The sequence below is a fragment of the Camelimonas fluminis genome (assembly GCF_014656355.1).
GTDB lineage: Bacteria > Pseudomonadota > Alphaproteobacteria > Rhizobiales > Beijerinckiaceae > Camelimonas > Camelimonas fluminis.
In genome coordinates, this window is sequence record NZ_BNCG01000003.1 from 345,529 (window position 1) to 402,910 (window position 57,382).

Here is a 57,382-nt window from a genome sequence, read left to right on the forward strand (position 1 = left end):
ATGTTCCGCTTTTCGCCAGGAAAGCGCGTCATGCGAGGCCAGGCAGACGCCGGAGCGTCCGCTGCCTGCGACGTCCAGGCGCCGCCGGACGTCGCCAGACCCCCTCCCCAGGAATTCAGTGGGCCAGGTTCACTGGGGTTCGGCAACCGGCCAGCCAGATGAAGCGCATCCGGCGATCCTGGCCTTTTCCGGAAGCGATCCGGAAAGACGGCGGGCGCCATGAGGCCGCTGGCTAAAGTCGATGTCCGCTTTGGATTGTCGCGACTGTCTGTTACACAGCGCCGCCCGGCGGGCGGATGTTCTTGATCAGGAAGGCAGATGGGGTTCGGTCGACCACTGAAGGATGAGGAGCGCTATGCGCGGCGCATGGCGCGGATCGCTCGCTGGGACAGGCCCGTGGGCGGAACGTGGGATCGCATGCGCGCGTGGACCAATATGCTGTTGGTGGATCACGGCGTGTTCCGCGTCGCTTACCTCAATCTGTTCCGGGTGACGCCGAAATTCTGGCGCGCCGCCCAGCCGACGCCCACCCAGATCGGCCGGCTGGCCAGGCAGGGCCTGCGCACCATTGTCAATCTGCGCGGCGGCCGTGAATACGGCTCATGGCCGCTGGAGCGCGAGGCCTGCGAGCGCCACGGCGTGACGCTGACGGAATTTGTGGTGCGGTCGCGGGAAGCGCCGGACCGTGAAACCATTCACGCGGCGAAACAGTTCTTCGAGACGCTGGAATATCCGGCCCTGGTGCATTGCAAATCCGGCGCCGACCGCGCCGGCATGATGTCGGCGCTCTACCTGATCCTGCACGAGAATCTGCCAGTGCGGGAGGCGATGCGGCAGCTGTCCTGGCGCTATGGCCATTTCCGCTTCGCCCGCACCGGCGTGCTTGACGCCTTCTTCGACGCTTATTTGCGCGAGGGCGAGGCCAATGGCGTCGACTTCCTGACCTGGGTGGACGCCATCTATGACCCCGAAGCGGTCAAGCGCGACTTCAGGCCGGGCCTGCTCTCCGACCTGGTGGTCGACCGCATCATCCGCCGCGAGTGATCGCGCATCATCGCCCCTGGGGCGGGAACCATCTCACCCGGGCAGGAGCTTCGTGGGCCCGGGCGCTTTTTCAGACATGACGCAACATCTCAGGCCAGGTCAGGCGAGACGGCGACGACCGGGCTGTCGTCCACCAGCTGCATGCGGCTGAGGCGGGCGTAGACGCCGCCGGCTTCCACCAGCGTTGCGTGGGTCCCGGTCTCGATGACCTGTCCCTGATCCATCACGACAATCTGGTCCGCTTCGCGCACCGTGGCGAGACGGTGGGCGATGACGAGCGTGGTGCGCCCCCGCATCAGTTGCGCCAGGGCGGTCTGCACGATCTGTTCGCTCTCCGCGTCGAGGGCGCTGGTGGCCTCGTCCAGCAGCAGGATCGGCGCATCCTTGAGAATGGCGCGGGCCAGCGATATGCGCTGGCGCTCGCCGCCGGACAGGCGTGAGCCGCCATGACCGACGCGGGTCGCGTATCCTTCCGGCAGGCGGCTGATGAAGCCGTGCGCCGCCGCCGCTTCCGCGGCCGCCTGGATCTCGGCGTCGGTGGCGTCCGGCCGGCCGAAGGCGATATTGGCGCGCACGGTGTCGTCGAACAGCACCACGTCCTGGCTGACGACGGCGATCTGGCGACGCAGCGATTGCAGCGTCACCTCGCGCACGTCGGCGCCGTCGATGCGCACGGCCCCGTCCGTCACGTCATAGAGGCGGGGAACCAGCGCCATCAGCGTTGATTTGCCGGAGCCGGAACGACCGACGAGCGCCGTGACCGCGCCGGCTGGCGCGTTCAGGGTGACGTCGCGCAGCGCCGTCGCTTCGTTGTGGTAGCGGAAGCTGACGCGATCGAAGGCGATGGCGCCGGCGCTGACCTGCAGGTCCCTGGCGCCGGGGCGGTCGACGATGGTCGGGCTCCGGTCCATGATGGCGTAATAGCGTTTCAGCGCCGCCATGGCCTCCTGGACGATGGCGTTGAGATTGCCGATGGAGCGCATGGGCTGGGCGGCGAGCAGCAGCGCCGTAACGAAGCCGGTGAATTCGCCGACGGTGCTCTCGCCGCGCGAAATGCGCAGACCGATCAGCACCAGCACGCCGGCCACGGCGACGCCGCCGCCGACTTCCAGCAGTGGATCAAGGCGGCCGCGGGCGTTGGCGGCCTTCATCTTCAGCTTGCGCACCTCGTCGAAGGCCTGCCAGGCGCGCTGCTTGAGATAACCCTCCAGGCTGAAGGTCTTGGCGACGCGGGCGCCCGAGAGGCTTTCCGACACCAGGCCGGCCATGGCGCCGATCTGCTCCTGGGTGGAATTGGCCACCCGGCGCAGTTTCTTGCCGATGCGACCGATAGGGATGGCGGCGAAGGGCACCACCAGGGCGGCGGCGATGGTCAGCACCGGATCGATCCACAGCATGGCGCAGACGAGGGCGATGATCTGGGCGACATCACGCAGGAAGACGGTGGAGATCCGTGTCAGCGCCTCTTTGATGAAGGCGAAATCCGTGGTGAAGCGCTGGGTCAGGGCGGCGGGACTCTCCTCGCCGAGTTGCGCCAGATCGGCGTCGATCAGATGACCATACAGCTCGGTCTGCATATCCGCTTCGACCTGCGTCACCACCTTGTTGGTGAGCACGCTCTGCGCCAGTAGCGAGAAGCCGCGCACCGAGGTGACGGCGATGACGAACAGCGGCGCATACAGGATGGCCTGCGTGTCCTTGTTGGTGAAGGCGTCGAAGGCGTGCTTGATCAGCACCGGATAGAGGCCGGTCGCGGCTGCGACCAGGCCAATGCAGGCCAGCACAACCGCCAGCATGCGCCAGTGCGCCCGCATCTGGCTTTGCCAGAGGCGGCGGATGGTGGCGATGGTGTCGCCGCTCAGGTCGAGGGCGGCGCTGCGCTTCGGCTTGCTCATGCGGCGCTGGCTATCACGCGGGCGGATCGCCGGCAATTCGGCGCCAAAGCAACAGGGGGCGGCGAAATTCGTCCGCAGACGCCCGTCGCGTCGCTGGCCCGCGGCGGGGCAGCAGGCTGCGCAAGGCGGAAAATGGCCTCCCGGAAGGGATTCGAACCCCTGACCTACGGTTTAGGAAACCGTTGCTCTATCCTGCTGAGCTACCGGGAGTCCCACATGGCCGCAGCGGAGGCGGGCATGTAAGATATGGCGGATCATATAACGCGGACGCGAGCCGTCGTCACGTATGATCGCGGTTTTTTCCAGAATGCCGTGGACCGGGCTGATTTGCCGGCTGGTTTCTGGCTGGCCGGCGTCGGCCGGATGATCTGGAGGGGATATGGCGACGGCGCGTGTGGCGGCCGGACGGGTGACGGTTGCGGAAGCAACTCTGCTGGCCAGCCTCGTGTGGGGCCTTCTGCCCGGGCTTGCGCCGGGGGGCGCTCCCGCCTGGGCGGCCGATGGCGGCGCCTGCCGGTCCGCGTCCGATGACGTGTGGTTTCCGGTGGCCAGCGTCACGACGCAGGGAAGGTTGTTGCTGGCCAGCGGCGAAGTCGCGCGCTTGGCCTGGCTGGATACGCCGGAGACTGTTGCGCCAGGGCGCAAGGCCGCGCTTGACGGGTTGCTCGGCGACGCCGCGCCGGAAATCCGGGCGCGCAATGGCGGCGCCCGCGATCGCTGGGGCGTGCTTGGCGTTGTCGCTGATGTCGACGTTAAGGGCCAGTGCGTCAATGTCCAGACGTGGCTGCTGGGGCGCGGGCTGGCCCGGCTGCGGCCCGAGGCGGCCAACGAGCCGGCTCCGGCGGATCTGCAGGCCTGGCGCGACGCGGAGAAGGCCGCCGAAACCGCGAAACTTGCGCTATGGAGCGAACCGGCTTATGCGCCGCTGCCGGCAACGCAACCGGGGGCCATTCTCCGGCAGGAGGGCCGCTTCGTGATTGTCGAGGGCCAGGTGGCGAGCGTTAACGAACAGACCGGCCAGACCTGGCTGAATTTCGGCTCACGATGGTCGGAAGACATGACGGTCTCGGCGCCGGCGCGAATCTGGCGTATGGTTAATAGGAGCGGGTTGACGGCCGCCCGGCTACAGGGCGGCTTGGTCCGCGTCAGGGGTATTGTCGAGAGCAGGGGCGGTCCGATGATCGAGCTTGCCTCGCCCGCCGAGCTGGAAGTTGCAGAAACGGGAAGTCGCCCTTGACGAGACGAGCGCTGTGTTTCCCCGGCTTCACGCGACGGGTCGTGAGCGTTCCGGCGATCGCGCTGCTCCTCGCGGGGTGCGTGTCGGCGGACCCGGACGCCATCGCCAGTCTGAAGGTTCCTGAAAGCGCCCCCCGGGTCACCGGCGTCGAACGCGCCGTGGAGCGCGAGCAGCAGCGGCTGGCTGCGTCGCTCGGCGGCCGCTACCGCTGGGAGCCCATGGACAGCTTGCTGAACCGGGTGGTCGAGCGCATCGCCAGGGTGACCGGGCGACCGGCCAACACGTATGACGTCGAAATTCTGAATTCGCCCACCATCAACGCTTTCGCCTTGCCGAATGGCAAGGTGTACGTCACCCGCGGTTTGCTCGAGCTGGCGCGGGACGAAGGCGAAGTGGCGGCCGTGCTCGCCCACGAGATCGCCCATGTGACGCTGGAGCACGCCAGGGCGCGCGCCGAGCTGGCGCAGCGTTCGGCCCTGGTGACGCGCGTGGTGGCCGACGTGCTCAATGATCCCAACGCCAGCCGCGTGGCGAAGAGCGAGGGCCGGGTGACCCTTGCCCGGTTCTCGCGCGCCCAGGAGCTTGAAGCGGACCGGATCGGCGTCAACGTCATTGCCCGCGCCGGCTACGATCCCTACAGCGCGGCGCGCTTCCTGGTGGCGCTGGATCGCCATGCGAAGCTGCGGAGCGGCAACGGCGCCAAGACGGTGGACTTCCTGTCATCGCACCCGTCGACGCCGGAGCGCGTCGCCGCGGCGATCTCCGTGGCGCGCGAAACAGGCGCCAGCGAAACCACGGCCGGCGCGGCTGAGGACTACGCCGGCGCCATCAACGGCATGCTTTACGGAGACGATGCGGCCGCCGGCGTGGTGCGTGGGCGGATGTTCGCCAGCCCCCGTCTGGCCGTAACGTTCATCGCGCCGGAAGGCTTCCATCTGGAGGCGTCCACGGAAGCGGTTATTGGTCTGGCGCACGGCGGTTCGGCCGGGGCGCTGCGGTTCGACCACATCGCCGACGTCGGCGACACCCTGGAGACCTTTATCGCGTCCGGGTGGATCGATGGCCTTGAGGCGCGGAACATCCGCCCGCTTGAGGGCGGAGCCGGGCCGATGGTGGTTGCTGAAGCCCAGGGCAAGGACTGGATGTTCCTGCTTGGCGCCGTTCGGATCGACAACGTCACCTATCGCCTGTTGTACGCCACGCGGACGCCTGGGGCGCAGGAGCAGGCCAGGTTCGAGGAAAGCCTGCGCAGCATCCGCAAGCTGACGGCCGAGGAGGCGCGCTCCGTGGCGCCGCTGCGCATCCGCATTGTCACGGCCCGGCCGGAAGACACCCAGCAAAGCCTGGCCGCGCGCATGCAGGGCGTCGACAATCCGCTGGCGCGCTTCGCCGTGATCAATGGATTACGTGACGGAGAGGTCCCCGTTCCCGGCTATTCCTACAAGATCGTCAATTAAGCGCCTTCGGGATTGTCGCCTTGCAGGGCGCACGAATGCAGAAGGCCGCAAGCGCTTTTCCGTCGCCGGGGAGCCGGGTTTTGCCAGGGGGCGGCGATCCTCGCCTGGCCTGCGACGTCTTGCCCACGACGCCTGCCCTCGTGGCCCTGCTGACGGAGGCAGGTCTTCCTGTGCAGCCAGCGTCTCCCGGCGCAAAAAAAACGCCCCCGGTCACAAGGAGCGGGGACGCCAATATGATCGGGCAACAACAGCCCTGGCTATCGCTGTCTGCGCGGTCTGCCGCTCTCAGGCGGCTTCTTCCTGCACATCCTCATCATCCGAGGTGGTCGCGGCCGCATCGGCCTTGCCAGCGCCGCGCGGGCTCTTGGCGAGGGCTTCCTCGACCAGCTTGCGGCCCTCGGTGTCGGTGATGCGATTGACGGCGGCGAGCTCGGAAATCACACGCTCCAGCGCAGCTTCATAAAGCTGGCGCTCGCTGTAGGACTGCTCCGGCTGGGCGTCCGAACGGTGCAGGTCGCGCACGACTTCGGCGATGCTGACGAGGTCGCCGGAATTGATCTTCGCTTCGTATTCCTGCGCCCGGCGCGACCACATGGTGCGCTTGACGCGGGCGCGACCGGTAAGGGTCACGAGCGCCTTCGACACCACTTCGCCGTCCGCCAGCTTGCGCATGCCGACGCTCGTCGCCTTTGAGGTCGGAACCCGGAGGGTCATCTTGTCCTTGTCAAAGCTGATGACAAACAGCTCCAGCTTGAAACCGGCGACCTCCTGCTCCTCGATCGCAAGGATGTGGCCAACCCCGTGCGAGGGGTAGACAATGGCCTCTCCAGTCTTGAAACCAAGCTTGTTAGCTGTTTTCTTTGCAGTCATGATTCGGAAAGCCTCCTGATCACGGTCCATTGGGACGTGGTCGTCGACGTCAGGGCGGACAATCGCCATTGTCACGCGGGTTCGATGCAAGCGCTGAACCTGCGCGCTACAAGGTGCTCGCAAAACATTCCCACTTGCGGCGTCAAATGCATTGAGGCCACAAACAGGGAATCATTTGCCTGGTGCTTGGATGCGCTATTGCGCCATCTTCATGGGGCAACGGCCATTCAGCACATTGCATATCACAAATTTGCAAAGAATCAAAGCATCCGGCTGACGCCATGCGCGCCAGGCGCATGTCTGCGTCCGGTTGCCGGGGGCATCCTGCCGCTAGGGCAGGGAAGCTATTGCGTGATTTACCCCGGGGGCGGCTCGTCGCCAGATCCTGAAACGCTCGTGGCCGGCCAGACACGGCGGCGCGCGACGCCGCGCGGGCGCGCTTGCGCCAGCGTCATGTCCGGACAGGGGCTGGCTGGGCCGGCAGGCTGCCGAGGCGCGCCAGAAGCCAATGAGCCGGGCCCATCGGGTTCTGGAGGGGCTGGCGGCGCGACGGCGCAAGGCATGTCCTGAAGGCGCGCGCCTTGCGCTGACCTGCGCCTCGCGGATCGCGGATGCGCCAGCGCCTTCGCGATCCTGTCTCAGTCGCCTTCGCCGGGCTCCTGCGACAGCAGGGGCAGCTTGCCCGGCTTGCCGTCCCATTCCTTGGCGTCCGGCGGCGCGTCGCGCTTGCGGGTGATGTTGGGCCAGGAGACGGACAGGTCGGCGTTCAGCTTCAGCCAGTCCTCAAGCCCCGGCTCGGTGTCGGGTTTGATGGCTTCGGCCGGGCATTCGGGCTCACAGACGCCGCAGTCAATACATTCGTCCGGATTGATGACGAGGAAGTTTTCGCCCTCATAGAAGCAGTCAACGGGGCAGACCTCGACGCAGTCCGTATACTTGCACTTGATGCAGTTCTCAGTGACGACGTATGTCATCGCGACCTCGTATGGGCCCTGGCGGACGACGCCAGAGGCATTCCTGGGCGTTTTCCGGGCGGAATCGGCGACCCGCGCCTGCGGACAACGCATCAATGACGGAGCCCCGGTCCGCCTGGACCGGAATTCTGCCTGACAGCCGGCCCCCGGGGGGCCGGCATTCTTGCAAAACGCGCCTGACAGGCAAAACGCGCCTGACAGGGAAGAGCGTGTTTCCGGCGCAAACAGTTCGCGCACGGGGCATCTCCCGGCTGCTCCGGACGATGCTGAAATAATCTGCGGCGCGGCGATACTCAACCGGGAATGTTGATTAAGTTAATTCACATTCCCTGTGCGGTTGAACGGGCGCCGCCGCCAGCGGAGCCGCTTCCCTGGTCATTGTCCCCCAATGCGCCCTCTGCGGTCATGTCCTGCCAGAATGAGGCCGCTTCCGGCGCAGGGCCGCGACGCGCCGGCAGACCAAGCACGCGCGCCACGCGCACGCCTTGCGGCAGATTCAGGGTCAGCACGTCGCCGACCTTCACGCCCTTTCCAGCCGCGTCGACGCGGGCGCCGTTGAGCCGGACCTTGCCGTCGGTGACCAGCGCGACCGCCAGCGGCCTGGACCGCGCCATGCGCGTGAACCAGAGCCATTTGTCGATGCGTTGCCGGTCTGCGGTTTCGGTCATCCGGTCAGACGTTCCTGCGCCTGGGCGTCATGCGGGGAAGTTGTGACGCGCCGCCGGCAAGGCGGCGCCTCGGCAAAACGTTTCCTGACCGAAACGGGTTCCTGGACAGATCAACGGGCCGGAGCGTTCAACGACCGGATGACAGTCGCAGGACGAGCCGGCTATCTGGCCTGATGCAATCCCGGATATGACAGACGGGGCCGTCTTGACCCGGGTCCCCGCGTCAAGATCCGGTCGCCGGAATCCGTTTGCGGCGAACCGGATGCTGACGTGCATCCTTCCGTGAAGCGACGCCTGCTTCACGGGGAAACACTGCGACGGATCAAGACTTTTTGTCGCTGGACTGCATCCGCTCCTTGAGCGCCAACAGCTTGGCGAAGGGCGAATCCGGGTCCGGCTGCTTTTCCGCCCGCTGCGGCTTGCGATCACCGCGCTGGTCGCCCCGCGCCTCGTGACGGCTGTCCTGACGGCCTTGCCCCTCATGCCGGGGACGCGGCGGACGACCACCGTCGCCCCGTCCGCCATCCTGGCCAGGCGTAAAGCCGCCACGGAAGCCGCCCTTGCGCCGGTCGTCGCCGCCACGACGTCCGCCGCCTTCGCCGGCTTCACCCTGACGCTGGCCGCCGCGATAGCCGCCGCGCTCACCATCCTGCTGGCTGGCTTGCTGACCACCCGGGCCGCCGCGCCCGCGTCCGCCGCGTCCGGCGTTGTCACGCCCGCCGCGACCGTGGCGATGGTGCTGATGGCGTTGTGGGCGCCAGATATCGAGCAGCGTGGGTCCAGCGTCTTCCTCTGGGCCAGCTTCTCCGGTTGCCTCTTCCGCCCCCGACTCTTCTGCTGCGGGCTCGTCGGCCTGCGGTTCGGCAACGTCTTCCGGAGCCGCAATGTCTTCCGGAGCCGCTTCGGTCACCCGGGTTTCGGCGGGCGCCTCGCTCCCGACGGCCGGCGTCGTTGCTTCTGGCGCTTCCACAGCCGGAGCACCCGCGTCTTCCGTCACGGTTTCGGCCGGAGCGTCGTCCGACGCGGCCGTTGCTTCGGTGACAACCGCAGCCGTCGCGGCTGCATCCGTTGTGGCTTCCGCCGGCGCGGTTGCGGCCCGGGGAACCAGCGGCACGGTGATGGCCGGGCCTTCGCGCTGCTCCGAAGCATAGTTCAGCGAGCGCAGGATCGAGGCGAAATCCTCGCCGGCGCAGCCGACGAGCGACGTCATGGCGACGGTGACGACGAAGCCGTCGCCATCCGCCGCGCCAGCCGGCGGTTCGCCCGGCGTTACGCCAGGGCGGTAGGTCACCGCCGGACGGATCAGGTCGGCCAGCCGCTCCAGGATGTCGACGCGCACGGCGCGGGCGCCGCAGACGCGGAAGCCGGCCGCCCGGTAAAGGTCGCGGCCGATTTCCGGATCAAGCACGATCGAGGTGCGGCCAGATGCGGCCAGATGCGGCAGTTCGTCCAGACCCTTCGTCTCGGAGCCGCCGTGCTTGAGGACCCAGAGCTGCACGGCGAGCGCCCGCGGGGCCGGCTTCAGCAGGGCTGGAAGGTAAATGTGATAGGCGCCAAAGCGCAGGCCGTACTTGCGCAACTGGGCGCGGCCGTTCTGGTCGAGCGCCTTGACGTCCTGGGCCACCTTGGCGCGCTCCAGCACGCCCAGCGCCTCGACCACCTGGAAGGCGACGCCGCGGGCAAGGCCCTCAATGTCGGTTGCTTCCTCCAGCGCGGTCAGCGCGCCGAGCAGTTTGGCGATGTGCGACTTGACCCAGAGGTCGACGCGGGCCTGGGCTTTCTCGCGCGCCTCGCCGGCCAGCATGTCGTCGGCCAGCAGGATGACGCGCGGCTCCAGCAGTTTGTCGCCGGGGGCCAGCTTCGCGACGATGTCGCCCAGCCAGCGCAGCGAACCGTCGTTGGACAGTACGAACGCCTCGTCCACCGCCATCGACACCCGTTCGGCCCGGGCTTCGAGCTCGGGGCCGAGCGATTTCTGCGCGGCGGCGCGCAAGGCGCGGGCTTCCGATCCATCCGCCTGCGGGTCAGGAACGAAATGAAGGCCGCGGAGATTGCCCACGTGCTGCCCTTCAACGCTGACTTCGCCCGTGGGCGTGACTACTGCTTCCATATGCGCGTTCTCTCTGAGGCGCCGCATCAGCACGCTTGTGCGCCGGTCCACGAAACGGCTGGCGAGCCGCTCGTGCAATGCATCCGAAAGTTTGTCCTCTACCTGACGGGCGCGCTCCTGCCAATGCTCAGGATCGGCCAGCCAGTCGGGGCGGTTGGCGACATAAGTCCAGGTGCGGACCTGGGCGATGCGCGCCGACAGGGCGTCGATGTCCCCATCGGTGCGGTCAACAGCGGCTATTTGCCGGCCGAACCAGGTTTCATCAAGGCTGCCGTGGCGCATCAGAGCACGAAATATCGTGCTGACAAGGTCTGCATGGGCGTGTGGCGAGACTTTTCTGTAATCCGGCGTCTGGCAGACGTCCCACAGACGGGCGATATGCTGGGGGTGACGCACCAGGGCGGCCACCTCGATATCGCCGGCCAGCGCCTCCAGCACCGCCATGTCGTCGGCGGTCTGGGCACGCGTCAGGCCCTCTTCCTTTGGCGTGGCGGCCAGCGAGGCCAGCAGGCCCCGGACCGAACGAAAGTTCAGCTCGGGGTTGCGCCATTGCAGCACGCGCATCGGATCGAAGCGGTGTTCCTCGATGGCTTCGGCCAGCTCCGGCTCGAAAGCCGGGCAGCGGCCGGTCGTGCCAAACGTTCCGTCACGCATGTAGCGCCCGGCGCGGCCGGCGATCTGGCCAAATTCCGACGGATTGAGCCGGCGGAAGCCGAAACCGTCGAATTTGCGGTCGCTGGCGAAGGCGACGTGATGCAGGTCGAGATTGAGCCCCATGCCGATGGCGTCGGTGGCGACCAGATAATCAACCTCGCCGGACTGGAACATCTCCACCTGGGCGTTGCGGGTGCGCGGCGACAGGGCGCCCAGCACCACGGCCGCGCCGCCTTTCTGGCGGCGGATCAGCTCGGCGACCGCATAAACCTCCTCCACCGAGAAGGCGACGATGGCGGAGCGCGGCGGCAGACGGGTGATCTTCTTGCCGCCGGCGAACATCAGCGTCGACAGGCGCGGCCGGGTGACGATCTCCGCGCCCGGCAGCAGCTTCTGGATCAGCGGCTTCATGGTCAGGGAGCCGATGATCAGGGTTTCGTCGCGGCCGCGCATGTTGAGCAGCCGGTCCGTGAAGACGTGACCGCGGCCGAAATCCGCCGCCAGCTGGATTTCGTCGATGGCGCAGAAGGCGACGGAGATGTCGCGCGGCATCGCCTCGATGGTGCAGATCCAGTAGCGCGGGCGCGGCGGCTTGATCTTCTCCTCGCCGGTGATCAGGGCGACATGGGCCGCGCCGACCTTCTCGACCACACGCTGGTAGACCTCACGCGCCAGCAGCCGTAGCGGCAGGCCGATCATGCCTTCGCCATGGGCCACGAGACGCTCGATGGCCAGGTGGGTCTTGCCAGTGTTGGTGGGCCCAAGAATGGCGGTGACGCCACGGGCGCGCTCGGCGGGGGCAAGGGAAGCCCGGGCGGAGGAAGGGCGTTTGCTCATCAAATGGCCGGAGCGCCAGCGCCTTTCCGGGGAGCTGCCGTCACTTCCCGAAAAGGCCGTGGACCGGATGGCCGGAGCGGACTGCGATGCTCCGGCATGGTCGGCGCCTTTTGTGTTTGGGGAGGGCGCCTCCAGGTGGAAGCCCCCTCCCTATATGGGCATGCCGCAGCGGTTTGTCGCGACATTGCGTGCTTCCGGGAGGCAGCGGCGCCTGGCGCGTGTGTTCCGCCCCACGCCGCCGCGCCCTGAAGTTCAGCCCTGGCGGGCGGCGATGGCGTCGGCGACGGCGACGACGCGCCTGCCCATTTCCGCGTGCAGGATCTCGACCATCTTGCCGTCCACCGACAGCACGCCCTTGTTGGCGTTCTCGGGCTGCTGGAAGGCGGCGATGATCTTGCGGGCCCATTCCACCTCGGCGGCCGGCGGCGCGAAGATGTCGTTGGCCGGCTCGACCTGGGTCGGGTGAATCAGGGTCTTGCCGTCAAAACCGAAATCGCGGCCCTGCTCGCACTCGGCGCGGAAGCCGTCCATGTCGGAGATGTTGTTGTAGACGCCGTCGAGAATGTCGAGGCCTTCGGCGCGGGCGGCGGTGAGGGCCAGCGACAGCCATGGCAGCATCGGCGCGCGGCCGGGCACGAAGCGGGCGCGGGTTTCCTTGGCCAGATCGTTGGTGCCCATGACGAAGCAGGCGAGGCGGGTGGATTTGTCGCGGGCCGCAGCGGCGATGCGGGCAATATCGAGCATGGCGGCCGGGGTTTCGACCATGGCCCAGACGCGGATGGCGTCGGGGGCGTTGGCCAGCAGCTTGCCGACCTCCAGCAGGGTTTCCGGGTTGGACACCTTGGGAATCAGGATGCCGTCAGGATTGGCGGCGGCGGCGGCCAGAATGTCATCGCGGCCCCACGGGGTGTCGAGGCCATTGGCGCGGATGATGATCTCGCGCGGGCCGTAGCCGCCGGCCTTGACGGCGCCGCACACCTGTTCGCGGGCGCCAGCCTTGGCGTCCGGCGCGACGGCGTCCTCAAGGTCGAGAATCAGGGCGTCGGCGGGCAGGGTTTTCGCCTTCTCCAGCGCGCGGGCGTTCGAGCCCGGCATGTAAAGAACGCTGCGGCGGGGGCGAATGGCGGTCATCAGGAGCTCCTGGAGTGTGGGGTCGTCTGTCCTGTCCGGATCAGTTCATGTTCCAGAGGTGTTTGTGCCGGATTTCCGCAATTTCGCAAGCCTGGCGCCGGAGCCTTTCAGACAGGACGCTTCAGCGATCCGGTGCGAGGGGTAAGCGCGGCCCCGATCGCACGCGTTCAGGACGGCGATCGCGCGTCAGGCGCCGTTATCCGCTGTTGCGCCGGCAAATTCTACATTTTCCCATGGTGCATAAAATGATTGCGTACAAGGCTTTGCGGGCGCAAACGGTGTTGCAATCCGTCTGCGGGGCGCCGGTCGTGCGTGCTGTCCTGGCGCGCGCCATTGCGTCGCGCGCCAGGGGCCGCCGGCCGCGCCGCCCCGTGACATTGTCCCCATGACATGGAGCGCCCATGGCCAGAGAAGCTGTCACCAACGCATTCCCCACCCGTCTGACGGAAGGGTACAAGGCGTTCCTGAACGAGCGTTTTCCCAGCGAGCGCAACCGTTTTCAGGTCCTGGCCGAGCGCGGGCAGAGCCCTGAGACGCTGATTATCGGCTGCTGCGACAGTCGCGTGTCGCCGGAGGTGATTTTCGACGCCAGCCCGGGCGAACTGTTCGTGGTCCGCAACGTGGCCAATCTGGTGCCGCCTTACGAAACAGGCGGTGATTTCCACGGCACCTCGGCGGCGCTGGAATTCGCCGTGCAGGCGCTGAAGGTGAAACACATCGTCGTGCTGGGCCACCAGATGTGCGGCGGCATCAAGGCCTTCGCCAACCATGCCGATCCGCTGTCGCCGGGCGACTTCATCGGCAAATGGATGGCGCAGATCCAGCCGGCCGCCGACGAACTCGGTCCGCAGGCCAGTACGGCGGCGGACTACATCACACGCCTGGAGTTCGCGGCGATCGAACTGTCGCTGCGCAATCTGCTGACCTTCCCCTGCGTTCGCATCCTCGCCGAGCGCGGCCAGATCGCGCTGCACGGCGCCTATTTTGGCGTGGTCGACGGCGTGCTGCGGGTGCGCAATCCGGAAACCGGCGCCTTCGAGCCGGCGGTGGAAGGCCTTGAGGCGCTGGGTCGACTGGCGCCGCGCTGCGACTGAAGTGATTGCCGCCACATCGCGGCCAGCTAATCGCGACAAGCCAATCGCGGCGAGCAATGGGGAAAGGCAAATCACCGGTTCAGCATGAACGGGGTTTTGTCTGGAACCGTCGCCGCCTGAATGCAAAAACGCCGCCCGGATGGGCGGCGTTTTCGTTTGGGAAACCTGGTGGCGTCAGGCCGCCTGCTTCTTTGGCGTCAGCAGCTTGCGGTTGATCAGCGCTTCCGCGATCTGCACGGCGTTGAGGGCCGCGCCCTTGCGCAGATTGTCGGAGACCACCCACATGGCGAGGCCGTTGTCGACGGTTGGGTCCTCGCGGATGCGCGAGATATAGGTGGCGTCTTCGCCGGCTGCCTCGTGCGGGGTGATGTAGCCGCCAGGTTCGCGCTTGTCGATGACGATGCAACCCGGCGCATTGCGCAGGATGTCACGGGCTTCGTCAGCGGTGATCGGGTTCTCGAATTCGATATTCACCGATTCCGAATGGGAGATGAACACCGGCACGCGCACAGCCGTGGCGGTCAGCTTGATCTTCGGGTCGAGGATCTTCTTGGTCTCGGCCACCATCTTCCACTCTTCCTTGGTGAAGCCGTCTTCCATGAAGACGTCAATCTGCGGAATGAGGTTGAAAGCGATGCGCTTGGGGAACTTCGTGGTCTTCAGTTCGCCGGCGGTGAAGATCGAACGGGTCTGGTTGAACAGCTCGTCCATGGCGTCCTTGCCGGCGCCGGACACCGACTGGTAGGTCGAGACAACGACGCGCCGGATGGTCGCCTTGTCGTGCAGCGGCTTCAGCGCAACGACGAGCTGGGCGGTCGAGCAATTCGGGTTGGCGATGATGTTCTTCTTGCCGAAGCCACGCACCGCGTCGCCGTTCACTTCCGGCACGACCAGCGGCACGTCCGGATCCATGCGGAAAGCCGACGAATTGTCGATGACGACAACGCCCTGGGCGCCCAGCTTCGGCGACCATTCCTTCGACACGTCGCCGCCGGCGGACATCAGGCAGATATCGACGTCGGAGAAGTCGTAGGTGGCGAGATCCTTCACCTTGAGGGTGCGGTCGCCGTAGGAGACCTCCTGGCCGAGGCTGCGGCGCGAAGCCAGCGGCACGACCTCGTCCGCCGGGAAGGCCCGGTCGGCAAGGATCTCCAGCATCTCACGCCCGACGTTGCCGGTGGCGCCGGCGATGGCAACCTTGTAACCCATCGTGATGTTCCTTTCCGCCTCAGAGCCGGTTGGAAGACAGTTCCGTTCCAGAGTTTCTGACGGGGGTTGTCCGCGCATATGGGAAGCGGGCGACAGACAAACCACGTCCGGGCGTTTCCGTTCGCATGCCGAAGTTGCGGAAACGTCCGTATTCCTGATCTGACGCAATTCCGGCCCAGCTCTGGCGCCGTGGAATTATCGCCACCCCCGCACCGGCCGCGCCGGTCGTCAACACGCCGTCCTCACCCGTCGGAGGACGCGGGAGAGGGCGCGATTCAGGGTTTCGCCGTTTTTATCCGGAGAGTGGTCAAGGACGGGCTGGTGGATGCGGCGGCGGTCGCCGTCCCCAGCGATGCGCCGTTCGCCAGATTTCCAGTGAACCTGAGCGGAAGCATGTCAAACGTCCCGTGCGCCGCTCCTGTCGCGGCCGGCTTCCACAAGCACAGGACTGGCGTTGTTGTCAATATTTCCGTGAACAACGCCGTCCGGCCGCCGTTCGCCGCCCGGCGTGAAGCTGACGTTAACCGGACGAGGCGCACTGCTTGCGCTGGTAACGGTCTGCTCACGGTCCTGGCGCCATGATGCGGCCTTCCCTCCTTGACGCGGAGCTGGCTGCATGGCGGCCGGCTCCGGATAAACCACGCGCGGCGGCGACCGCGCCCCAGGGATGTCGCATCCATGAATCGCATCGGAAAGCTGGCGCGCGCAGGATTGACCGGAAGCACGCGTGCTCCCGGCGGACAGGCGCGGCGCGCGCCGACGCCGGATAACGCGCCCGCCCGCAAGGGCTCGTGGCGCGGCGTGGCCGTGCTTTCTGTCGTGTTGCTCGGCGGTTTCGCCGCCTTCACCATGATGTCCGGCGACGAAGGGCCGGCGGCGCCGGCTTCCGCGCCTGCTGCGACTGCCGGGGATAGCGCCGCTGGAACCGCCGCGACCGCGGCCGGGCGCGCCGCCGCAACGGGCGCGCAAAACCAGCCGGCGGGTGCCCATGCCGTGAACCTCCAGGCCGCGAACGTCCATGCCGCGAACGCCCGGGAGGCCAGCGCCACGGACGCCAGGCCTCAGGAACCTGGCGCCCAGCCGGAAAAATCACCAGGAGCCGGGTGGGTCGCGGCCAGCGAGGAGCAGCCAGCGTTTCGCCTCGCGCCGCTGCCGCAATTACCGGGAACCGCGACCCTCAGGGGGCTGATGGCCATGGCTGGCATGGTCGAGGGCGTGCGCCATGCTTCCGGCGGCGGTCGCGACGACGCGCTGATCATCGGCGATCCTGGACAGGCGGGGCCGCTGCTGCGCCTGTCCCTTTACCGGCCCGGTTCCGAGCCTCAGCCAGGCGGCTCATTCTTCGTCGACGTGGCGCGGCGGGCTGGCGAAACCGGCATGTGGGTTGAGCGCTTTGCGCCATTGCCGGCGCTGGAGACCCGGCTCGGCCCGGTTGATATCGCCGTGGCGCGCCTTGGCGGCCAGGCTGGCGCCCGCAGTTGCGTGACGTTCAAGCAGATGCGCGCCCAGCCCGATCTGCGTCTCAGCGGGTGGGTTTGCCTTGATGGCGACGCTCCGCCAGCGCCAGAGGCCGCAGCCTGCATCATCGACGCCGTCCGCTGGCAGCGCGAGCAGGACGAGCCGCAGATTGCGGCGCTGTTCGCCGCCAGCGCCGCGACGACATCCGCCTGTGCGCCGCCAGCCGCCGGCGACCTGACCAGCTCGATCCGTCCCGCCGACGCCACACGACGCTGAAATCATCCCGCCGCCGCCGGCCAGGCCCTTGCATGGCGGCGGGCTGGCGACAATCATCCTCCAGGGTTGGCCGCGTCGGGCAGAATCGCTTGAGCGATTCCGTCGACGTGCGAAGGCCGTCGGCCCGCAGGGCGACGCCATGTCGTAAGGCGGCGGGGTTTTGTCCTGTGAATTTGAATGGATGCGTTTTCTTTCCGTGGAATGATCTCCATTCCGCATGAAAGCGCTCCGGACCTCCAGATCGCCCTGGCGTCCTGCCGCGCGGGGGGGGGCCAGCGGGCAGGTCCGGCATTGCTTCAACGCGAGAGGGCTCATGGACAGGCGCACACTCCTGCTTGCTTCACTGTCCGCTGTGACGACCGCCAGCCTTGCTGCGCCAGTTTCAGCCAGGCCGCCGCGCCGCCAGGCCGCGAAGAGCGAGCCGGCTTCAGGGCCTGCACCGGACCCGGTGAACGAAGCGGTGCGCGCTTTCGCCGCCATGGATCTGGGGCCAGAGGGCCGCGCGTCCTGCCTCATCGTTGCTGACGAACGCGCCAGCGCGGAGGCTCAGGGGGGCGCACAGGAGGCGGGCGCAAAGAAAGAAGACCGGACTTTGTGGCGGGCGGCGCACGCGCCGGACGAGGCGCTTTTTGTCGGCAGCGCCGTCAAGACCTTCATTCTCGCCGGATTCCTGCAGCAGCAGGAGGCTGGCAGGACCTCCATGAGCGCCCAGGCGGTCATTGATGATTCGGTCCGGTCGCTGTCGAGCCCGGTGTTCATCAATCTCACCGGCCGCACGCCCTATGTCAGCGTGCTGGAGGCGATGATCACCCACAGTGACAACACCGCGACCGATGTTGCGCTGGCCGCAACCGGGCCCGCCAACGTGCGCGCGCTGATCCAGAAAGCCGGGCTGACAAAAACCCGCATACCGGATTCAACCCGGGCGTTGTTCGGCTGGCTGGCTGGCGGCGCCCAGGGCGTCGACCCGGGCTGGCAGGGGTTGCAGGCCATTGCGGCCGGTCCCGCGCCAGCCAGGAGCCGCAGTCCGGTTGGCGGCGACGGCCCGACCATGCAAAGCACGGCGAGCGACCTGGTGAACTGGCACCGCGCCGCCATGACCGGGCGTTTTTTCGAGAAGCCCGAAACTTTTCTGCAGTACCGGCGCATCATGGCCATGGCGGACGCCCTGCCGCAGGTCACGCCGCCGGACGCGCTGGCCTGGGGCAAGGGCGGCAGCATCGACTGGGCCGGATTTCACTGCTTCAGCCTTGCCGGCCAGATGTTGACGGCGGGTGGGCCGGCGACGTTCTGCTTCACCATCAACTGGCGCGGTCCGGACGCCGACACGCCGCGGGTGTTTGCTGTTTACCGGGATGCGGTGCGCAAGGCGCTGGCCGAGACGTACAACGCCAGGTCGTGAGACGCCCCGCCGGGAAGGCGACGCGTCCGCGACCCGCAACCGGAGGCATCGCCAGGATTGCGGGCGAAGGGCGGAGCGTCTGGCGGAATGTCCACGGCGCGGTTCATCACGATCACGCCGGCGAGCGCCTGAGGAATGCGGGCGCAGGACAATTGCTGATTTCGGTAGCGAAGGCGCCGCCGGCGCCCTATCTGAGGAAGCGGGACGGTCTGCCGGGCGCGCTGCTGCTGCTGCGTTGCCCGCGGAAGGCCGTACGCAAGAACATCCAGGTTCATCGTCAGCCGGGCCCCCGGGGTCCGAATTCGGCGGAAAGGCAGGGAGAACGTCATGCGCGATTACACGAAGTTCTATATCGACGGAAAATGGGTTGAGCCCGCCGCCGGCGCGAAAACCCTCGACGTGATCAATCCGGCTGACGAATCCGTTGCGGGTCGCATCTCGCTGGGCGCGGCGGCGGATGTGGACGCCGCTGCAAAGGCGGCGCATCGGGCGTTCCAGACGTTTTCGCGCACCAGCCGCGAAGAGCGCATCGCCCTGCTCGAGCGCATCATTGAGGAATACAAGAAGCGCTTCGACGACATGGCCGCGGCCATCACCGAGGAAATGGGCGCCCCGACGGTCCTTGCCCAGCGCGCCCAGGCCCCGATGGGCGTCGGCCACCTGCAGACGGCGCTGAACGTCCTCAAGAACTACAAGTTTGAGGAAGAGCGCGGCGGCACCGTCATCGTCAAGGAGCCGATCGGCGTCTGCGGTTTCATCACGCCGTGGAACTGGCCAGTTAACCAGATCGCCTGCAAGGTCGCTCCGGCGCTGGCCACAGGCTGCACCATGGTGCTGAAGCCGTCCGAGATCGCGCCGTTCTCCGGCCAGATCTTCGCCGAGATCATGGACGCCGCCGGTGTGCCGGCTGGCGTGTTCAACCTGGTCAATGGCGATGGCCCGACCGTTGGCGCCGCCATCAGCTCGCACCCGCTGATCGACATGGTGTCGTTCACCGGTTCGACCCGAGCCGGCATCGAAGTGGCGAAGAACGCTGCGCCGACCGTCAAGCGCGTGCACCAGGAACTGGGCGGCAAGAGCCCGAACATCATCCTTGATGACGCCGACTTCGACCGCGCCGTTTCCGGCGGCGTGCGCAGCGTCATGAACAACTCGGGCCAGTCTTGCAACGCGCCGACCCGCATGCTGGTGCCGGCCGCCCGCATGGAAGAGGCCATCACCATCGCCCGCGCGGCGGCGGAAGCCACCGTGGTCGGCAAGCCCCAGGACAAGGTCACCATCGGTCCGGTGGTGTCGGAGACCCAGTTCAACAAGATCCAGGGCCTGATCCAGAAGGGCGTCGATGAGGGCGCGACCCTGGTCGCCGGCGGTCCTGGTCGCCCGGATGGCCTGGACAAGGGCTACTACGTCAAGCCGACCGTGTTCGCCAACGTCACCAACGAGATGACCATCGCCAAGGAAGAGATCTTCGGGCCGGTGCTGTCGATCATTGGCTACAAGGACATCGATGAAGCCGTTCGCGTCGGCAACGACACCGAGTACGGCCTCGCCGCTTATGTCTCTGGCTCGGATCCGGCCAGGGTGCGTGAAGTGGCCTCGCGCCTGCGCGCTGGCCAGGTCATCCTCAACGGCGCCGCGCCGGACCTGATGGCTCCGTTCGGCGGCTACAAGATGTCCGGCAACGGTCGCGAGTGGGGCGATCACGCTTTCGGCGAGTTCCTTGAGGTCAAGGCCGTGCTGGGCGTGCCGAAGCAGGCCGCCGAGTAAGACCGGAACAGGCTGGAAACATGAGGCCGGGCGAAAGCCCGGCCTTTTTTTGTTGCGCTGCGCCGACTGGCGGCTTCAGGCTGCGGAATCCGGGGACTCCGTTGGCTTTTGGTCCGTGGATTTCGGGGTCTTGATGAATTGCGGGCGCCAGCGGCGGTGCATCCACAGCCACTGTTCAGGATGCTCCAGCACCCAGTCCGCCACCACGTCGGTCATGGCCTGCATGGCCCCGGCCACGTCGATTTCGCCGCTGGCGTCGCGCGGCAATTCCAGTGGCGGCGTCAGTTCGATGCGGAAACGGGCGCCGTCAAGGCGGATGACGCGGGCGCCGTGCACCGGGCAGTCGAAGCGGCGGGCGAACTTGCCCATGATCGGATTGGTGAGGCACGGACGCCCGAGGAACCGGGTGACCACGCCACGGGTAAAATGCTGGTCGATGAGCATGCCGAGGTGACCGCCCTTTTCCAGCGCCTCCACCATGGCGAAGGCGGCGCCTGGCCGCGCCGCTTCGAGGCCGCCCATGGTCTGGCTGCGAATTTCCTGCACCGCGCCGGCGATGGCCGGATCATTGGGAGCGCGGAACACCGCGGTCACGGCCAGATCATAACGGGCGGCGCAGATCGCCGGCAGCTCCCAGTTGGCCAGATGCGCCGAGAAGATGATGCCTGGCTTCTCGTCCTCCCGCAGGGCGATGAAGTGCTCGATGCCGGAAACCTGGATGCGACCGTTCGGATCGGGATTGTCGTAATCGTAGTCGAAAATCTCCGCCAGATGCGGATATTCGCCAGCGGTGCGTCCCAGATTTTCCCAGGACTTGCGGGCGATCGCCTTCAGCTCCGCGTCTGGCTTGTCGGGAAAGGTCGCTCGCAGGTTGGCCATGGCGACGCGATTGACGCCCATCAATGGGCCGATGGCGCGGGCCAGAGCGCCGCCAAGGGCGCTGGAGCGGTCCGGCCCGAGCAAGCGAAAGAAGCCAAAGATGGCGCGCACGGCGCCAAGCATGAGGACGCTGGCGACGCGGGAGCCGGTTTTGCGAATAACTGTCTGGAAGCGTGACACTTGTGATCCGGGGTGCGAACGATGCGCGCAGATAAACCAATTTGCGCGAAAGGGGGAGCTGCTATTGCAGAAAAACGCGGCGGCGCGGCGCTGCGGTCGGTTGCGCCGCCATTGCGCGCGGAGAGCCTGCAAGATGCGTGAAGGCCTTCATCACAGGTTATGCGCGCGCCAGCGGTGGTGATAAAACGGGTGGAGCCCATTTGACATCGGCGTCCACCTTCAAATCACGCTGCGGGCAAATGTCAAACCCACAGGTTTCGCCAGAAAAACAACAGGTTGCTGGTTGTCTTCTGATGGCGCCCGTCGCGCCGCCCGGGATCGGGGGATGCGAATGCCGGAATCAGACCGCGAGGGCGCGCCGCGCCAGATCGGACCGGGTCCCGGTGAAATCCGGACGGCGCCAGCCTTCGCCAGCGCGCGGATGCCGCAGCATCCTCGCGATCAGGTTATAAGACGTTTTCCTGGAAGCCAGGTTTGATTGCAAGGAAATGAGGCCTGTGAGCAACGATCCATCCGCGTCGTCCCCCCCTCGCACCGATCCGGCGGAAGTCGCGCATTTCGACGCTTTGGCGCGGCGGTGGTGGGATCCTGACGGGCCGATGAAGCCGCTGCACCGGCTGAACCCCGTGCGGCTCGCCTTTATACGCGATGTGGTTTGCGAGCATTTTGGCCGCGACGTACGGGAAGCCGCGCCACTCTCGGGTCTCACGGCCCTTGATGTCGGTTGTGGCGCCGGCATGTTGTGCGAGCCAATGACCCGCATGGGCGCCTCGGTCACCGGGCTCGATCCGGCGCCGGAAAACATCGCCGTCGCCCGGGCGCACGCGCAGGCCGGCGGCCTTGACATCAGCTATCGCGGCGAACTGGTTGAGGACGTGGCGGCGGCGGGCGAGCGCTTCGACATCGTCACCGCGATGGAGGTGATCGAGCACGTGCCTGATCCGGCAAGTTTCGTGGCCGCCTGTTGCGACGCCGTGAAGCCGGACGGGATCCTGCTCATGGCGACCCTGAACCGCACCCGCAAGGCGTGGGCGCTGGCGATTGTCGGCGCCGAATACGTGCTGCGCTGGGTGCCGCGCGGCACCCATGACTGGAACCGGTTCGTTACCCCCGAGGAGCTCGCCGCCTTCATCGCCGGCGGCGGCATGGGGGTGCAGCGCACGGAGGGCGTGGTTTACGAACCCTGGCGGGACGTCTGGCGGCGTTCGCCGGACACTGACGTCAACTACATGCTTTCCGCCCGCCGGCCGCGCGGTTAGGCGGAGGTCCGCCGTTCCGTTGCGGCCTGGGTCAGCCCGCGCGGCGGAACGCCCGGATGGCCATGGCGACCATGGCGACCGAGAATACGAGGGAGGCGAGGGCGCTGGCGAGATAGACGCCCAGCACATCGCCCCACAGCGCCAGCGCCAGCCAGCCGCCGCCGATGGCGATGACAAAGCGGACAATGGACAGGATGAATGGCCGGCGGATGTCGCCAAGACCCTGGCAGGCGAAGTAGGCGGCGAGGCCTGCGCCGAGGATCGGAAAGATCGGCGTCAGGCAATGGAGGTACAACTCGCCGTAACGGGAGACTGCCGGATCGGAGGTGAAATGCGCCATCCAGCCCTGGGCGTTCCACGAAACGAGGCTGAACGCCAGGCCGATGCCGGCGGCGATGGTCATGCCGGCCCAGGCCGTGTGGCGGGCGCGGACAGGGTTGCGGGCGCCGACCGCCGTGGCGACCATGGCGATGACCGCTGAGCCAAAGGCGAAGGTAATGGGCGCCTGCAGCAGGTCGAGACGGGCGGCCGCGCCGTAGCCAGCGATGGCGGCGTTGCCAAAGCGGCCAACCATGCCGGTGACGAGGAACAGCGCCATCTGGAACAGCAGCGCCGAGATGGCGGCCAGCAGGCCGACGCTCATGATGTCGCGGACGTGCGGCCAGTCAAAGCGGATGGCGCGCAGGCGCAGCCGCGCCAGCGCCCTGGGCGACGTCAGATAGGCGCCGATCATCAGCGAGCCCACGGCGTAAGCGGAGAGGAATGCGACGCCTGCCCCCGCCACGCCCAACTGGGGAAATGGTCCCCACCCCATGATGAGCGTCGGCGACAGGATCAGGTGCGCCGCCTCGCCAACGACAATCGCCATCGCCGGCGCCAGCATGTTGCCGGAGCCACGGCAGACATTGGCGAAAATGTTCTGCAGCCAGATCAGCACGCAGCCGCTGAAGCCGACGATGCTGTAGATGACGGCGGCCTCCAGGGCGGCGCCGCTGAGGCCCATGGCCCGGTAGAGCGCCGGTCCCCCCGCCAGCGCCAGCGCGGTGAACAGGGCGGCTCCCGCCAGCGCCAGCGCCACGGACACGCCGGCAAGCCGTTGGGCGTTATCGATATGGCCGGCGCCGAGAGCCCGGCCCACAGCGGATGACACGCCAGCGCCGACGCCGGCCGCCGTCATGGTCTGCATGATGATAAGCAGGGGGAACACCACGGACACGCCGGCCAGCGCTTCCGGGCCCAGCCAGGAGACGAAATAAGCGTCCGCGACAATGAAGGTGACGCGGGCGATGGCTTCGCCGACATTGGGAGCGGCGAGCACCAGCAGGCGCCCGAACACGGGACCTTCCAGCAACCAGCGGGTCCGCGGCGACAGGCTGGCGTGGTCAGCCGCCTGTGGGACTGCCGGATCCTGATCGTCAAGGGTGGCGGTGATGGACATGGCGTTTCCCCGATCATTCCCCTGGCCTGGTGAAGGGCCGGAGCCGTGGCTTGGCTCGGTCTCTCTCTGAATTGACGCGCTTCGTTCACGCGAACCGGCGTTCGCCCCGCTGGAAAGCATTCTGGCAAATGGCTCGCCAATCAGGCCACGGGGAACAATCAGCGTCCATTACGCCTCAGGTCATGGCGATGCGCGCTGGCTGCATGAACCCGGCAGAAGCTGGTCTCGCGCGCACCGTCATCCACCCTGGGGGCCGGCCTCGCCTGCGGGTGGGGTGCCGCGCGCACAAAAAAACCGGGCGACAGATGTCGCCCGGTTTTCAAAAAGCTCGATAACAGGAACGGTCAGCCGGCGGCTGACTGTTCGATGTCGGCCGGATCGGCGGCTTCACCGGCGCGCGCGCGGCCACGGCGGCGGCGGGCGCGAACGGGGAAGCGCTCGCCCGTCTCATCAACCCCGGCGTCCTCCTGCGGCGCCGCGTCCGCGGACAGGTCCGCGCTGCTTTCAGCGACCGGCTCTGGCTGGGCCTCGACGGGAGCTGAAGCTGGCGCGGCGCGCAACGGCGTGGTCAGGAAAGCCGGCAGACCTGCTGCGGCGTCCGCTTCATCCACCGGCGTCTCAACGTCGCGGGCCGGGGCGGCCTCGCGGTCACGCCGGAAACGTTCGCGCCTGCCGCGCGGCTCGCGCTCGCCAGCCTGGCGGAATTCGCCGCTCTCATTAGCGTTGACGCGCGGCTGGCGTTCGCCGCGCGCGGCGCGCTCCTGCCGCTCCGGGCGGTCTGACCGCTCCTGCCGCTCCGAACGATCCTGGCGGTCTGGCCGCTCCTGACGCTCCGACCGGTCCTGACGCTCCGAACGATCCTGGCGCTCATAACGTTCGCCGCGCTGGGGGCGCTCGAAACGCTCCTGCCGCTCGCGATAGCCAGAAGAGGCGCCCTGACCGGGCTGCGGCGCGCCGACGGGATAAGCTTCGTCGCCAGGCGCGACCTGCGGCGGGCGCTGGGTCGCCGGGGCGTCCATGCCGTACTCTTCATCGATCTCGCCGTCGTCAGCGTCGTCGAAGGAGCGGGGCAGGGCGCCATAGGCCTGCTGGAACTGCGCCTGAGCCGCAGCGATAATACGGAAGTAGTGCTCCGCGTGCTGCAGATAGTTTTCGGAAGCGACAGGATCGCCAGTGACCTGCGCGTCGCGGGCCAGTTGCGCATACTTCTCGGCGATATGCTGGGCCGTGCCCCTGATCTTCACATCCGGTCCATTGGACTCGTAGCTGCGCGTCAGGGGGTTTGGGCCCTTGCGGTTACTCCGTCCCCGCACGCGCCTGTTCTGACCTGGTCTCATCTGTCTCTCATGTGAAGCCATTGTCTTGCACTACTTTCCGCTCCGCGCCGGCTTCGCGCGCTGGACGGCCGGGATCTTCATCCACAGCGAGCTACAGGCCGCTTCTCTCCGGAGAAGCCGATAACCCTGGCTCAGGTGATCAACTGATGACGGCGTGCATCCGGCGGCCGGGCAGTCCCTGAAACGCGGCCGGTTGCTTAACCCGCCGTCGCTCCAGACAGACGCCAGACCAGGTTCCTTGTCCACCTGGTGCATTCCTGTCCGCGAACTGGTTTCTCTCGCGTGCAAATGCTCTGGTCTGCGGATGCTTCCGTAATCGTCCATCGGCCGTTGTCAGAGCACAACCGATCCAGTTCCACCACATGGCGACCAGACCAAACTCCAACCATCTGAATCCTGGGACCTTTCCGACGGTCAGGCGTCTGCCTGACAGGAAAGGGCGCTGGATCGGCGCGGCCGATCGACGCACCCATAAGGCGGCTTCTCCCTTCGAAGCGCCAGATTACGGGCTCAAATCACGTCGTATGGCTGGCACATTACCTGTTTCGCGCGCCATCGCCAAGCAGAAATTCAGGACCACCGTCCTCGCCCTTCACGGCCTGACGCCTGAAACCACCCGCATTACCCCCGCCAGATCCGCCGCAACCTGCGTCGCCGCGAAACCGGCGACGCGCATCAACGCCGCGACATCAGCGGCCTGGCCAGCGCCCACCTCGAACGCCGCGACGCCGCCGGGCCGGAGCAGTCGCATCGCCTGCGGCGCCAGCAGCCGGTAGGGCGCGAGCCCGTCAGGGCCGCCGTCGAGCGCCAGAACCGGATCGTGCAGGCGCACCCCTGCGTCGAGGCCGGCGAGCGCATGGCTTTCGATATAAGGCGGGTTGGAGACGACCAGGTCGAACAGGCCCGTCGCAATGGCCTCTGTCCAGTCCCCGGCCATGAAGCCGCTACGCTCGCCCACGCCGTTGGCCAGGGCATTGTCGCGGGCGATCGCCGCCGCCCCGGGAGCCAGATCGACGCCGACGCCAAAGGCGCCCGGCAATTCGCTGAGCAGGGCGATCAGTATGCAGCCCGTCCCGGTCCCAAGATCCAGGATCTGCAACGGGTTGCCAGCCTTTTGCAGGTCCAGGCGGGCGAGCGCCGTCTCCACGAGGGTTTCCGTGTCCGGGCGCGGTTCGAGCGTGTCCGGACCTAGGCGGAACTCCATGCCCCAGAACGCCCGCCGCCCCAGCACCCGCCCCGGTGGTTCTCCAGCCAGGCAACGTTCCGCCGCGGCGCGCAGCAGCGCCCGCTCATCGCCGGACAACGGGGCCTCAGGCCTGGCGATGATCTGGACCAGATCGAGGCCCAGCACGCCAGCGAACAGGATGCGGGCCATGCGGGGACCTTCGCCGGCGTCGGGTCCGGCCAAAGCCTTGCCCAGCGCGGCAAGCGTGGCGCTCCGCCCGGCTCCGGCCGGCAAGGCGTCGAACGGCGCCAGCCGCGCGTCAGGCTGGCCTCCGTCTGGCGCGCCGGTCATGCCTCGCCGTCCGAGGCCAGCAATTCGGCCTGGCGGGCGGCGGTCAGGGCGTCAACCAGTTCGTCGAGGGCGGCGCCGGCGATCACTTCGTCGAGCTTGTAGAGGGTCAGGCCGATGCGATGATCGGTCACACGTCCCTGCGGGAAATTGTAGGTGCGGATCCGCTCCGAGCGGTCGCCGGACCCCACCTGGGAGCGCCGGTCGGCGGCGCGCTCGGCGTCCTTGCGACCGCGCTCGGCGTCGTGCAGCCGGGCGCGCAGCAGGCTCATGGCTTTCGCCCGGTTGCGGTGCTGCGAGCGCTCTTCCTGCACATGCACCACCGTGCCGGTGGGAACGTGGGTGATGCGAATGGCGGACTCGGTTTTGTTGACGTGCTGGCCGCCGGCGCCCCCCGCCCGCATGGTCTCAATGCGCAGGTCGCCCTCGTCGATGTCCACGTCGACGTCTTCCGCCTCCGGCAGCACCGCCACCGTCGCCGCTGACGTGTGGATGCGTCCGGAGCTTTCCGTCGCCGGCACCCGCTGCACCCGGTGCACGCCCGATTCGAACTTCAGCCGGGCGAAGACGCCAGCGCCGCGCACCTCGGCGATGATTTCCTTGAAGCCGCCAACCGCGCCTTCGCTCACCGAGAGCGGCTCCACCGTCCACCCCTTCATGGCGGCGTAGCGGCTGTACATGCCGAACAGGTCGCCGGCGAACAGCGAGGCTTCGTCGCCGCCGGTTCCGGCGCGAATTTCCAGAATGGCCGATTTCTCGTCCGCCTCGTCGCGCGGCAGCAACATCAGCCGCACCTCGTGAGACAGCTGCTCCAACGCTGCCGCCGCTCCGGTGATTTCGTCCTGGGCCAGCGCCTTCAGGTCGGCGTCGGAGGCAGGATCATCAAGCACGCTCTGGAGACCGGCGAGATTGTCGCGGGCCGCCTGCCAGGCGGCGATGGCTGCGGCGACCGGCTCAAGCGTCGCCAGCTCGCGCGAGGCGCGCGCGAAAGTGGCGCCGTCCGGTCCCTCAGCCAGGATGGCGTTCAACTGGGCGTGGCGCGCGAGAATCGCGTCCAGCCGGTCCTCGGGAGGCCTGAATCCGTTCATGCCTTCGCAATGGCAGAAAGCGCGGCGGGTGAAAAGCCGCGAGAGCGTTTTCCAGCAAGGCGGAGGCGACCTTGCCTTGAGAAAACGCGACTCGTCAGGGCGATGGAACGGGACCCCGCTTCAGCATGGCCGGTTTTTCGCCGGATGCGGGAGGCGCGCCGGCGAATCGCGCATGCATCCAGCGGCTTAAACCGGGATGCAATTGGCTTCGGCAAAGGCTTCCAGCCGCGGCCGCAACGTCTCCAGCTGGCCGTCGCAGCGCAGGACCTCGTCGAGGAAGGCCGTGAGCGGGCCCACCTCCAGCGCCAGCAGCATGGCCTTGACCGGTCCCACCGCAGCCGGCGGCATCGACAGGGCGCGGAAACCAAGGCCGATGAGGGTCATGGCTTCCAGCGGTCGTCCCGACATTTCTCCACACACCGTCGCCACGCAATCGTGCCGGGCGGCGGTGTGGGCGATGTGCCGCAGGGCGCGCAGCGCCGCCGGACCCAGCGGATCGAAACGTCCGGCCACATGACGGTTCTCGCGATCCGCCGCGAACAGGAACTGCATCAGGTCGTTGGAGCCCACCGAGATGAAATCGGCCTCGGCGCAGATCTCGTCGAGCTGGAACAGCAGCGACGGCACCTCGACCATGACGCCCAGCTTCACTTCCGCCGGGTCCGCATGGCCGTGCCGGTTCAGATAGGCCCGCTCGCGCGCCACCAGGGCGCGGGCGCGCAGGAACTCGTCGATGGTCGCCACCATCGGGAACATGACGCGCAGGGAGCGCCCGGCGGCGGCGCGCAGCAGGGCGCGCATCTGCGCCCGCAGCAGCGCCGGCCGGTCGAGGGCGATGCGGATGGCGCGCCAGCCGAGGGCGGGATTTTCCTCCTCGACGCGCTCCATGTAGGGCAGCACCTTGTCGCCGCCGATGTCGAGCGTGCGGAAGGTCACCGGGGCTTCCCCGGCGCCCTGCAGCACCTGCTCGTAAAGCAATTGCTGCTCGGTGGTCGACGGCAGCTTTTCCGCCACCATGAACTGCAGCTCGGTGCGGAACAACCCGACGCCCGCGGCGCCGGATTCGGCCAGATGCGGCATGTCGACCAGCAGGCCGGCGTTAATGTTCAGCCTGACGTTGACCCCATCCTTCGAGGTGGACGGCAATTTGCGCAGCCGCTTGTATTTGGCCTGGGCGCGGGCGCGCAGCCGCGCCTTTTCCGCATAGGCCGCCTCCACATTTGGCTGCGGGCGAATCTGCACTTCACCGGCGACGCCGTCGACGATGATGGCGTCCCCGGCTTCCACGAGCGAGACGATGTTGTCGATTTCGCTGACCGCCGGAATGCCCAGCGCCCGGGCGACGATGGCGATGTGGCTGGTCTTGCCGCCTTCTTCCAGCACCAGGCCGCGCAGGCGGGAGCGATCATAGTCGAGCAGGGCCGCCGGCCCCATGGAGCGCGCCACCAGAATGGCGTTGTCCGGCAGTTCCTCGCGCGCGGCGGTGAAATTGGCCCCGGAAAGTTCATGCAGCAGGCGGTTGGCCAGCTCATCCAGGTCGTGCAGGCGCTCGCGCAGATAGGGGTCGGTCTGGCGCAGGATGCGGGCGCGCGTGTCGGACTGCACGCGCTCGACCGCGCCTTCCGCCGTCAGGCCGGTGTGAATGGCCTCGCGAATCCGCCGCAGCCAGCCCTGGTCATTGGCGAACATCCGCACGGTTTCGAGCACGTCGCGGTGTTCGCCGCTGTGGGCGACGTCGCCGCGCGCCAGCAGATTGTCGATGCGCTCCCGCAAGCTGGTGATGGCGCCGTCGATGCGCGCCAGCTCGCCGGCGACGTCGTCGGCGATCAGCTTCTGCACCACCACGCGCGGTTCGTGCAGCACCACATAGCCGAGGCCAATGCCTTCCGACAGGGAAGCGCCGCGCTGCGCCAGCGAGCGACGGATGGCGATGTCCTGGCCGGGCTCCACCAGGGTTTGCAGATCGCCCGAGGCCACCATCTCGGCGATGACCATGGTGGTGGTCTGCAGCGCCTCGATCTCTTCCTCGGTGTAGATGCGGTAGGCGCGGTTCTGCACCACCAGCACGCCGAGGGTGTTGCCGGCGCGCAGGATCGGCACGCCGAGGAACGAGTGATAGATTTCTTCGCCGGTCTCGGGCCTGTAGGAGAACGCCTCGTGGCTCTGGGCGTCTGAGAGGGCCAGCGGTTCAGCGCTCGAGGCGATCAGGCCGACGAGGCCCTCATCGGAATTGATGATGGTGCGGTGCACGGCCTCGCGCTTGAGGCCTTCGGTCGCATAGAGCTCCAGGTTGCCGTCGGCGCGCAGCACGTAGACTGAGCAGACCTCGGCCACCATGTTGCTGGCGATCAGGACAACGATGCGGTCGAGCTTCTCCTGGGCGCTGACTGTCTCCGCCATCACCTCGCGGAGACGACGCAGGAGCACGCGTGGGCCGCCAAGAGCGCCTCGCATCAGCAAGCACCTCGCTCAGCCGGATTTCCGGCACGTTCCGCCACCGGGGACCAGTCGCGCGGAGTGGACGAAAGACAGCGTTGTTCGCCGCCCGTTCTGATAGTGTTCTATAAGGGAGTCGCAACCATTCCCGCAAGTCGCGCGCCTTGTGGCTTTTGCTTTTGACGCATGGGTCTTTGGTCGAACGGAACGCCAGGCTCGCGCTTGCGCATGCCTGATCCAGGGCGCGCCGGCCGCTACCAGGCCGCCTCGTAAATCGCCAGCGCGTCGGCTTCCGAAACGGGGCGCGGATTGTTGACCAGCAGACGGGTCTGCTTCATGGCGTCGCGCGCCAACTCGGGCAGGACGTCCCTGGAAGCGGCGCGCGCGACCTCGCGCAGGCGCGTGGGCAGGCCGATTTCAGCAGTCAGGTGGGCCAGCGCGTCGGCCAGCGCCAGGCCGCGCCTGGAGGCTGGCGTTCCGGCCAGGAACGGAAACAGCGCCGGCGCGACCTCGGCATAGGCGCCGCCATCGGTCCCACAGTTGAAGCGCAACACATGCGGCAGCACCAGCGCGTTCGACAGGCCATGCGCCACATGAAAGTGCGCCCCGACCGGATAGGCCAGCGCGTGCACGGCGGCCACGGGTGAATTGGCGAAAGCCTGGCCAGCCAGCATGGCGCCGAGCATCATCTGGCTGCGCGCCTCCGGGTGGGTGCCTTCGCGCACGGCCGAGCGGACGCCATCGCCGAGCAGACGCAACGCTTCGCGGGCCAGCAGTCGCGACAGCGGATTGTTGTTGGGACTGAGCGATTCGTGCGCCTCAATGGCGTGAACCATGGCGTCGACGCCAGTCGCGGCGGTGACGTGGTGCGGCAGTCCGTAGGTCAACTCTGGATCAAGCAGCGCCACGTCAGGCAGCAGCAATGGCGACACCACGCCCTGCTTTTCGCGGGCGCTGGTGGTGACCACCGCCACCGGGGTTACCTCCGAGCCGGTGCCGGCGGTGGTCGGAACCAGCATCAGCGGCAACCGCGGCCCGACAGCCCTGCCGACGCCATAGATGTCGCCCAGCGCCGCGCCGGTCCGCGCCAGCAACGCCACCAGCTTGGCCGTATCCATGGGTGAGCCGCCGCCGAAACCAATCACCGCCGTCGCCCGCATGGCCTGCGCCTGCGCGATGGCGGCCTGCACCACCGCTTCCGGCGGATCGGCGACGACGCCGTCGAACACTTCAGCCGTGAGGCCTGCGGCGCGCAGGGACCGCAACGCCGGATCCAGCAGATGCGCGGCGATGACGCCCTGGTCCGTCACCACCAGTATCCGGGCGCGGGCGTCGCCCGAAACTGCTCCGCCAAGCCGTTGCAGCGCCAGTTCGCCAATGCGCTCCGAAACGCCTGCCCCGAATACAATGGAATGCGCGGTGTCGAAGGTGAACGGCTTCATGACGACAGCTCCCGGCATGCAGGAGCATTCATGGCCCTGCAACCGAATGGCGCAGATCCCGTCGCTCCGGCGTCATCTGTCGGAGCATCCAGGCGGCCGGGCGTCACGCCCCGGCCAGGACAGGCTCCGCTTCGCTGGAGACGCAGTGCGCGGACCCAAAATCCCCAGGCGCGAACGGCTCTGACAGCGCCCGGCAAGCCTGGCCCCAATTCGTTCCGATGTCATCTGTCCGGCGCATCATTTTCCCGCAAGGCGGGCTGTTTCCGTGCGGCGCGGCGATGCCCTGTCCCACCAGGGCCGCCAGGAGGCTCATGCAAGAACCCCATGAGTTCCGACACATTGGGCTTTGGCGTCAGCCCGTGCGATCAGGAACCGGCGCCATGGCGGCGGCGTCCACTTTCAGGGCGTCGATGAGGCGGGCCTTGGCGGAGCCGGGCCGCAGCGGTTTCTGCTGGCTCTCATGCGGCGCCCACCCCGACATCCACACCAGCTCAAAGGTGGCACGCACCCGCCCGTCCGGATCGGCGAAACGCTGCAGATACACCTCGGCCATGCGCATCAGCGTGTCGCGGCGCAGGGGTTTGCGCAGGCGGTCGACCAGGGCGTTGCCAGCGCCCATGGCGCGCAGGTCGGCCGCGAGGCGCAAGGGGTGGCCGTAGCGCACCGTCAGGCTTTCCAGGTCGGCGACGGGTAAAGCGAAGCCGGCGCGTTGCAGCAGGGCGCCCATGTCGCGCACGTCGGCGAAGGGGGCCACGCGCGGGCTGACGCCGCCAGTGGTCTCGGCCTCAGCCTGGGTGAATGCCTGGCGCAGTTCGGTGAGGGTGGCGCCGCCAGGCAGGCAGCCGATGAACAGGCCGTCCGGCTTCAGCGTCCGGCGAATCTGCGCCATGGCCCCGGGCAGATCGTTGACGCCCTGCAACGACAACACGCCGACGATCAGGTCGAAGGATTCCGGCGCGAACGGCAACGCCTCCTCATCAACCACCACGTCGCCGCCGAGCCCCTGACCGATGGGCGCGCGCACCACCCGCGCCACGCCGCGCTGGCGCAACACGTCGCGCACCTGTTCGCCTGGCCCGCCAAGATCGAGGGCGCAGGAAAAGTCGCGCTTGATCGCTGACAGGCGCAGGTCGAGGTCTTCAGCCACCCGGTCGACCAGAAAATCCGCCAGCCCGGCCCTGGCGGCGCGCTCGAGATAATGGCGCGCCAGCGGGCGGTCGAAAACCAGCGGCGCGGCGGAGGCGGCGTGACCCTGGGGTGTATCTGGCGCGGACATGCGGCTTTCCTGTTCCGGGCTTCCGGCTTCGGCGACTTCTGGCGATCGCGGCCGGGGATGGCGCGAAATCCGCTTCATCCGGCGCGACGGCGCCATCTATGATGCCGCCTTATATGGCGTGTGGCCGGGCCACGGTCAAAGTGGGGAGTTGTCGGCATGACGGATATTCCGGAAGACGCCGCCCAACGCAGTCCGCCGGCCTGGCGGCGGCTGCCAGCCCTGCTCGCCGGCGTCCGCCGCGCCGCCCTCGATGCGCTCTATCCGCCCATCTGCCTGCATTGCAGCCAGGCCGTCAGCGCGCCGCAGGCCTTGTGTCCGGTCTGTTGGCGCAGCCTCGGCTTCATCACCCGTCCCTGCTGTGAGCGCCTCGGCGCGCCCTTCGCCGTTGATCCCGGCGCCGGAACGACGTCGCCCGCGGCGATCGCCGATCCGCCGCCATGGGGCAGGGCCCGGGCGGCGGTGCGTTATGACGGCGTGGCGCGTGATCTGGTGCATGCCATGAAATTTGGCGATCGCCCTGACATCGCCCGTCTGCTGGGACGGATGATGGCGACCGCCGGCGCCGAGTTGCTGGCGGACGCGGAGCTGGTCACGCCGACGCCGCTGCACCGGACGCGCCTGTGGAGCCGGCGCTTCAACCAGGCGGCGGCGCTGGCGGAAACGGTGAGCCGGCATGGCGGGCGGCCGATGGCCCCGGATATCTTGCGCCGCGTTCGCCGCACCGCGCCGCAGGTTGGGCTGACGCGCACGGCGCGGGCCAGCAACCTGCGCGGCGCTTTCGCCGTGGCGTCCGGCGCCCGCGCCCGGATCGCGGGCAAACGGGTGTTGCTGGTCGACGATGTGATGACCTCCGGCGCCACCGCCGCCGCGGCGACGCGGGCGCTGCTGAAGGCTGGCGCGGCGCAGGTCGATGTGCTCACCTTCGCTCTCGTGGTCCGCGCCCGGTAGCCATCGCCGAATGGACGGGTGACGGAGACGGCGCGTCGGGCCATATATTTATCGAACAGTTCTCATGACGGTCCTCATGACAGGTCTTCTGGAGTTTCCGGTGCAGCGCATAACCATTTACACCAAATCCACCTGCCCCTATTGCCACGCAGCCAGGCAGTTGCTGAACGCCAAGGGGGCGGCGTTTGAGGAAATCGACATCCTGCAGCACCCGGAGCAGCGGGCGACGATGATCGACCGGGCTGGCGGGCGCACCACCGTGCCGCAGATCTTTATCGGCGGGCAGCATGTGGGCGGCAGCGATGACCTGCATGCGCTTGACGCCGCCGGCAAGCTCGACGCCCTGCTCAATGGCTGAGAGCCCGCCCGGGCATTCAGCGGATTGGCCTGTCCGGTGTGTCCGGCGGGCCCCGCAGGGACGGGATCCTGGCGCCGGCAAGCCGGGACGCTCCATGGCAGGGCGAATCGCCTGCAATGAATGGGCTGGAGCCGGGCCTGGCTCCGGCGGCCTTTCGGGCGCCATGACGCCCGGTACAACAGGGGGGAGCAAAGCGCCGTTCGACCGGGCTTTGCCCTGACGGCGCTGCGCCGGGGAGGGAGTCGCCATGACCGAGGAAGCAGGGCCTGTCACCGCATCCGGGCCGCAGGATGCGCCTTCGCCGGCGACCGGCGCGACGCGGGGGCCTGACCTGCGCGGAACGCCGCCGACCACGCCGCTGACCGTCGCTTGCGTGCAGATGCGCTCCAGCCGCGATCCGGCCGAGAACCGCGAAACCGCGATCCGCCTGATCGGCGAGGCGGCGGACGCCGGCGCGACCTATATCCAGACCCCGGAAATGACGGGCCTGGTCGAGCGCTCGCGCACCGATCTGATGGAAAAGATCCATAGCCAGGATGAGGATCCGCTGATCCCGGCCGTCCAGGATCTGGCGCGGCGGCGCGGCCTCACCATCCACATCGGCTCGCTGGCGCTCCGCGCCGGCGACAAGATCGCCAATCGCGCCATTGTCATCGGCGCCAGCGGCGACATTCTCGCCACCTACGACAAGATCCACCTGTTTGACGTCGATCTGCCCAATGGTGAGAGCTGGCGCGAATCGCGCGCCTACACCGGCGGCGACGTGGCCCCGCTGGTGAGCACGCCGGCCGGCCGCGTTGGCGTCACCATTTGTTACGATCTGCGCTTTCCCTATCTGTATCGCGCTCTTGCCGAAGCCGGCGCCGATGTCCTCACCGCGCCCGCGTGCTTCACCCGCCAGACCGGCGAGGCGCACTGGCAGGTCCTGCAACGGGCCCGGGCCATCGAGAACGGCGCCTTCGTCATTTCGGCGGCCCAGGGCGGCCTGCACGAGGATGGCCGTGAAACGTACGGCCATTCGATCATCGTCGACCCGTGGGGCGTGGTGCTGGCGGAGGCCGGCGACGCGCCCGGCGTCATTCTGGCCAGCATCGATCTGGCGGCGGTGGCGACGGCGCGCCAGCGCATTCCGGCGCTGCAGCACACCCGGCCATTTTCCGTGCGCCGGGTCGGCTGAACCGCTGGGTGGAAAAGCCCGGCGAGAGCGCTTATCTGACGCACGTATGACATGATCCACGGTGGCCCGGCGCAGTGGCTCCCCGGGGATGTTGTCGCAATCAGCATTCAGGCTGGCGCCGTCAGCCGGCAAACACAGGCGAGAGGTCGCCGCGCGGATGATCCGTTACACATTGGCCTGCGATCAGGGGCACGAATTCGAAAGCTGGTTTGCCGACAGCCAGGCCTATGACGCCCAGGCGGCGGCTGGTTTCGTCTCATGTCCGCAATGCGGTTCGCTGAAGGTCGGGAAGACCGTCATGGCCCCGGCGCTGGCCCGCTCCGCCGTGCATGACCGCTCCGTTGCCACTGAAGCTCCGCCAGTTCCCGCCGGACCGGCGCAACAGGCGCAACAGGCGGCGTCCCTTCCCGACGCCATGAGCGACGAAGCCGCCCGGCGGGTGCGGGCGGTGATGCGCGCCGTGCGCCACTACGTGGTGCAGAACACTGTCGATGTGGGGGCGCAGTTTCCCGACGAGGCGCGGCGCATCCATTCAGGCGAAGCCGAGGCGCGGGCCATTCGCGGCGAAGCGCGCCCGGAAGAGGTCCGGGCGCTGCTGGAGGAGGGCGTCGACATCATGCCGCTGCCCTCCCTTCCTGATGATCTGAACTGACCGGCGGCCTCACGCCGCGGGCGCCGCAATGGCCTGCCGCCGCAGGCAGCCATATTGCAGCGCGGCCAGCGCGGCGACCCACACGGCCTGGGCGAGAACAAACGCAACCCCCAGGGCGTTGGGCGTCACCCAGCCGGCGACGATGATCGCGACGGATTCAACCGCCCACAGAGCGTTGCAGACGATGACCGCCACGACCGCCGCCCTGGGAGGCCGGGCGCCGCGGGCCAGCAGCCCGACGGCGCCGCCGAAGACAATCAGGAATGCGCCGGCATAGCGCAGCAACGGTTCTGGCAGGGCGAGCAGCGACGCGAGGTAGCCGCCGCCGATCGCCATCAGCGCGCCCGCGCCAAGGCAGGTCACGGCGTCAAGGATGAGAAGGTTGCGCAGCATGGGGCTGGTCTGAAAACGGGTCATGACTGGACTCCCTGGTTGGTGTGTTGCTCTGGGCGGCGGATGCATCAGCCGGCGGGCGGCGGATCGCCGGGCTTCTGGTCGATGAAGCCGGTGACGGCGCTGAACCGGCCGCCGTTGACGCGGGCGAAGTCGGTTCCGGCGGCGATGGAAGGACCACCCTCCGGCCCCAGCGACCAGGAGAAACGCACGCAGTCGCCGGTGGCTTCGGGTTCGCCGCGCAGGCTGAATGACAAGCCGGCAAACTGTTGCTGCGCTGCGCCGACCATGCCGGAGATGCCGTCAGGGCCTTCGCCGGCCATCACCGGATCGAGATAGGCCGCGCCGCTGGTGAACAGCGCGCCGGCAAGAACGCTCCGCCGGGTGGCGTCGGCCTCGTTCCACAGGGCGATATACTGCGTCGCGAGACGGCGGGCGGCGTCCGCAGGGACATGGGCTTGCTGTTGCATGGCGTATCCTTTCGCGTTGATCCTGAAGTGGACCGTGACGCCATGATGCGCGGCCACCTGAGCCCTGGCGATTACGCGCGAGGTAACGGCGGCGATTTCGCCATCGCGCACATCCCGCCAGCGGCGGGCTGGACCGTGGCGACGCGACCATGCACATTGCCGGCAACGCGATAACGGGCGGCTGCTTCGCCTGAAAATATCCGGCGGCTCCGGACAGCCTGTCGGGGGAGGGTCAATCAAATGGGGCTGGCGCAGGATGGCGATGCCGGAGGCAATGGCGACGGGGCGTTGCATCCGCTGGATGAGGCGACGCGCCTGACCTGGACGGGCGACGGCTTCACCGGTCTGATGACCCGCGCCTACTGGAATTTCGCCGGTCCCTATGGCGGGCTGACCGCAGCCCTGCTGATGCGGGCGCTGTTGCAGCACCCGGAGCGGCGCGGCGATCCCATCGCCCTGACAGTGAATTATTGCGCCACCATTGCTGAAGGCCCGTTGCGCATCAGCCTGAGAGCGGCCCGCACCAACAGATCGACCCAGCATTGGTTTCTGGAGCTTTCCCAGGGCGACGACGCGCCGGCCATCACCGCCACGGCCATTTGCAGCGCCCGCCCTGAAACCTGGAGCCACCGCCCGGCCCAGCCGCCGCAACTGCCGCCAGAGGCGGAGCTGGTGCGTTTTCCATGGGAGAAATCACCCTGCGCCTGGATGGCGCGCTATGACGTGCGGCTTGACCGCTATACGCCGCTGGCGTCGCAACCCCTGGCGGAGCCGGTCGCCGGCGCCCAGACCGGTCTGATGCGCGACGAGCCGCCAAGGCCGCTCGACTTCGTCTCGCTGGCGGCTTTCGCCGACTGTTTCTTCGCGCGGGTGTTCGTGGCGCGCGGCGCGCTGATGCCGGTGGGCACCATTTCCATGACGACCTGGTTCCACGCGACCGCCGACGCCCTGGCGCGGCAGGGCGAGGCGCCCCTGATCGGCCACGCCGATACGCGGGTCTACAACCACGGCTATCATGACCAGTCGGCTGAGTTGTGGAGCGGGGATGGAACCTTGCTGGCCACCAGCCATCAGCTTGTCTATTTCCGCGATCCGCCTGTACATCCCGCTTGACGGCGGGGTGCAAACAGGGCGCCATGCACGACAAGGTCTGGACGGAACGAATGTCCGGAATTCAGACTCATCGGGAGGAACATATGCTTGGCTACATGACCCTCGGCTCCAACAACCTGGACGCCGCCGGCAAGTTTTATGATGCGATTGCCGCTGACCTTGGCGCCAAGCGCACCGTCAACAACGACCGCATGATTGGCTGGGGCCGCAAGGGCGCCGCCGGAATCATGATTTGCAAGCCCTATGACGGCAAGGCGGCGACCGTGGGCAATGGCGTGATGCCGGCGCTCGCCGCGCCAGACCGCGCCGCCGTGGACAAGGCCTACCAGACGGCCCTGGCCAATGGTGCCACCGACGAGGGCGCCCCTGGCGAGCGCATGCCAACCTTCTACGGCGCCTATTTCCGTGATCCGGAAGGCAACAAGGTCTGCGTGTTCCACATGGGCTGAGCAGAACCGGGCTGACGCATTGTCGCGTGGCTTCGCAGAAAATTGCGCACATGATCTGGCCGGTCTTCCCGGCCAGTTTTTTGTCTGAAACTCACGGGTGCATTTGGGGGAAAAGTGGCCCCGGTTTCGTGAGGGAGGAGGGCCAGAGCCTCTTCCAGCGACGCGGAGGCCACCGCGCTGGAACTGGCGCATCAATCCAGGGCGGTGGAACGAAATCCCGTTAACAGGAACGGGCCTTCGCCCTAAATGGCCCGGGCGTCGCGCAGGCGCGCAATTTCCGCGTCATCAACCCCGATGCTGCGCAGGATCTGGTCGGTGTGTTCGCCGTTCAGGGGCGCCCGGGAACGGATCTCGCCCGGGGTGCGCGACAGAACCATGGGCGGCTGTGGCAGCAGCGCGGCCTGATCCATGCCGGGGAAGTCGACCGGCTGCAGATAGCCGGTTTCCAGCAGGTGCTGGTCGTCGAGCACTTCCTGGGGCGTCAGCACCGGCGCGGCGGGTATCCGCGCCTGCGCCAGCGCGGTGATCGCTTCGTCCGTGGTGCGCTCCGCCAGCCAGGCGCCCAGCCGGGCGCTGATCAACTCGGCGTTCTCACCGCGCACGAGATCATTGGCGAATTTCGGATCGTTGAGCCAGTAGTCCTCGTCGCCCATCAGCTTCACCCAGCGTTTGTAGATGGGCTGCCCGGTCACGGCGACGAGCACGTGTCCGTCCCTGGTCGGCAGGATGTCGGAGGGCGCGGAGGTCTGTCCGCGGTTGCCCGTCGGCGTCCGGTTGATCTGGATGGCGGCCTGCTCGATGAGCGTTGAGCCCATCATGTTGACGGCCGTGCGCAACAGGGCGCCCTCGACGATCTGTCCCTTGCCGGTGCGCGCCCGGTCCATCAGCGCGATCAGCGCGCCGAAGGCCATGCCGAAGGCGGTGCCGAAATCCACGTAAGGCGCGGCGGCCCGCACCGGCTGGCCGGGCTGGCCTGTCATGTAGGCGGCGCCCGACATGGCCTGGCCGATGGAATCGAAGCCAACGCGATCACGATAGGGACCGACGGCGCCGAAGGCCGAGGCGGTGACGAGGATGATGTCCGGCTTCACCGCCGTGAGACTGTCGTAGTCCAGTTTCATGGCCCGGAGCGTCTCGGGCGGCAGGTTGGCGATGACGATATCGGCGGAGGAGACCAGTTTGCGGACGACGGCGGCCCCGTCCTCGCTCATGGGGTCAAGGGTCATGCCGCGCTTGTTGCGGTTCATCTGCATGAACATGCCGCCGGCCCCGGACTCGCAGATCGGCGCGATGTAACGGTCTTCGCCGCCCTCGCGCTTCTCGATGCGGATGACGTCGGCGCCAAAATCCGCCAGCAGCGCGGCGCAGTAGGGGCCGGCGATGAAGCGGCCAAAATCCAGCACGCGGACGCCGGACAGCACCTGCGACATGACTTTCCTCCCAATATGTTACGGGTCTTCGCCCTTGGGTGGCAGTCTAGGGGAGCATCGGCCGGAGTGGAATTGAATTTCGCCCGGACGCGTGAGGGCCGGAAGGCAATGTTCCTTGCCCGCGCCGGAGCGCGCGATCGTGAAACGGCGCTTCCCCGCCGCCATGCACGGCGCTGAAACCTGTGCATTCCATGGGCTTGCGCCCATCCCGGGCCTGGCAATGTCCGTTAGCGCCGCCCACATTCCTTGCCGGGCCAGCATCCAGTCTGGCGCATTGCCGGCGTTTTCTGGATGACGCTGACGCATGCGGATCGGGTCGGGCGCCGGAAGCCCGGAGAAACAGGACTTTCGGGCGGATAAAAAAAACTTGTTCCCTCTGGTGTTGCCAGCCAGCAACACCCAGATAGGGTCTGTGCCGGCGCTTGGCGCCAGCAACGTATTCCGGCGGTCGCCTCCCGAGGGGCCGCCATTGCGGATCGCCCCATATGCGGGGATCCGAAAGGAGATGCGCATGAACATTGATAAATACACTGACCGCTCGAAGGGTTTCCTTCAGTCGGCGCAGGGGTTGGCCCTGCGCGAGAACCATCAGCAATTCACGCCCGAGCATCTGTTGAAGGTGCTGCTTGATGATCCGGAAGGGCTTGCCGCCGGCCTCATCGATCGCGCTGGCGGCAATTCACGTCTGGCCCTGCAGCAGACCGAGCAGGCGCTGGCCCGCCTGCCGAAGGTGCAGGGCGGCAGCGGCCAGGTGTACCTCTCGCCGGCGCTGGCCCGCGTCTTCGAGGCTGCCGAGAAGGCCGCCGACAAGGCGGGCGACAGCTTCGTGACGGTTGAGCGGCTGCTGCTGGCGCTGGCCATCGAGAAGGACAGCGAGGCCGGCAAGGCGCTGGCGGCCGCTGGCGTCACCGCCCAAGGGCTCAACGCCGCCATCGAGGCGCTGCGCAAGGGGCGTACGGCTGATTCCGCTTCGGCGGAGCAGGCCTATGACGCCCTGAAAAAATACGCCCGCAACCTCACCCAGGCGGCCCGCGAGGGCAAGATCGACCCGGTGATCGGCCGCGACGAGGAAATCCGCCGCACCATCCAGGTGCTGTCGCGGCGCACCAAGAACAATCCGGTGCTCATCGGCGAGCCTGGCGTCGGCAAGACCGCCATCGTCGAAGGCCTGGCGCGGCGCATCGTTGACGGCGACGTGCCGGAGAGCCTGCGTGACAAGCAGTTGCTGGCCCTGGACATGGGATCGCTGATCGCCGGCGCGAAATATCGCGGCGAGTTCGAGGAGCGGCTGAAGAGCGTGCTGGAGGAGGTGCAGTCCGCCGAAGGCAACATCATCCTGTTCATCGACGAGATGCACACGCTGGTGGGCGCGGGCAAGACCGACGGGGCCATGGACGCCTCCAACCTGCTGAAGCCGGCCCTGGCGCGCGGCGAGCTGCACTGCGTTGGCGCCACCACGCTCGACGAGTACCGCAAGCATGTGGAGAAGGATCCGGCGCTGGCGCGGCGTTTCCAGCCTGTGTTCGTTTCCGAGCCGACGGTCGAGGACACCATCTCGATCCTGCGCGGCCTGAAGGAGCGCTATGAGCAGCACCATGGCGTGCGCATCCAGGACGCGTCCCTGGTCGCCGCCGCCACGCTGTCGAACCGCTACATCACTGACCGCTTCCTGCCGGACAAGGCCATCGACCTGATCGACGAGGCCGCCGCCCGCCTGCGCATGCAGGTGGACAGCAAGCCGGAGGAGCTGGACTCGATCGACCGCGAGATCGTTCGCCTGAAGATCGAAGCCGAGGCGTTGAAGAAGGAGAGCGACGCCGGTTCGAAGGACCGTCTGGCCCGGCTGGAAAAGGAGCTGGCCGACCTTGAGGAGCAGTCGTCCGCCCTGACCGCGAAATGGCAGGCGGAGAAGGACAAGCTTGGCAAGGCCGCCGACCTGAAGCGCAAGCTTGACGAGGCGCGCAACGAACTGGCCATCGCCCAGCGGCGCGGTGAGTACCAGCGCGCCGGCGAGCTGACCTACAGTGTCATTCCTGGCCTGGAAAAGGAGCTGGCCGACACGGAGAGCAGCGGCAAGGACGTGGTGCAGGAGGCCGTGACGCCCGACAACATCGCCCAGGTGGTGTCGCGCTGGACCGGCGTGCCCGTCGACCGGATGCTGGAGGGTGAGCGCGACAAGCTGCTGCGCATGGAGGAGGCGCTGGCGAAGCGCGTCGTCGGCCAGCACGAAGCGGTGGTCGCGGTGTCGACGGCGGTGCGGCGCGCCCGCGCCGGTCTCCAGGACCCGAACCGGCCGATCGGCTCGTTCATGTTCCTTGGCCCGACGGGCGTCGGCAAGACCGAGCTGACCAAGGCATTGGCGTCGTTCATGTTTGACGACGAGAACGCCATGGTGCGCCTCGACATGTCCGAGTACATGGAGAAGCACTCGGTGTCGCGGCTGATCGGCGCGCCTCCCGGCTATGTGGGTTATGAGGAAGGTGGTTCGCTGACCGAAGCCGTGCGGCGCCGGCCCTACCAGGTGGTGCTGTTCGACGAGGTGGAGAAGGCGCACCCGGACGTGTTCAACGTGCTGCTGCAGGTGCTCGACGACGGCCGTCTCACCGACGGTCAGGGTCGCACCGTCGACTTCCGCAACACGCTGATCATCATGACCTCGAACCTGGGGGCCGAATATCTGGTCAACCAGAAGGATGGCGAGGATTCGGATGCGGTGCGCGACGAGGTGATGGCGGTGGTGCGCAGCCACTTCAGGCCCGAATTCCTCAACCGCATCGACGAGATCATCCTGTTCCACAGGCTGAAGCGCGACCAGATGGGGGCGATCGTCGACATCCAGCTGAAGCGCCTGTCGCGGCTGCTGGAGGAGCGCAAGATCACGCTCGATGTCAGCGACGAGGCGCGCGACTGGCTGGCTGGGCGCGGCTACGATCCTGCCTATGGCGCCCGTCCGTTGAAGCGGGTGGTGCAAAAGAACGTCCAGGACCCGCTGGCGGAGCTGATCCTGGCTGGCAAGGTGAAGGACGGCGACGCGGTTTCGGTGAACGCCGGGCCGCTTGGCCTGACAGTTGGCGACATGGCGGTTGGCCCGGAGGCCGCCCGCCCAGCCGGCGCCGCCCTCAACTGAGGCGGGGTCACATCGCGTACGAACGCCGGGCCGCTCGCCCGGCGTTCTGTTTTATGAGGCTTCCGCTTCGTCCGAAACGGCCGGCTGGTCGTCAACGAAACCGCAGGCCGCCAGTTGCGCCAGCATGTGGGGCGGCGGCGGCGCGACGACGGTAATGGGCGGCCGGCTGGCATGGAGCGGAATGGTCACGGACCGGGCGTGCAGATGCAGGCCGGGGCCGCCATGGCGCGGCGCGGAGCCGTAAACGGCGTCGCCGAGGATCGGCCAGCCCATGGCGGCGCAGTGCACGCGCAACTGGTGGGTGCGGCCGGTGACGGGCGCCAGTTCCACCAGGGCGCGCGGCGCACCGTCATCGGTCGTTGCGCCGAGCAGGCGCCAGCGGGTGAGCGATGGCAGCCCGGCCGGATCGACCTTCATCCACCAGCCGCGATCCGGATCGCGCTTGCCCAGCGGCAGGTCGATTTCGCCGCTCGCCGCTTCAGGATGGCCCTCCACCACCGCCAGATAGGTCTTGTCGATGTCGCCCGCCTTGAACATGCGGCCGAGCTTGTCCAGCGCCTTGCGGTGGCGGCCGAGCACCAGGCAGCCAGAGGTGTCGCGATCAAGCCGGTGAGCGAGGGCGGGGATGCGTGGCAGGCCGAAGCGCAGCACGTCGAAGGCGCTTTCCAGATCCGGCGCATTTTTCCAGTCAGCCGCGGCCGGCCCGCGATGCACCGGCACGCCGAACGGTTTGTTGATGACCAGCATCAGCCCATCGCGATACAGCACCCGCCCGGCCATGTCGGCGCGCAGTTCATCGAGGGTTGGTGGGGAGGGCGCTTCGGCGTGGGGCATGGTCGTCATCGGGTCCGATCGTTCGCTTCGCTGTAAAGCGGCGCGGCAGGCGGCGCAAATTTTGCAGTGGCGGCCCATATTCCGCCAGCTTGCGGTTGCCATCGCGGCGGCGGTGGTTAAGACCATAGACAGGCGGCGCAAGCATGCATGCACGCATGATTGCATGCACGCGGACAGACGACGGCGGTTGCCGGCGATCATCGGGAATGACATGAGCGACAACGACAGGAAGGGCTTCTTTTCGCGACTGTTTGGCGGCAAGAAAAACGCCAGCGAAGCGGAGAAGCCTGCCGGGACGCCCGAAAAGCCCGATCAGGACACGGCGACGCCGGACGCCGGGCCGGCTGCGAAGCCGGATGACGTTGCTGCGCCCGCGCCTGTACCCGAAGCGCCGGTTGCCGAAGCAACGCCGGCGCCGGTATCCGCATCCGGGACGCCGCCCGCGCCCGCTCCTGTCGCGCCCGCTCCTGTCGCGCCCGCTCCCGTTGCGCCCGCTCCTGTCGCTCCAGTAATCGCGCCGGAGCCGCCGTCGGCTTCCGCGCCGCCTGTCCCGCAAGCCTCCGTCACGACGTCGCCGGATGCGCCAGCCACGCCGCTACAGCCGTCTCCGGCGCCCGATCCTGCCCCTGCGTCCGGTCCTGCCCCGGCGCCCGCTCCTGCCGCGACTCCCGTCGCTGTCGTTGCGCCCCAGCCGGTCCAGCCGGTCAAACAAAGCTGGTGGCAGCGGCTGAAGGGCGGGCTTTCCCGCACCTCATCCTCGATCGGGACTGGCATCACCGATCTGTTCGTGCGTCGCAAGCTTGACGCGGCGGCGCTGGAGGATCTGGAAGACATCCTGATCCAGGCCGACCTTGGCGTCGACACGACGGACCGCATCATCAAGGCGGTCAGCGCCGGCCGTTACGACAAGGAGATCTCCGCCGACGAAGTGAAGCAGGTTCTGGCGCGTGAGGTGGAGACGACGCTGACGCCGGTGGCGCAGCCGCTGATCATCGATGCAAGCCACAAGCCTTTCGTCATCCTGATGATCGGCGTCAACGGCGCCGGCAAAACCACCACTATCGGCAAACTGGCGCAAAAATTCCGCGCCGAGGGCCGTTCGGTGATGCTGGCGGCGGGCGACACCTTTCGCGCGGCGGCCATCGAGCAGCTCAAGGTCTGGGGCGAGCGCACCGGCGCGACGGTGGTCGCGCGCCCGCAGGGATCGGACGCGGCGGGCCTCGCCTTCGACGCCCTGAAAGAGGCAAAGGAACGCGGCGTCGACGTGTTGATGATTGACACCGCCGGCCGCCTGCAAAACAAGGCCGGCCTGATGGCCGAGCTGGAGAAAATCGTTCGCGTGGTGAAAAAGTTCGACGCCGGCGCGCCGCATGCGGCGTTACTGGTGCTGGACGCCACCACCGGCCAGAACGCGGTCAATCAGGTCGAGATTTTCGCCAGGACTGCCGGCGTCACCGGCCTGGTGATGACCAAGCTTGACGGCACGGCGCGCGGCGGCATCCTGGTGTCGATCGCGGCGAAATCGGGCCTGCCGGTGCATTTCATCGGAGTTGGCGAAAGCGTTGACGATCTGGAGCCGTTCTCCGCCCGGGATTTCGCCCGGGCCATCGCCGGGTTGCCAGAAGAGCATTGAGGTTTTTGACGCGCCGCGCGTGTCACGCGGCGCGCGTCATTGGCAAGTCGCGCTGGACAATGCAGGCGCCGGGCCGGTCTGACCGGCTGGTCGCGGGCCAGTTTCGTCAGGCGCCGTGATCAGCGCGCACCTGTGTAACCGCCATGGCGGGAGAGAAGCATGCGCGTCCTGTTACAGGCGGCTGTGCACTGGGCGATGTCGCCTTGCTGTCGGTGCACGACAAGTTTCCGGATGCAGGTGCGGAGGCAGGAGCGATGGTCGAGGTCGTCGGGGCTGGCGGCGTCAACCGGGGCGGCGACGACGAATGGCAGGATCAGGACGAGTTTCTTCAGCATGTGGCGCCCGAAAAAATTGATATGCCAACAGGTGGCCGGCGAGGCGTGACCATCCCGGCATGATTGCGCGAGGCGTCGCCGCCCCGCGCGTGGCCGTGTGGGAGCGGGCCGGTTCAGGAGCCAGGCCGGCAGATGGACGCGCGCATCCCGGTCGCGGGAGTCGCCGGCTGCGGAAGGCTTCGCCATTGGCGCCAGCCCTCCGGGCGACGCAACTCATGGCGGCGCTCTCCTGATGTCGAAAGGCTGACAGGATCCAGGTCCTCAAGGCAGCCGTCCATGCAGTCCAGGTAGTCGTCCCCCCAGTAGTGGTCGCAACGCTGTTCACAGACCAGTTGGAAGCGGCTCGCGCCGGCGGAGCCCGCGCAGACCAGCGACGCGGTGAGCAGAAGGGTGATCCGCGCCGCCCAGCGCGACGTTCCTGCTTGCATCAGGCTCGTGGCGTTTCGCCCTCCCGGCTGCTGGCGCAGATTAGCGGGCTGCATTCGCTCGTCGCCGCCGGGAAGGCGACGGTGCAGATCCGGTAGCAGAGCGGTGGCGGATTGGCTTCATCGGCGCGGCCAAACGAAGTGGATGCGGCGAACCCGACCGCCGCCAAAATAAATATAAGATTAAATCTGCAAAACATTTTCTGTCCAATACAGTTCTTCATGATTTCAGATGTAATTCGCAAATTATTATGTGAATTGTCGTGATTGCTTCAATCCGGACCGCCCAGACGCTGGATTGTGGTGCGGCCGGTCTCTGAAGTCCGCGCCGGAGTTTCCCCTGACCCCGGGTTGTGATGCGTCGTGATCGGAGTCGGGCGGTGGGCTGAAGAAAACGCGTCTGACGTTGGCGCTCCCCTCCGATCGCGCGGCCTGATGCCTGCACAGTCTGATGCAATGCGCCAGGAGGCGGGATTGCGTTTTCATGCAAAGTTTCCGGCAGTTCCTGTTGATTTGTGCTTCGGTCCGGGCGTCCGCTTGCGCCGCCACGAACGGCAGACCAGACAGCAGCCCGGACAGGGCGCCAACGACACAGGTTCTCGCGATAAAGCCGGACGCGATGTTCCGGCCCCGGGTTCCGGCGCAAAATCCGTTCGCGCAGAAACCGGCTTTTGTCCGGATCGCCTGGTTTGAGGCGGTTCTCACGCTGCTGGCGCGCGCGCCTTTGCGCGAAGTCGTCGCCGCATTGCCGGAAGGCGCCCTTGCCGCGCAGGGAGGCCAGATCACGGCTGGGCGCCGCTGGTCTTCGACTGGGCAAGCAGATGGTCGACGATGCACAGCTTGAGGCAATGGCCGAGCTGCAGGGGGTGATCGACCAGGCAAATGGCCCAACATCTGTCAGCGTCGCTGTCGGTCAGGGCGCTGATGGCCGGGGTGGCCATCAGCAGGGCGCTTGCGACAATCGCGGAGGCGCGGGGCGACGAATAGGATGTGGTCATGGGAGGTTCTCCCTGATGGCGGCCTTGCGCGGCAAGGCGTCTGCTAGGGATCATCCCGGTTATGGTGGCGCCAACATATCCACAACTGGGGATTGTGTTCGCCGTGGCCGTTCCTGACGGAGAGCGGACAAGGATTTCCTTGCGATCACAATTCTGGCGCCGGTTCTGTGGTCCGTAACCTGCAAAGAGACGCGTGGCCGGATACAGCTTCTGATTGCAGCAGGGCAGGCCCGGCGGCGGGGCGGACGCCCCCCGCGCCGGAAAAATCCGGGAGCCCGCCCGCCGCGAGCGGCGCGCCGGCGGGATCAGCCCGCTGGCCCGCCAGGCGTTCCGTCAGCCCCGTTTGTTTTGCCGGTTATTGACCAGTTCATCCACCACGGCCGGATCCGACAGGGTGGAGGTGTCGCCGAGGGCGCCGAAATCGTCCTCGGCGATCTTGCGCAGGATGCGCCGCATGATCTTGCCCGAGCGGGTTTTCGGCAGGTTGGGCGCGAACTGGATCAGGTCGGGCGTGGCGATCGGTCCGATTTCCTGACGCACCCAGCCCACGAGTTCCTTGCGCAGCGTCTCGGTCGGCTCCACGCCGGACATCAGCGTGACGTAGGCGTAGATGCCCTGGCCCTTGATGTCGTGCGGATAGCCGACGACCGCTGCTTCAGAGACGCTGGCGTGCGCCACCAGCGCCGATTCCACTTCGGCGGTGCCCATGCGGTGACCGGAGACATTGATGACGTCGTCGACGCGGCCAGTGATCCAGTAATAGCCGTCGGCGTCGCGCCGGCAGCCGTCGCCGCTGAAATACTTGCCTGGGTAGGTGGCGAAATAGGTGTCCATGAAGCGCTGGTGGTCGCCATAAACCGTGCGCATCTGGCCAGGCCAGGAGTCGGCGATGACCAGATTGCCCTCGGCCGCGCCCTCGAGCACCTTGCCGTCGGCGTCGACCAGTTCAGGCCGGACGCCAAACAGCGGCAGGGTGGCGGAGCCGGGCTTCAGGGTGGTGGCGCCTGGCAGGGGGCTGATCAGCACGCCGCCGGTCTCGGTCTGCCACCAGGTGTCGACGATCGGGCAGCGGTTATCGCCAACGACCCGGTGATACCACTCCCAGGCTTCCGGGTTGATCGGCTCGCCCACCGATCCCAGCAGGCGCAGCGAGGCGCGGGAGGTTGCCTTCACCGGCGCGTCGCCGGCCTGCATCAGCGAGCGCAGGGCGGTGGGGGCGGTGTAGAAGGTGTTGACCTTGTGCTTGTCGATCACCTGCCAGAACCGCGACATGTCCGGATAATTGGGCACGCCCTCGAACATCAGCGTCGTGGCGCCGTTGGTCAGCGGTCCATAGAGAATGTAGCTGTGGCCGGTCACCCAGCCCACGTCGGCGGTGCACCAGTAGATGTCGCCGTCATGGTAATCGAAGACATATTTGTGGGTGATCGAGGTGTAGACCAGATAGCCGGCGGTGGTGTGCAGCACGCCCTTCGGCTTGCCGGTGGAGCCGGACGTATACAGAATGAACAGCGGGTGCTCCGCGTCCACATGGGCGCACGGGCATTCAGCGGTGACCATCTCGCGCGCCGCGTCGTACCAGACGTCGCGCAGCGGATCCATGGCGACATTGGCGCCGGTGCGCCGCACCACGATGACGTGGTCCACGTCGACGCCCGGCGGCAGGCGGTCGATGGCGGCGTCGACATTGGCCTTCAGGGCCACCTTGCGACCGCCGCGCAGCCCCTCGTCGGCGGTGATGACGACGCGCGAGCCGCAATCCTCGATGCGACCGGCGAGAGAATCCGGCGAGAAGCCGCCGAACACCACCGAGTGCACGGCGCCGAGGCGGGCGCAGGCCAGCATGGCGTAGGCCGCCTCAGGGATCATCGGCATGTAGATGGTGACGCGATCGCCCTTGCTGACATTGCGGTTGCGCAGCACGTTGGCGAAGCGGCAAACCTCGTCGTGCAGCTCCTGGTAGGTGATGTGCTTCGACTCGGAAGGGTCGTCGCCTTCCCAGATGATGGCGACCTGATCGCCGCGCGTCTCCAGGTGACGGTCGATGCAATTGTAAGCGGCGTTGGTGACGCCATCCTCATACCAGCGGATCGACACGGCGCCGGGGGCGAAGCTGGTGTTCTTGACGCGGGTGTAGGGTTTGAACCAGTCGATGCGCTGGCCGTGCTCATCCCAGAACAGCTCCGGATCGGCGACGGAGGCGTCGTACATCTCCTGGCTGGTCTGGGGATTGACCCACGCGCGCGCCTGCCATTCGGGTGACGGCGGATAAGTCTTGCCGTGGGACAGATCGGTCATTGCGTGCTCCCCGAAATTCTGGCGCCGCCAGGCGGGACCGCTGTCCCCAGGGCGCGCGTCGTTCATATGGACGTGTTGGCGGCGAGGTTAGCCGCGCCCGGCCTCACGGCGCAAGGCGACCAATGGATCAGGACGGTGGACGCCGCATCGTTGCGGCGTCATTCGGCTGGCAGGCCGCCCAGTTCGCGGACCACGCGCCATTCCGCCTCGCTCACCGGCTGGACCGACAGGCGGGAATTGTTGACCAGCACCATATCCTTCAGGCGCGGCTCATGCTTCGCCTCTTCCAGGGTGACGGGGCGCGGCAGCGGTTCGATCGCCTTGATGTCGACCATGCCGAATTTGCCGGTCGGGTCGGTGTGGTCCGGATAATAGGGCTTGATGACCTCGACGATCCCGACGATCGCCTTGCCCTGGTTGGAATGATAGAAAAAGCCGCGATCGCCGACCTTCATCGCCATCATGTTCTGTTTGGCGACGTGGTTGCGCACGCCGTTCCAGTGCTCGCCGGCGTCGCCGCGCGCCACCTGCTGTTCCCACGACCACGCATCGGGTTCGGATTTGAACAGCCAGTAAGCCATGAATTCTGCTCCTGCCCTGGATTTGGCGGTTGATCTGGAAGCGCCGCGATCCGCCAGTCAGGGCAAATCCGGTCATGCCGGGCCGGATCCCGCCCTGTCCTTCCGATGTGACGCGTTGTGCACGCTGTTCGCGCTTCTCTTCACGAAAAGCGCCATCCACTTTTACCGAAAACGCCCTAGCCTTCGCGCCGCAGCGGCCGCATCATCAGCGCGTCCACGGCATCGTCGATGCTGAGGCGTCCGTCAAGGATGTCGGCGACAGCGCTCGCCACCGGCATGTCGACGCCAGCGGCGCGGGCGCGCTGCAGCAGCACCGGGGCTGTGGCGGCGCCTTCGGTAAGCTTGCCGCCGCTGGCCGCCGCCAGGTCAACGCCGGCGCCCAGCGCCTGGCCGAAAGCGAAATTGCGCGACTGGGCCGAGCCGCAGGTCAGCACCAGATCGCCGAGGCCCGACAGCCCCATCAGCGTCGCCGTTTCGCCGCCGAAGGCGGTGGCGAAGCGCACCATCTCGGCGAAGCCGCGCGCCACCAGGGCGGCGCGGGCGCTTTCGCCGAGGCCGCGCCCCATGACGATGCCGCAGGCAATGGCCAGAACGTTCTTGGCCGCGCCGCCGATCTCGACGCCGCGCATGTCGCCGCTGTGATAGACGCGCAGGGTCGGGCCGGAGAGGCGTCGCGCCAGCCGCGCCGCCAGCCGTTCGTCATCGGCGGCCAGAACCACCGCCGTCGGCAGGCCGCGCGCCACGTCAGCGGCGAAGCTGGGGCCGGAGAGCACGCCTGGAACAGCTTCCGGAAGCGCCTGGCGCACCACGTCGGACATGAACAGGCCGGAGCCGCGCTCGATGCCCTTGGCGCAAATGATGACGGGCAGGCCGGGGCGCGACAGATGTGGCCGCAGCCCCGCCAGGGCGGCGCGGATCTGCTGGGCCGGAATGACCAGCAGCACCGCGTCGGCGTCGTCCATGACGCCAGGGTCGGATGACGGGGCGACGCCGTCCGCCAGGATGACGCCTGGCAAAAACCGCGCGTTTTCGTGGCGCGTCGCCATGGTCGCCATGTCGGCGGCGTTGCGGCCCCATAAAGGAACCGATGGCGCGCCAGGCGCGGCGCTGGCGTCAGGCTGCGCCCGGGCGGCGGCGTTGGCCAGGGCGGTTCCCCAGGCGCCGGCGCCGATGACGGCGATGCGGAGCGGACGTCCGGAAGCGTCTGCGGCGTGCGTCATCGCAGTCAGGCCTTGGCGCCGGCGCGCGTGTCCTTGCTGGCGTCCAGAGGCCAGCGCGGACGGGCGGCGACGGTGAGATCGTCCTGGATGCCCATGCGCAGCCGCTCCAGCCCCGCCCAGGCGATGATGGCGCCGTTGTCGGTGCACAGGGCCAGCGGCGGCGCCACCAGCCGCACGCCGGATTCGGCCGCCAGCCGCTCCAGCCCGCGCCGGATCGCCATATTGGCGGCGACGCCGCCAGCGACGACCAGCGCCGTGGGGTGGCCGGCGATGTCGCGGAAGCCGCGCAGGGCGACGCGGGTGCGGTCAGCCACCACGTCAACCACCGCCGCCTGGAAGGAGGCGCACAGGTCCGAGACGTCCGAAGCGCGCAACGGCAGGATTTTTTGGGCTTCCTGACGCACGGCGGTTTTCAGGCCGGACAGGGAGAAATCGGCGACCGGCCGGCCCTGCATGGGACGGGGTAGGTGGAAGCGCTCCGGGTTGCCTTTCGCCGCTTCGCGCTCGACCTGGGGGCCGCCGGGGTAGGGCAGGCCCAGCATCTTGGCCACCTTGTCAAAGGCTTCGCCGATGGCGTCGTCAATGGTGGTGCCGATGCGGACATAATCGCCGACGCCGCGCACGGCGATGAGCTGGGTGTGGCCGCCTGAGGCCAGCAACAGCAGATAGGGAAACTGCACCTGCTCGACCAGGCGCGGCGTCAGCGCGTGGCCTTCCAGATGGTTGACGGCGATCAGTGGCTTGCCGGTGACAAGGGAGAGCGCCTTGGCGGTGGTGAGGCCAATCATGACGCCGCCGATCAGGCCGGGCCCGGCCGCGGCGGCGAAACCATCGATATCGGACAGTTCGACGCCAGCGCGCTCCAGGGCGCGGGCGACCATGTGATCCACCGCCTCCACATGGGCGCGGGCGGCGATTTCCGGCACGACGCCGCCATAGGCGGCATGGGCGGCGATCTGGCTCAGCACTTCGCTGGAGCGGATGATCGGGCGCCCGGCGCCGTCGGTTTCAACCACGGCCGCCGCCGTTTCATCGCAGGTGGTCTCGATGCCGAGGACGCGCATGATGCTCCCGTAACTCCGCCGCTGACGGGCTTCCGGCCAGGATAAGGCCCTGCCGGTTGAAAAGGAATTCTGCCCTATCGTTTTGATTTGACGCGTTTTCCTGATGCGAAGCAGCGCCGGATCCGTCCGTGAATGCTTTAGAGCATGTTGCGGGCAAAGGAAATTGCCAAGCGCATGAAGCGGGCGCCGGCAAGGCGCGGCCGACCGGCGGCGCCGGACGCCCTGTGGACGACAGGCGGCCGGTTGCGGCAACCTGTCCGCAAATCGGTTCCCACTTTTGCAACCAATGTTTTATAGAGACCGCGCTGGGGCGCGCCTGGCAATGGTGTTTTTTGCCAGACGCGCGCCGTGCGACACCCGGATTCGCAGCGAATGCTGCAGCGGGCGTTCCGGCTGGCCGCCGGGACGCCCGCCTGTTTTGAGACAGGACCGCCACATGTCCATTTCCCGCCTTGTCGTCGGCACGCGCGGAAGTCCGCTGGCCCTCGCCCAGGCGAACATCGTGCGGGACCGTCTGATTGCTGTCATCGGTCTCGATCCCGATCAGGTCGTGCTGGAGGTGATCCGCACCACCGGCGACATGATCCAGGACCGCGCCCTGTCTGAGGCTGGCGGCAAGGGGCTGTTCACCAAGGAGCTGGATTCGGCCCTGCAGGCTGGAGCCATCGATCTGGCGGTGCATTCGGCCAAGGATCTGCCAACCTGGCTGCCCGACGACCTGACCATCGCCGGCTATCTGGCGCGCGAGGACGTGCGCGACGTGCTGATCGCGCCCGGCGCGCGTGGGCTGGCTGATCTGCGACCGGGCGCCGTGGTGGGCACAGCCTCGCTGCGCCGCGCAGCCCAGGTGCGCCGTCTGCGCCCTGACGTGACCACCGGCCTGTTGCGCGGCAATGTGCAGACCCGTCTCGCGCGTTTGCATGAGGGCCGCTTCGACGCCACGCTGCTGGCCTCGGCCGGACTGCGGCGTCTTGGGGTTTCGGACCCTTCGGCCACGGTTCTTGAACTGGACGAGATGCTGCCGGCCGTCGGCCAGGGGGCCATCGCCATCACCGCGCGCACCGGCGACGGGACGGTGCTTGCGGCGCTGGACAGCATCATCTGCCCCGACACCGGCCATGCGCTGGCGGCTGAACGCGCGTTCCTGACGGTGCTGGACGGGTCCTGCCGCACGCCGATCGCCGGCCTCGCCCAGGTGCAGGGCGGGCTGCTGCGATTGCGTGGCCTGCTGCTGGCCCTCGACGGCTCCGAATGGGTGGAGACGGTGCGGGAGGGCCCCGTCAGCGACGCCCGCGCGCTTGGCGACGACGCCGGCCGCGATATTCAGGCCCGCGCCAATCCGGCCCTGCTGCAGCACCAGGGCGACCGGAGCTGAGGCTGTCGCCAGCCGGCTGAATTTACTGGCCGCAGTCGCCTTTTCTCCGGATACGGTTCACAATGACGCCGAAAAGGCGCCTGGAGCCGGTTTGACGTGAATGCGGGACCCTCTGGCGAAGGTTGCGGCGATCGGGAGAGTCGGGAGAGGCCCATGCGGATACTCGTCACGCGTCCAGGATCACGCGCCGGCCAGACGGAGGAGCGCCTGCGCGGGATGGGGCATGATGTGGTCCGCGCCCCGGTGCTGACGATCGCTCCCAGCGGCCAGCCGATGCCGCATGGCGTGTTCGACGCCATCATTCTCACCAGCCCCGGCGCCCTGCTGGCGTTTCCAGAGCCGCCCGTGCACCTGCCGGTGCTGGCGGTGGGGGATCGCACGGCGGAAGACGCCAGGCGCGCCGGTTTCCTCCATGTGATGTCCGCCGCTGGCGACCGGCTCGATCTGGCCGACATGGCGCGCGAAACCCTGCCGCCGGAGCGCCGCCTGCTGATGGCCGTGGGGCGCGAACGCAAGGAAGATCTGGCCGACCTGCTGCGCCACGCCGGCCACGATCCGGTGATCTGGGTGTGCTATCACGCTGACGCCGTCGAGGCCCTGCCTCCGGAGGCGGCGCGCGCCCTGGCTGGCGGGCAGATCGACTGCGCGCTGCATTACTCGCCGCGCAGCGCCGGAGTTTTCATCGAGCTGGCTGAGCAGGCTGGCGTGCGCGACGCTGCGGAGGCCATCGCTCATATCGCCATCTCCGATGACGCCGCGGCGGTGCTGCGCTCAGCTGGTTTCGGGCGCATCGTGACCGCGCGCCATCCGGACGAAGATGGCATGATGGCCGCGCTGGAGGAACTGGAGGCCGTGCGGTAGCGCCGGCGGGCCAGCTTTCCAGGCAGATTTTTGGGACAACGCTTTCACGGAGAACGACGGACGATGACGGACAGCTCTTCGACTGGAAAAGGCTCCCCTGGCGCTGGCGGCGCCGCCGGCGGCTCAACAGGAGGGGAGGGCAGGTCCACGGCCGGCAAATCATTGCGCCAGCCAACGACGATCGACCTGAAGGCGACGGAGTCCTCGATCGTCGAGCCTGGCGGAACGGCCCCGCCTTCCCCCGCCGGCCGGCCATCGCCCGGGCCGGCGGGCGCATCCGCGACGGCGGCTTCAGGCGCGTCGTCCTTTGGCGCGTCGTCCTTTGGCGCGACATCCCAGGGCGCGTCATCGACGACAGGTCCGAAAACCCCTTCCCCGCCTGAGACCGGAGCCTCCGTCAAAGCGTCTTCCGGGGCGTCTGCCGATTCCGCGCCGTCTTCGGAGCCATCTTCCGCGCCGTCCCCGACCCGGGCTGGCGAGCGGTCGGCCGCGCCCGGGGCAACGGAGACGGCGTCAGCCAGTCCGCAGAAACCGGCTGCGGCCGGAGCCGCTGGCGGCGGCCAGGCAACGCCGCGCCCCCCGGCGGGGGCGCCTGAAGCGCCGCCGGCGCCGACCCGGTCCGGGCTTGGTTTTGCTGGCGGGGTGCTGGCGGCGGTGATTGGCGCCGCCGCGGGCGTCGCCGGCGCCTGGGCGGTCACGGTGATTCGTCCCGGCAGCATCGCGACGATCCAGCAGGACGGCTCCATCGAGCAGCGGATTTCGGCTGTCGAGCAGGAGCTGTCGGTTCGCATTGCGGCGATGGCGCCGAAAACCGACGTGGCGGCCCTGGCTGAAAGGCTGACCGCGCTCAACCAGCAGCTTGCCGCCCTGAGCGACAGGACCGGCGCAGAAATCCGCGCCCTGGCGGCGCGGCCGCCCAACCCAGGTTCTTCCGGCGCCCAGGTGGAGAATGACGCCACGGGCGCCGCGGCTCTGAAGTCACAGATCGCCGCGCTGGAAAGCCGCCTCGGCGGCGTTGAGCAGGCGGCGCGGGAGGCGAACGCGCTGGCAGGCGCCGTGAGCGGCCAGATCCGGACGCTGGACGAGGCCGTGCGGAAGGTTGATCCGGCGGCCGCGCAGACGGCGGCGCAGCAGGCGGCGCGGCTGGCCGAGCAGGCGGGGGCGCGCATCGGCAGCATTGATGCGCGATTGAATGATCTGACGCGGCAGGTCGCGGGCGAAGTCAATGACCAGCGCATCGCCGCGCTGGCCCAGGCCGTGGCGGCGGCGGATGCGCTGACGGCCATTCGCAATGGCCGGCCATTGCCGCGCGCCACCGCCAGTCTGGCTGGCGCCAGCCTTGCCGCCGCTGGCGGCGGGAGCAGCGCCGCGCCGCTGATGAGCGTGGAGACGGGCGGCGTCGCAACCCTGGCCAGGCTACAACACGATTTTGCCGCCGTGCGTGACCGGCTCGCGGCCTTGCAGCACCAGAATGAGGGCGTGCTGGACCGCCTCACGGCCAGCGCCTCGCGACTGGTGCGGGTGCGACCGATCGATCAGGAGGGACGCCCGGTCGCCGACGCGGAGGGCTCCGTGGACCGGGTCTCCGACATGCTCGCCGCCGGAAACCTGACTGGCGCCGAAACCGCCTGGCGGGCCCTGCCGCAGGCCCTGCGCGACGCGGCGCCGGATTTCGGCGCGGCGTTGAGCGCGCGGGTCAACGCCGAGCGCGCGGCGCGCGGCGCCCTTGACGCGGCGCTGGCGACGCTGGCCCAACAGGATGCGGCCAAACCTGCTGACCCAGCCAGGCCCGCCCAGCCGGGCCCCGGCAGATCAGATCAGGGGGGCCGCCGATGATCCGGATCCTCTGGTACATCGTCATTATCGCCATTCTGGCCACTGGCGCCGCCTGGCTGGCGGACCGGCCCGGCGACGTCGCCGTGGTCTGGCAGGGCTATCGCATCGAAACGTCAGTGGCGGTGGCGGTGCTGCTGGTGCTGGCGGTTGTTGTCGTCGCCCTGCTGGCCTGGTCCGTTCTGCGCATGATTTTACGCACCCCGGATCTGCTGGGTTCAGCGACGACCGGCCGGCGGCGGGCGCGTGGCTTCACGGCCCTGTCGCGCGGCATGATCGCTGTCGGCTCTGGCGACGCAGCCATGGCGCGCCGTTACGCTCTTGAGGCGGGAAAGCTGCTGGGTCGCGAGCCGATGACGCTGCTGCTGCGCGCCCAGGCGGCGCAACTTGCCGGTGACCGGAAAACGGCGGAAGCTGCATTCAACGCCATGCTGGAGCAGCCGGAAACCCGGGTTCTGGGCCTGCGCGGCCTGTATGTGGAGGCGCGGCGCAAGGGCGACCTTGCCAATGCCTTCATCTTCGCGGGCAAGGCGGCGCAACTCGATCCGGCGGTGGGCTGGGCCAATGAGGCGATGCTGGAGCATCTCGGCGCGCAGCGGCGCTGGCGCGAGGCGCTGACCATGCTGGAGCGCCGTCTCGCCACCGGGCGCATGGACCGGGATCTCGCGCGTCGCCAGCGCGCGGTGCTGCTGACCGCCGACGCCATGGACAGCGCCGACGCCGACCCTGACGGCGCGCTGGACGCCGCGCGCCAAGCGGCGAAACTGGCGCCGGATCTGGTTCCGGCTGTGGCGCTGCACGGGCGGCTGCTGTCGCGCCAGGGCGCGCTGCGCAAGGCGGCGCGGGTGCTTGAGGCCGGCTGGAAGCAGTCGCCACA

46 protein-coding genes and 1 tRNA gene (1 of these 47 cut by a window edge) are annotated in these 57,382 nt (G+C 67.8%); 21 read left to right on the forward strand and 26 right to left on the reverse strand.

Annotation, left to right across the window (positions count from 1 at the left end; genetic code table 11):
• Positions 1–318: 318 nt before the first annotated feature.
• On the forward strand, positions 319–1,044 hold the full coding sequence (locus IE243_RS06760; protein ID WP_191318560.1) for a protein tyrosine phosphatase family protein: 726 nt from the start codon (positions 319–321) through the stop codon (positions 1,042–1,044).
• 89 nt (positions 1,045–1,133) lie between these two features.
• Here IE243_RS06760 and IE243_RS06765 read toward each other — a convergent pair whose 3' ends face one another.
• Together IE243_RS06765 and IE243_RS06770 are read right to left on the reverse strand one after the other, a co-directional pair.
• Entirely contained in the window at positions 1,134–2,939 is a 1,806-nt protein-coding gene (locus IE243_RS06765) for an ABC transporter ATP-binding protein (protein WP_191318561.1), read from the reverse strand.
• Between the two features lie 133 nt (positions 2,940–3,072).
• Positions 3,073–3,149, reverse strand: a tRNA-Arg gene (locus IE243_RS06770).
• 169 nt (positions 3,150–3,318) lie between these two features.
• Here IE243_RS06770 and IE243_RS06775 point away from each other — a divergent pair.
• Together IE243_RS06775 and IE243_RS06780 are read left to right on the forward strand one after the other, a co-directional pair.
• Entirely contained in the window at positions 3,319–4,176 is an 858-nt protein-coding gene (locus IE243_RS06775) for a thermonuclease family protein (protein ID WP_191318562.1), read from the forward strand.
• Positions 4,173–5,633, forward strand: coding sequence for a M48 family metalloprotease (locus tag IE243_RS06780; protein ID WP_244642880.1), 1,461 nt, complete (start codon positions 4,173–4,175; stop codon positions 5,631–5,633). The genes IE243_RS06775 and IE243_RS06780 overlap by 4 nt, the downstream gene beginning before the upstream one ends.
• A gap of 285 nt (positions 5,634–5,918) precedes the next feature.
• On the opposite strand, the gene IE243_RS06785 is transcribed toward IE243_RS06780, so the two are convergent.
• From IE243_RS06785 to IE243_RS06805, 5 genes are all read right to left on the reverse strand, one after another.
• Positions 5,919–6,506 (reverse strand): CarD family transcriptional regulator, encoded by a 588-nt coding sequence (locus IE243_RS06785; RefSeq protein ID WP_191318670.1) that lies wholly within the window; start codon positions 6,504–6,506, stop codon positions 5,919–5,921.
• Between the two features lie 635 nt (positions 6,507–7,141).
• On the reverse strand, positions 7,142–7,477 hold the full coding sequence (gene fdxA / locus IE243_RS06790; RefSeq protein WP_132004000.1) for a ferredoxin FdxA: 336 nt from the start codon (positions 7,475–7,477) through the stop codon (positions 7,142–7,144).
• A gap of 320 nt (positions 7,478–7,797) precedes the next feature.
• On the reverse strand, positions 7,798–8,145 hold the full coding sequence (locus tag IE243_RS06795; RefSeq protein WP_191318563.1) for an RNA-binding S4 domain-containing protein: 348 nt from the start codon (positions 8,143–8,145) through the stop codon (positions 7,798–7,800).
• Between the two features lie 322 nt (positions 8,146–8,467).
• Positions 8,468–11,746 (reverse strand): helicase-related protein, encoded by a 3,279-nt coding sequence (locus IE243_RS06800; RefSeq protein ID WP_191318564.1) that lies wholly within the window; start codon positions 11,744–11,746, stop codon positions 8,468–8,470.
• 252 nt (positions 11,747–11,998) lie between these two features.
• On the reverse strand, positions 11,999–12,877 hold the full coding sequence (locus IE243_RS06805; protein ID WP_191318565.1) for an HpcH/HpaI aldolase/citrate lyase family protein: 879 nt from the start codon (positions 12,875–12,877) through the stop codon (positions 11,999–12,001).
• Between the two features lie 401 nt (positions 12,878–13,278).
• On the opposite strand from IE243_RS06805, the gene IE243_RS06810 reads away from it, so the two are divergent.
• On the forward strand, positions 13,279–13,971 hold the full coding sequence (locus tag IE243_RS06810) for a carbonic anhydrase (protein WP_191318566.1): 693 nt from the start codon (positions 13,279–13,281) through the stop codon (positions 13,969–13,971).
• Between the two features lie 174 nt (positions 13,972–14,145).
• Here IE243_RS06810 and IE243_RS06815 read toward each other — a convergent pair whose 3' ends face one another.
• Positions 14,146–15,180, reverse strand: coding sequence for an aspartate-semialdehyde dehydrogenase (locus IE243_RS06815; RefSeq protein WP_191318567.1), 1,035 nt, complete (start codon positions 15,178–15,180; stop codon positions 14,146–14,148).
• Positions 15,181–15,858: 678 nt separating this feature from the next.
• Between IE243_RS06815 and IE243_RS06820 the strand changes: the two genes are divergently transcribed.
• From IE243_RS06820 to IE243_RS06830, 3 genes are all read left to right on the forward strand, one after another.
• Entirely contained in the window at positions 15,859–16,914 is a 1,056-nt protein-coding gene (locus IE243_RS06820) for a hypothetical protein (protein ID WP_191318568.1), read from the forward strand.
• Between the two features lie 313 nt (positions 16,915–17,227).
• The gene (locus IE243_RS06825; protein WP_191318569.1) at positions 17,228–18,316 is read left to right on the forward strand and encodes a serine hydrolase; all 1,089 of its coding nucleotides are present in this window, start codon (positions 17,228–17,230) and stop codon (positions 18,314–18,316) included.
• Between the two features lie 327 nt (positions 18,317–18,643).
• Positions 18,644–20,083: an aldehyde dehydrogenase family protein gene (locus tag IE243_RS06830; RefSeq protein WP_191318570.1), complete on the forward strand. Its 1,440-nt coding sequence runs from the start codon at positions 18,644–18,646 to the stop codon at positions 20,081–20,083.
• 75 nt (positions 20,084–20,158) lie between these two features.
• On the opposite strand, the gene IE243_RS06835 is transcribed toward IE243_RS06830, so the two are convergent.
• Positions 20,159–21,142 (reverse strand): lipid A biosynthesis lauroyl acyltransferase, encoded by a 984-nt coding sequence (locus IE243_RS06835; protein WP_191318571.1) that lies wholly within the window; start codon positions 21,140–21,142, stop codon positions 20,159–20,161.
• Positions 21,143–21,630: 488 nt separating this feature from the next.
• On the opposite strand from IE243_RS06835, the gene ubiG reads away from it, so the two are divergent.
• Positions 21,631–22,401 (forward strand): bifunctional 2-polyprenyl-6-hydroxyphenol methylase/3-demethylubiquinol 3-O-methyltransferase UbiG, encoded by a 771-nt coding sequence (ubiG, locus tag IE243_RS06840; RefSeq protein ID WP_191318572.1) that lies wholly within the window; start codon positions 21,631–21,633, stop codon positions 22,399–22,401.
• A 31-nt stretch (positions 22,402–22,432) separates the two neighbouring features.
• Here ubiG and IE243_RS06845 read toward each other — a convergent pair whose 3' ends face one another.
• The 7 genes from IE243_RS06845 to IE243_RS06875 form a co-directional block, all read right to left on the reverse strand.
• Positions 22,433–23,839, reverse strand: coding sequence for an MATE family efflux transporter (locus IE243_RS06845; RefSeq protein WP_191318573.1), 1,407 nt, complete (start codon positions 23,837–23,839; stop codon positions 22,433–22,435).
• Between the two features lie 344 nt (positions 23,840–24,183).
• On the reverse strand, positions 24,184–25,176 hold the full coding sequence (locus tag IE243_RS06850; protein ID WP_191318574.1) for a DUF4167 domain-containing protein: 993 nt from the start codon (positions 25,174–25,176) through the stop codon (positions 24,184–24,186).
• A 592-nt stretch (positions 25,177–25,768) separates the two neighbouring features.
• Positions 25,769–26,692: a peptide chain release factor N(5)-glutamine methyltransferase gene (prmC, locus tag IE243_RS06855; protein ID WP_191318575.1), complete on the reverse strand. Its 924-nt coding sequence runs from the start codon at positions 26,690–26,692 to the stop codon at positions 25,769–25,771.
• Entirely contained in the window at positions 26,689–27,777 is a 1,089-nt protein-coding gene (prfA, locus tag IE243_RS06860) for a peptide chain release factor 1 (RefSeq protein WP_191318576.1), read from the reverse strand. Before prfA ends, prmC begins: the two co-directional genes overlap by 4 nt.
• A gap of 186 nt (positions 27,778–27,963) precedes the next feature.
• A complete protein-coding gene (ptsP, locus tag IE243_RS06865) occupies positions 27,964–30,231 on the reverse strand; it encodes a phosphoenolpyruvate--protein phosphotransferase (RefSeq protein ID WP_191318577.1) in 2,268 nt (755 codons plus the stop codon).
• 236 nt (positions 30,232–30,467) lie between these two features.
• Positions 30,468–31,655, reverse strand: coding sequence for an iron-containing alcohol dehydrogenase (locus IE243_RS06870; protein ID WP_191318578.1), 1,188 nt, complete (start codon positions 31,653–31,655; stop codon positions 30,468–30,470).
• Positions 31,656–32,007: 352 nt separating this feature from the next.
• Positions 32,008–32,931 carry a methyltransferase domain-containing protein gene (locus tag IE243_RS06875; RefSeq protein ID WP_191318579.1) on the reverse strand — a complete coding sequence of 308 codons (924 nt, stop codon included), beginning with the start codon at positions 32,929–32,931 and terminating at the stop codon, positions 32,008–32,010.
• Positions 32,932–33,087: 156 nt separating this feature from the next.
• Between IE243_RS06875 and IE243_RS06880 the strand changes: the two genes are divergently transcribed.
• From IE243_RS06880 to IE243_RS06895, 4 genes are all read left to right on the forward strand, one after another.
• Positions 33,088–33,879 (forward strand): ComF family protein, encoded by a 792-nt coding sequence (locus IE243_RS06880; RefSeq protein WP_191318580.1) that lies wholly within the window; start codon positions 33,088–33,090, stop codon positions 33,877–33,879.
• Positions 33,880–33,979: 100 nt separating this feature from the next.
• Positions 33,980–34,237, forward strand: coding sequence for a glutaredoxin 3 (gene grxC, locus IE243_RS06885; RefSeq protein ID WP_191318671.1), 258 nt, complete (start codon positions 33,980–33,982; stop codon positions 34,235–34,237).
• Positions 34,238–34,616: 379 nt separating this feature from the next.
• A complete protein-coding gene (locus IE243_RS06890; protein ID WP_244642920.1) occupies positions 34,617–35,414 on the forward strand; it encodes a carbon-nitrogen hydrolase family protein in 798 nt (265 codons plus the stop codon).
• Positions 35,415–35,571: 157 nt separating this feature from the next.
• Positions 35,572–36,066, forward strand: coding sequence for a DUF1178 family protein (locus IE243_RS06895; RefSeq protein WP_191318582.1), 495 nt, complete (start codon positions 35,572–35,574; stop codon positions 36,064–36,066).
• Between the two features lie 9 nt (positions 36,067–36,075).
• Here the strand turns inward: IE243_RS06895 and IE243_RS06900 are convergent, their stop codons facing one another.
• Positions 36,076–36,483 (reverse strand): hypothetical protein, encoded by a 408-nt coding sequence (locus IE243_RS06900; RefSeq protein ID WP_191318583.1) that lies wholly within the window; start codon positions 36,481–36,483, stop codon positions 36,076–36,078.
• 44 nt (positions 36,484–36,527) lie between these two features.
• The gene (locus IE243_RS06905) at positions 36,528–36,929 is read right to left on the reverse strand and encodes a nuclear transport factor 2 family protein (protein ID WP_191318584.1); all 402 of its coding nucleotides are present in this window, start codon (positions 36,927–36,929) and stop codon (positions 36,528–36,530) included.
• Between the two features lie 240 nt (positions 36,930–37,169).
• Here IE243_RS06905 and IE243_RS06910 point away from each other — a divergent pair, with 240 nt between their 5' ends.
• Both IE243_RS06910 and IE243_RS06915 read left to right on the forward strand, forming a co-directional pair.
• Entirely contained in the window at positions 37,170–38,042 is an 873-nt protein-coding gene (locus IE243_RS06910) for an acyl-CoA thioesterase (RefSeq protein ID WP_191318585.1), read from the forward strand.
• A gap of 83 nt (positions 38,043–38,125) precedes the next feature.
• A complete protein-coding gene (locus IE243_RS06915) occupies positions 38,126–38,491 on the forward strand; it encodes a VOC family protein (protein WP_191318586.1) in 366 nt (121 codons plus the stop codon).
• A 242-nt stretch (positions 38,492–38,733) separates the two neighbouring features.
• On the opposite strand, the gene IE243_RS06920 is transcribed toward IE243_RS06915, so the two are convergent.
• The gene (locus IE243_RS06920) at positions 38,734–39,921 is read right to left on the reverse strand and encodes a CaiB/BaiF CoA transferase family protein (protein WP_191318587.1); all 1,188 of its coding nucleotides are present in this window, start codon (positions 39,919–39,921) and stop codon (positions 38,734–38,736) included.
• A 511-nt stretch (positions 39,922–40,432) separates the two neighbouring features.
• On the opposite strand from IE243_RS06920, the gene clpB reads away from it, so the two are divergent.
• Positions 40,433–43,048 (forward strand): ATP-dependent chaperone ClpB, encoded by a 2,616-nt coding sequence (gene clpB / locus IE243_RS06925; RefSeq protein ID WP_191318588.1) that lies wholly within the window; start codon positions 40,433–40,435, stop codon positions 43,046–43,048.
• Positions 43,049–43,099: 51 nt separating this feature from the next.
• Here the strand turns inward: clpB and IE243_RS06930 are convergent, their stop codons facing one another.
• Complete coding sequence (locus IE243_RS06930) at positions 43,100–43,891, reverse strand: RluA family pseudouridine synthase (RefSeq protein ID WP_244642883.1); 792 nt, start codon at positions 43,889–43,891, stop codon at positions 43,100–43,102.
• A 202-nt stretch (positions 43,892–44,093) separates the two neighbouring features.
• On the opposite strand from IE243_RS06930, the gene ftsY reads away from it, so the two are divergent.
• Both ftsY and IE243_RS06940 read left to right on the forward strand, forming a co-directional pair.
• On the forward strand, positions 44,094–45,515 hold the full coding sequence (gene ftsY, locus IE243_RS06935; protein ID WP_191318589.1) for a signal recognition particle-docking protein FtsY: 1,422 nt from the start codon (positions 44,094–44,096) through the stop codon (positions 45,513–45,515).
• A gap of 143 nt (positions 45,516–45,658) precedes the next feature.
• Positions 45,659–45,913 (forward strand): hypothetical protein, encoded by a 255-nt coding sequence (locus IE243_RS06940; protein ID WP_191318590.1) that lies wholly within the window; start codon positions 45,659–45,661, stop codon positions 45,911–45,913.
• 1,144 nt (positions 45,914–47,057) lie between these two features.
• Here the strand turns inward: IE243_RS06940 and IE243_RS06945 are convergent.
• The 5 genes from IE243_RS06945 to tsaD form a co-directional block, all read right to left on the reverse strand.
• Positions 47,058–47,273, reverse strand: coding sequence for a hypothetical protein (locus IE243_RS06945; protein WP_191318591.1), 216 nt, complete (start codon positions 47,271–47,273; stop codon positions 47,058–47,060).
• A gap of 333 nt (positions 47,274–47,606) precedes the next feature.
• A complete protein-coding gene (acs, locus tag IE243_RS06950; RefSeq protein WP_191318592.1) occupies positions 47,607–49,571 on the reverse strand; it encodes an acetate--CoA ligase in 1,965 nt (654 codons plus the stop codon).
• 158 nt (positions 49,572–49,729) lie between these two features.
• Positions 49,730–50,152 carry an EVE domain-containing protein gene (locus tag IE243_RS06955; protein ID WP_191318593.1) on the reverse strand — a complete coding sequence of 141 codons (423 nt, stop codon included), beginning with the start codon at positions 50,150–50,152 and terminating at the stop codon, positions 49,730–49,732.
• Between the two features lie 176 nt (positions 50,153–50,328).
• Entirely contained in the window at positions 50,329–51,372 is a 1,044-nt protein-coding gene (locus IE243_RS06960; protein ID WP_191318594.1) for an NAD(P)H-dependent glycerol-3-phosphate dehydrogenase, read from the reverse strand.
• Positions 51,373–51,377: 5 nt separating this feature from the next.
• Complete coding sequence (gene tsaD, locus IE243_RS06965) at positions 51,378–52,436, reverse strand: tRNA (adenosine(37)-N6)-threonylcarbamoyltransferase complex transferase subunit TsaD (RefSeq protein ID WP_191318595.1); 1,059 nt, start codon at positions 52,434–52,436, stop codon at positions 51,378–51,380.
• Positions 52,437–52,872: 436 nt separating this feature from the next.
• On the opposite strand from tsaD, the gene hemC reads away from it, so the two are divergent.
• Positions 52,873–53,811 carry a hydroxymethylbilane synthase gene (hemC, locus tag IE243_RS06970; RefSeq protein ID WP_191318596.1) on the forward strand — a complete coding sequence of 313 codons (939 nt, stop codon included), beginning with the start codon at positions 52,873–52,875 and terminating at the stop codon, positions 53,809–53,811.
• 153 nt (positions 53,812–53,964) lie between these two features.
• Positions 53,965–54,672 carry a uroporphyrinogen-III synthase gene (locus tag IE243_RS06975; RefSeq protein ID WP_191318597.1) on the forward strand — a complete coding sequence of 236 codons (708 nt, stop codon included), beginning with the start codon at positions 53,965–53,967 and terminating at the stop codon, positions 54,670–54,672.
• Between the two features lie 44 nt (positions 54,673–54,716).
• Here IE243_RS06975 and IE243_RS06980 read toward each other — a convergent pair whose 3' ends face one another.
• Complete coding sequence (locus IE243_RS06980; RefSeq protein WP_191318598.1) at positions 54,717–55,391, reverse strand: ICP22 family protein; 675 nt, start codon at positions 55,389–55,391, stop codon at positions 54,717–54,719.
• On the opposite strand from IE243_RS06980, the gene IE243_RS06985 reads away from it, so the two are divergent.
• Both IE243_RS06985 and IE243_RS06990 read left to right on the forward strand, forming a co-directional pair.
• Positions 55,372–56,508: a hypothetical protein gene (locus IE243_RS06985; protein WP_191318599.1), complete on the forward strand. Its 1,137-nt coding sequence runs from the start codon at positions 55,372–55,374 to the stop codon at positions 56,506–56,508. The two genes, IE243_RS06980 and IE243_RS06985, sit on opposite strands and share 20 nt — an antisense overlap.
• On the forward strand, positions 56,505–57,382 hold the start of the coding sequence (locus tag IE243_RS06990; RefSeq protein ID WP_191318600.1) for a heme biosynthesis protein HemY. The gene runs 913 nt beyond the window's last position; 878 of the gene's 1,791 nt are visible here — the first part of the coding sequence; it begins with the start codon at positions 56,505–56,507; its stop codon lies off the right edge, out of view. Before IE243_RS06985 ends, IE243_RS06990 begins: the two co-directional genes overlap by 4 nt.

What these genes read in the sequence shown, in the direction of transcription:
- IE243_RS06760 (WP_191318560.1), top strand. Translation starts at nt 319, where the DNA reads ATGGGGTTCGGTCGACCACTGAAGGATGAGGAGCGCTATGCGCGGCGC.
- IE243_RS06765 (WP_191318561.1), bottom strand. Translation starts at nt 2,939, where the DNA reads ATGAGCAAGCCGAAGCGCAGCGCCGCCCTCGACCTGAGCGGCGACACC.
- IE243_RS06775 (WP_191318562.1), top strand. Translation starts at nt 3,319, where the DNA reads ATGGCGACGGCGCGTGTGGCGGCCGGACGGGTGACGGTTGCGGAAGCA.
- fdxA (WP_132004000.1), bottom strand. Translation starts at nt 7,477, where the DNA reads ATGACATACGTCGTCACTGAGAACTGCATCAAGTGCAAGTATACGGAC.
- IE243_RS06795 (WP_191318563.1), bottom strand. Translation starts at nt 8,145, where the DNA reads ATGACCGAAACCGCAGACCGGCAACGCATCGACAAATGGCTCTGGTTC.
- IE243_RS06800 (WP_191318564.1), bottom strand. Translation starts at nt 11,746, where the DNA reads ATGAGCAAACGCCCTTCCTCCGCCCGGGCTTCCCTTGCCCCCGCCGAG.
- IE243_RS06805 (WP_191318565.1), bottom strand. Translation starts at nt 12,877, where the DNA reads ATGACCGCCATTCGCCCCCGCCGCAGCGTTCTTTACATGCCGGGCTCG.
- IE243_RS06810 (WP_191318566.1), top strand. Translation starts at nt 13,279, where the DNA reads ATGGCCAGAGAAGCTGTCACCAACGCATTCCCCACCCGTCTGACGGAA.
- IE243_RS06815 (WP_191318567.1), bottom strand. Translation starts at nt 15,180, where the DNA reads ATGGGTTACAAGGTTGCCATCGCCGGCGCCACCGGCAACGTCGGGCGT.
- IE243_RS06820 (WP_191318568.1), top strand. Translation starts at nt 15,859, where the DNA reads ATGAATCGCATCGGAAAGCTGGCGCGCGCAGGATTGACCGGAAGCACG.
- IE243_RS06825 (WP_191318569.1), top strand. Translation starts at nt 17,228, where the DNA reads ATGGACAGGCGCACACTCCTGCTTGCTTCACTGTCCGCTGTGACGACC.
- IE243_RS06830 (WP_191318570.1), top strand. Translation starts at nt 18,644, where the DNA reads ATGCGCGATTACACGAAGTTCTATATCGACGGAAAATGGGTTGAGCCC.
- ubiG (WP_191318572.1), top strand. Translation starts at nt 21,631, where the DNA reads ATGAGGCCTGTGAGCAACGATCCATCCGCGTCGTCCCCCCCTCGCACC.
- IE243_RS06845 (WP_191318573.1), bottom strand. Translation starts at nt 23,839, where the DNA reads ATGTCCATCACCGCCACCCTTGACGATCAGGATCCGGCAGTCCCACAG.
- IE243_RS06850 (WP_191318574.1), bottom strand. Translation starts at nt 25,176, where the DNA reads ATGAGACCAGGTCAGAACAGGCGCGTGCGGGGACGGAGTAACCGCAAG.
- prmC (WP_191318575.1), bottom strand. Translation starts at nt 26,692, where the DNA reads ATGACCGGCGCGCCAGACGGAGGCCAGCCTGACGCGCGGCTGGCGCCG.
- prfA (WP_191318576.1), bottom strand. Translation starts at nt 27,777, where the DNA reads ATGAACGGATTCAGGCCTCCCGAGGACCGGCTGGACGCGATTCTCGCG.
- ptsP (WP_191318577.1), bottom strand. Translation starts at nt 30,231, where the DNA reads ATGCGAGGCGCTCTTGGCGGCCCACGCGTGCTCCTGCGTCGTCTCCGC.
- IE243_RS06870 (WP_191318578.1), bottom strand. Translation starts at nt 31,655, where the DNA reads ATGAAGCCGTTCACCTTCGACACCGCGCATTCCATTGTATTCGGGGCA.
- IE243_RS06875 (WP_191318579.1), bottom strand. Translation starts at nt 32,931, where the DNA reads ATGTCCGCGCCAGATACACCCCAGGGTCACGCCGCCTCCGCCGCGCCG.
- IE243_RS06880 (WP_191318580.1), top strand. Translation starts at nt 33,088, where the DNA reads ATGACGGATATTCCGGAAGACGCCGCCCAACGCAGTCCGCCGGCCTGG.
- IE243_RS06890 (WP_244642920.1), top strand. Translation starts at nt 34,617, where the DNA reads ATGCGCTCCAGCCGCGATCCGGCCGAGAACCGCGAAACCGCGATCCGC.
- IE243_RS06895 (WP_191318582.1), top strand. Translation starts at nt 35,572, where the DNA reads ATGATCCGTTACACATTGGCCTGCGATCAGGGGCACGAATTCGAAAGC.
- IE243_RS06900 (WP_191318583.1), bottom strand. Translation starts at nt 36,483, where the DNA reads ATGACCCGTTTTCAGACCAGCCCCATGCTGCGCAACCTTCTCATCCTT.
- IE243_RS06905 (WP_191318584.1), bottom strand. Translation starts at nt 36,929, where the DNA reads ATGCAACAGCAAGCCCATGTCCCTGCGGACGCCGCCCGCCGTCTCGCG.
- IE243_RS06910 (WP_191318585.1), top strand. Translation starts at nt 37,170, where the DNA reads ATGGGGCTGGCGCAGGATGGCGATGCCGGAGGCAATGGCGACGGGGCG.
- IE243_RS06915 (WP_191318586.1), top strand. Translation starts at nt 38,126, where the DNA reads ATGCTTGGCTACATGACCCTCGGCTCCAACAACCTGGACGCCGCCGGC.
- IE243_RS06920 (WP_191318587.1), bottom strand. Translation starts at nt 39,921, where the DNA reads ATGTCGCAGGTGCTGTCCGGCGTCCGCGTGCTGGATTTTGGCCGCTTC.
- clpB (WP_191318588.1), top strand. Translation starts at nt 40,433, where the DNA reads ATGAACATTGATAAATACACTGACCGCTCGAAGGGTTTCCTTCAGTCG.
- IE243_RS06930 (WP_244642883.1), bottom strand. Translation starts at nt 43,891, where the DNA reads ATGACGACCATGCCCCACGCCGAAGCGCCCTCCCCACCAACCCTCGAT.
- ftsY (WP_191318589.1), top strand. Translation starts at nt 44,094, where the DNA reads ATGAGCGACAACGACAGGAAGGGCTTCTTTTCGCGACTGTTTGGCGGC.
- IE243_RS06940 (WP_191318590.1), top strand. Translation starts at nt 45,659, where the DNA reads ATGGCGGGAGAGAAGCATGCGCGTCCTGTTACAGGCGGCTGTGCACTG.
- IE243_RS06945 (WP_191318591.1), bottom strand. Translation starts at nt 47,273, where the DNA reads ATGACCACATCCTATTCGTCGCCCCGCGCCTCCGCGATTGTCGCAAGC.
- acs (WP_191318592.1), bottom strand. Translation starts at nt 49,571, where the DNA reads ATGACCGATCTGTCCCACGGCAAGACTTATCCGCCGTCACCCGAATGG.
- IE243_RS06955 (WP_191318593.1), bottom strand. Translation starts at nt 50,152, where the DNA reads ATGGCTTACTGGCTGTTCAAATCCGAACCCGATGCGTGGTCGTGGGAA.
- IE243_RS06960 (WP_191318594.1), bottom strand. Translation starts at nt 51,372, where the DNA reads ATGACGCACGCCGCAGACGCTTCCGGACGTCCGCTCCGCATCGCCGTC.
- tsaD (WP_191318595.1), bottom strand. Translation starts at nt 52,436, where the DNA reads ATGCGCGTCCTCGGCATCGAGACCACCTGCGATGAAACGGCGGCGGCC.
- hemC (WP_191318596.1), top strand. Translation starts at nt 52,873, where the DNA reads ATGTCCATTTCCCGCCTTGTCGTCGGCACGCGCGGAAGTCCGCTGGCC.
- IE243_RS06975 (WP_191318597.1), top strand. Translation starts at nt 53,965, where the DNA reads ATGCGGATACTCGTCACGCGTCCAGGATCACGCGCCGGCCAGACGGAG.
- IE243_RS06980 (WP_191318598.1), bottom strand. Translation starts at nt 55,391, where the DNA reads ATGCTGCCGGGACGAATCACCGTGACCGCCCAGGCGCCGGCGACGCCC.